Source organism: Chryseobacterium sp. FR048 (assembly GCF_056844665.1).
Window position 1 is genome coordinate 1,023,858 of sequence record NZ_JBXDSE010000001.1, and the last position, 57,671, is coordinate 1,081,528.

The window sequence follows — 57,671 nt, forward strand, 5'->3', positions numbered from 1 at the left end:
GACAGATGCTTAAGCTGTTCCAGTTCGTGATCTTTTGCTTTCCCAAGGAATATAAACTCACACCTTTTATCAGTCTTTATATTCTGAATTGTCTTAAACACAGCATGATAATCTCTTCTCTTCTGCGAAACTCCTCCGGGAATAACTACCGTAAGATCCTCATTACTTATTTTGTCGAAGGGTCTTGTATAAAAAAGAGGCAAAAACTGATGCCTGTCTGACCTCAATGCTTCATCCAAAATCAAAAGGGATTGGGCACTCTGATAGACTTTCGGTGTAGAGAGCAATCCTTCTTTCAGCCACAGCTTCAATCTGTAGATTACATCTTCTTTGAAAATGCTTTTCATCAGAACCAGCTTTGAAGCTTTTGTAAAGTTGAGATTATGGGTGATGATAGCGGTATTATATTTCTTCGTTACAGCCCAAAACGTATTGAAATAGCGATGAACCGTTCCTATAATGATCAGATCATATTTTTTTCTTTTAAGCTGATCCAGAATCATTGAACTGTCTGACAAAAATGCAGATTCTCCTTTTTCATCAACCTGATCTTTGATTTTCTTTGAAAAATAATAGTCTACTTCAAAAGCCTGAGAATCTTTCATAATATCTATAAAAGCCTGGGCTATTTCCGCATGGGTATCGATCTCTATGTATGCTATTTTTTTCACTGAATTAAAGCTATTCGTTTTATAAGTTTTGGCTAAAGCCAATGGATTTTATTTTTTTATATTAAATGGGCTAAAGCCCATTTCTATTGAATTGACCGATAATTTTTCATGAAACCTCTATGATTCCGAGACTCCGTAATTTCACGATTCTGCAATTTCGCAATTTCACCTTTTTACAATTTCACTCTCCCTCTACATCTTCAGCCATTTTTTCTTCAGCATTCTCCATCGTTGGTTATTCACCGCTTTTTGCTCTTCCTTTGTAATCTTAAGTTCAAGCTTTGCAGATCTGCAGTTTTCATATGATCTGATGATTTCGAAGAAAAATGATGGGGATTTGCTTTTCATTGCTTCTTTAGAGGAAGCGACGTAAGCCAGAAATCTGTTGAGCCCTAAAAAGTAAAAATATCGGCCATAATAATCGGCTGGTCTTATCGTATAATCTGCTCCTTTTACTTTGATCAGTTTTACGTGAAGTTCGGGAATAACAACTTCCTTCCACCCCAGATTATCAAGCAGTATGGAATCAATATTATCCCAACCCAGTGTTTCTCTTAAACCTCCTATCTGCATAAAACATTCTCTGCGATAAGCCTTCATAGGGCCTCTTACATGGTGCTTATTAGAATTTCCTTCATAGACCCAGTTTCCGTCCTTTTCTATATACAGTAAACCTCCTACTAATCCGTACTGTGGATGGTCCGCAAAAGCTTTGGCTATTGTTTCCAGATAAATTTCAGGGAGAATAATATCGGCATCAAATTTACAGATGACATCAAACTCATCAGCAGCCTGTGTCTTCAATCCGTTTTTAAAAGCATTAACGACTTTAGATCCGGGCTGGTGTTCAGATTTCTGAAGGTTGATGGTTTCGAAACGGGTATCGGTCTCTGTATATTTCCTGATGATTTCGGGAGTATGGTCTGTGGAGCCGTCATTCACTACCACGACTTTGAAATCCCTGTGACTTTGCTGTTGTAAAGAATCAAGGGTAAATGAGAGGTTATCTTCTTCGTTATGGGCGGGAATTATAATTAAAAACCTCACGAATTATAGTATAAATGATGAATGATAAGTGATAAATGATCTCTATTAGTGACCATTTATCACTTATTGATTTTTATTATTTGTTATGCGGCTTCAGCATATTTTTCGGATCAAGAATTTCGTCTAATTTCTCCTGAGAAAGAATTCCTTTCTCCAAGACAAGATTATAAACGCTCTTCCCTGTTTCCAATGCTTCTTTTGCAATCTGCGTAGACTGTTTGTACCCGATGTAAGGGTTAAGTGCCGTTACAATACCAATGCTGTGTTTTACCATATTCAGGCAAACTTCTTTATTCGCAGTGATTCCTGTTACACATTTATCACGAAGGGTATCTAAAGCATTACGAAGGAAGTTGATATTTTCCATGATGGCATGAGAAAGTACCGGTTCCATTACGTTAAGCTGTAACTGTCCTGCTTCTGCAGCAAACGTCACTGTAAGATCATTTCCGATCACTTTGAAACAAACCTGATTGACTACTTCCGGAATAACAGGGTTTACTTTCCCTGGCATAATTGATGATCCCGGCTGCATTGGCGGCAGGTTGATTTCAAAAAGACCAGCTCTTGGCCCTGATGAAAGCAATCTTAAGTCATTACAGATTTTCGACAGTTTCACAGCAAGACGCTTTGTTGCGGAAGAATAGATCACATAAGATCCGGTATCCGGTGTAGCTTCTACCAGGTCAGGTGCTGAAATAATCGGGAAACCTGTAATCTGAGCTAAGTTTTTAGCACAAAGAGTTGCATAGCCTACCGGAGCATTCAATCCTGTTCCAATGGCTGTTGCCCCCATGTTTACTTCTACAAAAAGGCTTGCATTGTTATTCAGTTTTGAAATATCTTCCTCTAAAGTCGCAGCATATGCTTCAAATTCCTGTCCCAATGTCATTGGTACAGCATCCTGAAGCTGAGTACGTCCCATTTTTATTACATCCTGAAACTCCACACCTTTGGCACGGAATGCAGCTACGATGCTCTCCAGTCTTTCTACCAGTGCAATGTTCATCTGCAGCAATCCCATTTTGATGGCTGTAGGATAAGCATCATTGGTTGACTGGGAAAGGTTGATATGGTCGTTAGGTGAACAGAATTCATATTCACCTTTATTTTTCCCTAGCTTTTCCAATACGATGTTCGCGATCACCTCATTAGCATTCATATTGATGGAAGTTCCTGCCCCTCCCTGGATCATATCTACCGGAAACTGGTCATGATATTTCCCGTCTACAATTTCATCACACGCTTCTGCTATTTTGAAATACAGGTTTTCATCTAGAAGTCCTAATTCATAATTGGTCTTTGCTGCTGCTTTTTTTACAAAAGCCAGCCCTTTGATAAAGTCCGGATATGAAGACAGAAGTTGTCCTGAAATCTTGAAGTTGTCGATAGCTCTTTGTGTCTGAACCCCATAATAAGCGTCTAGCGGCACATTCAGTTCGCCCAATAGATCGCTTTCTTTTCTGAAATTTTCCATTACAGATATTTTACTGTTTTTGATCGTTTAAAGATAGCAAAAACGCATCTAACGATGCGCTTTAATTTGAATTTATTTTGTTGGATATTTTTGATTTAAAGCTTGCAGTATTGCCCATGTTTCGGCATCCATAACTCCGTCATAATTCTGTGGACGGAAATGATATTGCAAGGCTTCAATTGTCTTCTTGGTAGCGTCATCCCACTTCCCGCTCAGTTCCAATCCATATCCGAATTTCTGCAAAGCAGTCTGAATCATGAATATAAAAGCAGGCTCATTATATCTTGCCACAAATTCTGTCTGAGCAAGATCAAAGTAATTTTGCTTAGCCGCTTCATCATACCACATTCCTATCTGGTATTCGTCGTATAGCTTTTTCCATGGGAACATAGGTCCGGGATCCTGTTTTCTTGTAGGCGCAATATCCGCGTGAGCAAGCACATTTGTAGGAGGAATCTGATACCTGTTGATAATATCTTTTGCCAATGCAGCTACTTTCTTCACCTGATCATCACTAAAAGGAGCGAAAATTCTTTTGCCTGCTCCGTTAGGGAAACCAACGTTTACAATTTCAATTCCTATGGAGGTATCATTAAGGTTTTTATCGCTTCTCCATGAGCTTACCCCTGCATGGTATGCTCTTTTGTTTTCGTCCACCAACTGGTAGATCTCGTTATCTCCTGTATTATTCACCAGATAATGTGCACTTACAGACTGCTGGGTAAGAACGGTAATCGACTTATCATCCGGAAGTGCTGTATAATGTAATATAAGATAACGTTGTCTGAAATTCTGCGCAACGGCAGGGAAATATGTTTTTACCACTTTATATCCGGCCGGTTTTGCCGATACAATGGAACCGTAGCTTGCCGTATTATCATTTTTTGTAGGATCTGCTATATTCGTAGTAAAAAAGTCGACGCCATGATCAGATACAACTTTTGGTTTTGGAGCTACCGGAGCCTGTGTCTGAACAGTCGGTTTTGCTTGTGTTACTGGGGTTTTCGGTTTGTAAGTATTTTTTTTCACATTTTGTTGGGAAGTACATGAAAAAACAAAAGTGCTTAATCCGATGATATATAATGTCTTACGCATCAGTTTGGTTTTTGAATGATTTATTACTTCAAAAATACACAAAAATTTCTTGAATTTTATTTGGTAAATAAAGAAATCTGTTCTATATTTGCACTCGCAATAACGGAACAACGATCATTAAAAAATAAACAAAAAGGAGGGTTGCCGGAGTGGTTAACGGAGCAGTTTGCTAAACTGTCGACGCGAAAGTGTCGCAAGGGTTCGAATCCCTTACCCTCCGCTCTTCTATATATTCGGGGCGTAGCGTAGTCCGGTCATCGCGCCTGGTTTGGGACCAGGAGGTCGCAGGTTCGAATCCTGCCGCCCCGACTTTTTTAATGTGCTTATTGACTAAGCAAGAATCAACTTTTAAGGGTGCGTAGCTCAGCTGGATAGAGCATCTGCCTTCTAAGCAGACGGTCAAAGGTTCGAATCCTTTCGCGCTCACAAAACCTCATCATTTTTATGGTGAGGTTTTTTGTTTATATTAGTTCTATGTGTTACTGCTATATTCTTTATTCTAAATCATTAGATAAATATTATGTAGGCCATTCTTGTGATAACCTACAGGAAAGGTTAAAAAAGCATTTATCAAATCATAAAGGCTTTACTTCAAAAGCTAAAGACTGGATCATTATTCATTTCGAAAATTTTAATTCTAAAGCAGAAGCATATAAAAGAGAATTGGAAATTAAAGCTTGGAAAAGTAAATCTTTGATTCAGAAGCTCATTAAAAGCTCAACTGGATAGAGCATCCCGATTTCAATCGGGACGGTCAAAGGTTCGAATCCTTTCGCGCTCACAAAACCTCATCATTTTTATGGTGAGGTTTTTTGTTTATATTAGTTCTATGTGTTACTGCTATATTCTTTATTCTAAATCATTAGATAAATATTATGTAGGCCATTCTTGTGATAACCTACAGGAAAGGTTAAAAAAGCATTTATCAAATCATAAAGGCTTTACTTCAAAAGCTAAAGACTGGATCATTATTCATTTCGAAAATTTTAATTCTAAAGCAGAAGCATATAAAAGAGAATTGGAAATTAAAGCTTGGAAAAGTAAATCTTTGATTCAGAAGCTCATTAAAAGCTCAACTGGATAGAACATCCCGATTTCAATCGGGACGGTCAAAGGTTCGAATCCTTTCGCGCTCACAAGAACCTCATTATTTTTATGGTGAGGTTTTTTGTTTCATTGTATATCTGAATTTTACAATCCAAAGGTTAAAAAAGAAGTCTAAATACCTCTTTTTAACATTTTTACACTATGATCTATCTTTAAACGGCCGAACTGCATTTAGCTACAAATCGTTCAAATTTCCGATCTGTATTTTGCATAACCGGACCGTGACCGAAACAGATAATAGAAGGGTTCAGTTTGGCCAACTTCTGGAGCGATCTGATGTTGCGCTGTTGGTCTGAGGTGAATATGTTTGGTGGAAGCCGAAGACCTGTCGCTGTCGTGAGTAAGTTCATATTTGTCGCCGCATCTCCGATGATCAGTACGCCATCCCTCTCCCGGAATAAAGAAATATGACCTGCCGAATGTCCGGGTGTCTCTATTACCCGAAAGTTTCCGATCATATCGTTTTCAACGACTGTTCTGTCTACTTTATGCCCCTGCCCTGCCCAGTACTTTTGCTGAAGTTTTGCCACCCAATGTTGTGAATTTGGATAATCGGTGGTTACCATACCGGTTTCAGTCCTGAAAATTTCATCGGGATGACATAGTAAAGGAATCCCGAATTCAGCGCATATCTGATCGCTACAGCCCTGATGGTCTGCATGTGCGTGCGTAAGTATATGTTGATCAACAGGGATTTTCCGTAGAGCTTTCTTTACTGTGGTGTATGAACTCCGAATTCCGGAATCTACCAATACACCTTCGATAATATAGCAGTTGATGCTGTTTCGTGGCATCAGTGGAATCTGGAATACTTCGGGAGCAATTTGACGTAGCATAATTTTTTTTTGCAAATCTATATTGCTGATCAGAACTTCATAAGGACATTTGTCCTATAATATATTCGATCTGTGTATTTGTCCCTTTGCCCGTGTAAGTGATCGCTGCGTGGTACCCAGGTACGAAGCAAGATCCTGTGTTGTTGTGCGCTGAATGAGCATAGGTTCGGCAGACAGAACATGACGGTATTTATCTACAACTGACTTATTATTATAATTCAGCAGATAATTTTCTTTTTGATGATACTCCTGCTCCATTATCGATTTTATCACTCCATTCCATGAGGTCATCTGACCAAGCAGATGCTGATAATCCAGGTAGCCAATCCTGTAGATCACACAATCTTCTATAGCCCTGATACTTCTTCTGGATTTTTCCTGCTTCACAAACTCTGGAAATGAGGTGACAAATTCATTTTCGAACTTGAAGCAGGTTATATTTTCCTTTCCTTCTTTGTCGACAGCATAAGCTTTTACAGCACCACTAGCGATAAATCCAATATACTGGCAGGACTCATCCTCACGGATAAAAAAATCACCTTTTTTTAATCGGATCGGTTTGAAGAACTGCATAGAAAAATGGATTTCCTCAGCTGATAGTCCTCCTGTCGAGAGCAGGTAATTTTCAAATATGTCAGTCATTTTTCTGTTTTTTTGTCCTTTTGCTTTTTCCTTAGCAGTCTATGGATCGAATATAAGATCTTGTGTCCAAATCTAGCTATTATTGTACATTCAAAAAAGGATGCATTCAAATTTTTTAAGCAATTTTATAAACCTAACAGGTTTTGAAAACCTGTTAGGTCTGCGTAAAAAAGAGAACATTTACTCCTAATAATAGAACGTATTGAGTTGCAGCAAAAATCAAATTGTTATAATTTTGCAATCTCTATTCTAATTCAATGAAAAATTTTAAATACATCGTCTCAGGCTGTTTTCTGGCTTTGATTGTCTCATGCAAAACAGCAGTTCCGGCTCCACAGGTTTCTAACGGGAATACTCCTTACCAAAATCTGGGGCATAGCGGAAAGATATATGCTGCATTCTATCAGCAAAGAGCAGCCGAATATGAAGCGCTTTGCCTGCAGGCATATAATATTGCAAAATTTCGTCTGGATGAAGCTTTAGCTCAAAAATCAGAGAAGCCTTTGGCTATTGTTTCAGACATTGATGAGACTTTCCTTGATAATTCCTATTATGCTGTTGAGCGTTCAAAAATGGGAAAAGATTATGATCAGAAGACATGGGAAGAATGGACTGCCAAAGGAATTGCCAAACCACTTACCGGTTCTCAGGAATTTTATCAGTATGCAGCCAGCAAAGGGATACAGGTCTTTTATGTTACCAACCGTGTAGAACAGGAACGTGCAGGGACGCTGAAAAATTTAAAAAAATATAATTATCCGCTTCAAAGTGACGCCAACCTGATTCTTCGCTCTAAGGAAAGCAGCAAGGAAAACCGAAGAAAAGAAATTGCTAAAAATTACAATATTGTACTTCTTCTAGGAGATAATCTTGCTGATTTCGCTGACATCTTTGATAAAAAATCGGAGGAGGGTCGCTCTGCTGCAGTGAAAAGTTCCGCGAAAGATTTCGGTAAAAAATTTATCATTATTCCTAATGTAGGTTACGGAGACTGGGAGTCTTCATTTTATCAGTACAAATATGATTATACCAATCAGCAGAAAGATTCAATGATGTATAATGCTGTGAAGGCTGCTCCTTAAAATAAATATTAGGTTAAGCAAAGTTTAGGGACTGCATAAAAGTGGAATTACCCTGAACAAAGCCTTGGATATAAATTAATAAACCTAACAGGTTTTGGAAACCTGTTAGGTTTGTTTGTAAATAGCTGTTTTGACGAACTTATTAAAGTTAGCAAAATCAATCTGTTAAACGTACATAGTAAAAGAACGTCTGCCTTCTAAGCAGATCGCTGATTCTTCATTATGTTTGGAAAAGCATTTTTTGAGACCGCCCCTTTCTAATTATTTTCTTAATCTCTGATAAGTACTTTAATTTCCTCCCGGAATCCTTTGTTCTGCTTCCGGATTTTAATGATTAGATATAGAATAATGATCAAAATAAAAGCGCCAACAATAATTGCAGCTGCAATAAAGTAATTATACCGATTTGTCACTCTTTCGCTCTTCTTCTGAGTTTCCCCATTATGAACATCAATAGCGTGATTGATAGACCTCAGCTCGCTCTCTTCTTTTTTGAATTTTGTTTCAATATATTTCTTGCTATATACCTGATAAAGCGCCGGATTTCCCATAGCAAGATAGTTATCTGCCATTTCTTTGTAGATTCCTTCATTAAGCATAAGATCTCCTGATTCTCTCCCCAAATCTTCAGACTTGATCAATAAATCTAATGCTTCCTGATTTTTATGTTTTTGTTTATTCATCTCAGCCAGCCCTTTCAGCGCAAATGCTTCAAGACTTTTGGCCTTAATCAGCCCCGCCAGATTCCTGGATTTCATAAAAGCGGTTCCAGCATTCTCCGGCTGATTAAGATTGAGATAACAATGACCAATATTGTAATAAATAATACTTTGATTAAAATAAGTTTTCTCTTTTTCTTTTATTTTTTCTAAACTTTTGATCGCAATGGTAAATTCCTGAAGGGCAATTTCAGGATTAGACTGGCTTTTATAGATCATTCCTCTCAATGCAAAGCTTCTGGCTGTCTCAAAGTTTCTCAGATAAGAGTTTTCAGGAAGTTTCACCAAATATTCATCTGCTTCGTCCAGGGCCTCAAGGCTTTTACTAAAAAGCTCCATTTGCTGGTACTGAACCGCCGCTGCAATAAGAAAACTGGTATTTATTTTGGGATCGTTAGTCTTTCGAACCAATTCTCTGGCTTTTAAAATATACTGCAGCGATTCATCAAAATTTCTTTTGGCAATTCCCGCTGTTGACAAAAGCAGATAGATCTTAACTGACTTATTGGGGTCTTTTTCTTTTTGAAGTAGTTTTTTCCCAATGCTTATAGATTGGTCAGGGTTATTATAAATTTCCTGGTTGGCAATTTTCATCAGGGAATCATCGGAAATTTTCTGCCCGAAAAATGCTACATGACAAAATAACGCTGCCAACAGGGTAATACGGAGGTATAATTTCATGATTCTTTATTTTTAATAATTTCCTGTATAAAGGCATTAGGAGACATCCCGGTCAGAGATTTAAAGACATTGGTAAATGCTCCGTGAGAAGAAAATCCTGAATATTCTGCCAGATAACTTACTTTATAATTGAGATAGGCAGGGTCTGTTTTCAGGAGACGTGCAATATGATTAATCCTCAGTTCATTAATATATCCATTAAAATTCTTCCCCTTATTGGCATTGATCACTTCTGACAGATATTTGGTATTGATCCCTGTTTGGGCAGAAAGGATCGCCAGCGACATATTTTTATTCAGATAATTATCAGATTTCTCCCAGTCTTTCAGTTTCTGCAGAATTTCTTCCTCTTTTTCTTTTGAAATTCTGGACGGATCTTTTTCCTGGTTTCTGCTCTCTTTTCCTCCCTCATCTTTTGGTTGAGCTACCTGTATCTGTACAGGCTCATCTTTCATTTTCAGTTTTTCAAAAAAACCGATCTGCTTTTTCAGATCTTTACCTTTAGCCAACTCATTGTAAAAATAAGCGATGCTTCCTGCTATAAGTATCAGAATAACAAGAATTACAATTCTGAATTGTTTTAATTTATTCTGTTTCTCAAATTCTATGTTTTTGTCATGATAGGTTTCCATGAGTTTCACAACATATTGTATCCCTTCTTTCCTGCTGGCATCCAGTTTTGCTTTCTGATCCGTGTATAAATTATTGTAGTAATAATACTTTTCGTCATTATGAAGTGCCAAATAATTGCGGGCAAAAAGCTCATAAAATATGATCTTGAGATCATTATAAGGCAGGTCACTGATTTCAGAAAATCCTTTTTCCAGATTTTTTATGGCCGTATTATACTCCTGTTTCAGAAAGAAATACCGGGAGAGACTTTCATAGGCAAAAGCAGTGATGAAAGCATTGTTATTGTGTTTTTCAATATCCTCAATCACATCATTAAGCTGTTTTTTTGCTTCTTCCAGCCTGTTCTTCCGCATCAGAAAATTGGACCGGAAAATAATATTCTCCCATTTAATAATTCTGTTTTCCTCATTATTGATGTTCAGGTAAGAGTCACTCTTATCAAGGTTTACCAGAGTGGCATCATAATTCCTGGTAATTCCGGCATTGATGGCCTGAAGCTGGAACAGTTTCGCAAGAACCATGCGTTCTTTTGCCTTGTTGCTTTTTAATAATTGGGGATCTTTTAAAATATCTGCAATAATATTTTTCGACTGTCCGTATAATCCTAAGTTCTGGTACTGATCCGCGAGGTTATAATCATCAAACAGTTGAATAAAATGGGAAAGACTCCCCTTCTCATCATTTTCTTCTTTCTGATTTGAGATACTTACGGACTGTACATAATTTCCCTGTAAAGCATAAGCCTGAGAAATAATATTTCGTAAAATAACTTTATGCTCAACATTCTTATCACTGATCAGAAGACTTTGGGAATAGCTGATACATTCTTCAGGATTTTGATATAATTTCTGAAAAGCCTTATCTGTCAGAAGACTGAAATCCGGAGCTGCCTGCCCATTTATTAAAACCGGACACAGCAGTATGAAGAACAATACCAACAGATCACTTTTCAGTATTTTTTTTAACACAAGGATCATTTTCCCACTGTTTTTATTTGATATTTCTATCATTACACCTTTAAACCCCTTTTAATATACAATACTGATTTACAGTATTTTAATTTTTAAATCCTTGTAAATTCAATGAATTATGCAAGCTCATTTCTTGATAAGGGGCAAATATAACGCTAATATTGTTCAAACCTTCAACCTGATTAAAAATATTAGACTTATTCTCAAGTTTCAATGAAATCATCACATCTATCATAGATTATTATTATAAAAAATAAAAGATAATCTTACAATAACCTAATATATGATTTTTAAGAAGCAAGGCAATGAGTAAAGATTCAAAAATCTATAGAGATACCCTATAAAAATTCATTCTACCACCCATGATCAGAATAAAATCTGACCATAAATTAAAAATAGAAATAAAATGAGAAAACATTACTTATGGATGATTTTGCTCCTTTCGGTTTTTAAACTGAATGCACAGACTTACTGTACTCCTACAGCAGGGGCCAACAGCCAGAACAACTACCTGAAAAATGCCATATTTTCAGATCAGGGAGCATTATATTATAGCGCATCAGCATATCAGGCATATGTTGATAATTCCTCAAGTCAAACTGTAACTTCTTATCCGGGAGGAACGGTGAATGTGCATCTGGACTTTGCAGGATCAGGAGTCAAATCTTATGTTTGGGTTGACTGGAATGCGGATGGAGATTTTGATGATTTCTATGAAAATCCGATTGGAGTTTCTCCTTATACTTCTGTAGATGATCAATTCTATATTCCTCCCTCTCAGCCGGCAGGAATGTACAGAATCAGAGTTCAGAGCGGAACATCAATCCCGAATCCTGCGAATCCTTGCGGGCCCAACAATTATGGTAATTTCGTAGATTTCGGTCTTAAAATAGTGCCTACGCCTACCTGTTTTGTTCCTACAACACTTGTTTCTTCAGGTATCACGAACAATTCTGCAACGATTTCCTGGACAGCACCTGATACGGCACCGGGAAGCTATGAATATTATTATACTTCTTCCACCACGATTCCGGATAATTCCACTCCTGCATCAGGAACCAGTACGACTCTTTCAAAACCCATCAATGGACTTGCTTCTTTTACTACCTACTATTATTATGTAAGATCGGTATGCGGTACTTCTGATAAAAGCGCATGGTCTTTAAGAGGCTCATTCAAAACCAAATGTGATGCTAAAACTTCCATGTTTGAAGATTTTGAAAGCACCCCAACGGGAACCACTAACGCTGACTGCTGGGACAGAATCGTTCTAGGCACCGGCTACCAGACGGTTTCTTCGGGAAGCGGAGTCAATAATACCAAAGGAATTTCTCAAAGTGCCAATGGAGCTGCGAATGCTGCCCTTGCAGTACTTCCCCTGTTCACCAATGTAAATGCAGGTACCCATTGGCTGAGATTCAAGGCAAAGGTAAGCGGTACGGCAGGTGTATTAGACATAGGTTATGTTACCAATGATACGGATGCTTCCACTTTTGTAAATATCCAGTCTGTAAACATCAGCAATACGGTCTACGATGGATACGAATATAATGTAATAGTTCCTAATACTGTTCCTGCCAATGCAAGACTTGCTATAAAGCACGGAGGGGTACCATCAGTAAATATTTATTGGGATAATGTCTATTGGGAACCCAAACCTACATGTTTTATCCCAACGAATGTAGTGTTATCCAATGCTACCAGCGCCACGGTAACCGCAACATGGACAGCGCCTACACCTGCCCCGGCAATGGGATACGATATTTATTACAGTACCAGCAATACTCCTCCTACTTCATCTACCCAACCCAACCTGACAGGAATAACGGCTAATCCATATATCATACAGGGATTAAATTCTGCAACAACCTATTACATCTGGGTAAGATCGAGATGCAGTAGTACTGACCAAAGCGCATGGAGCAATGTTACCTCTGTATTGACTCTTTGTGCCCCTGTAACTACTTTATCTGAAAATTTTGACTCATATAATATCGGTTTAATCACCAACGCTCCATGCTGGGGAAAGATTACAACAGGGATAGCCGGTATCAATATTAATGGAAACGGTGCACTTTCCGGAAGCAGACATATATTGCAGCGCAGCATATCTGCCGGTGATATAGCTATTGCAGTATTTCCTGAGATGAGCAATGTCAGTGCAGGAACCCATACCTTGAAATTCAATGCGTATTGCAGTATCAATACGGGAAAATTAGATATAGGATACGTAACCAATCCTACGGACGCTTCTACTTTTACCCTGATCCAGCAACTGAACATTACCAATACCTCTTATACTCCAAGTACCGGAACCAGCGAATATGCTGTTGCTATTCCGGATACGGTTCCTGCGGGGGCAAGACTTGCAATCCGTAATACGTATGCTGCCTCAGGAAATGCCCAGTATTTCTGGGATAATGTTTCATGGGCACCTACACAAACGATGGGGGTAAATGACATCGCATCAAAGTCAAAGTTTGGTATTTATCCTAACCCATTCACGGATGTTATCCATATTACAGAAAGCAAGAATCTGCAGTTCGTGATAATCTACGATGCATCAGGTAAGCTTATTCATGAATTCAAAAATTCTGAAAATACAATTTCATTAAAGGATCTCTCATCAGGTCTGTATTTCATTAAAATGATCATGAAAGACGGTACTTCCCAAACCGTAAAAGCAATTAAAAAATAAATGTTGTCTCTGTCATCAAAAGCGGCGAAAATTTACCCGTCGCTTTTATGGCAGTTTTTTTCACCATTCTAAATCTATTCAATGGAAAATCTTTACTTCATTCACCATTAATATTCAGGAGGTCATCTTTATTCAGCTGTTCTCATGGAATAAAGATTCCGGAAAGCAGTTTTCAGTTTTCATCCTGTATCATTATAAATAACGTTATTCAATGATTACTATCTATATCCCCTACCAGACAAATCAATGGTTGTTATCAATCAAAAAGCTTTTGTTCGTTTTTTTACTTCTCCTTGTAGCAAGCAATAAACTCTTTTCGCAGAGAGATACGGAACATTGGTTCGCTCCTATGATGTCCAGGCTCAATGACTCCAATAAGCAGGCTTTATTTTTGTCTACAGATTCTACGACTCCTTTTCCTGTTACGATCTATAATAACAATACCGTAATTGGAACCGTAACGATCAGCAAGGGTAATCCACAGTCTTTTGAGATTCCAATGGACAATATGATCACAGGAATTCAGACTGAAGCTTTTAAGGTAACAGGACGCGGGCTTTATGTAAAGGGGGAAAAACCTTTTTTCTGTACCTTCAGGTTTTCCACCAAAAATCATGGCGAAATACTTACATCGAAAGGAAAAGCGGGTGTAGGAACCAAATTTTATGCAGCTTATGGACCTGTGGCTGTTTCTGCTTCAAATCTCAATTTCACCTGTGGGGTATTGGCTACGGAAGACAATACTGTAGTAACGGTATCCAATTATAGTCCCTCGGTTCAGTTTTCTAACGGAACCAGCGGAACCACAAACCCAACAATGACTTTCACCCTGAATAAAGGGCAATCTTATATTATAGAAGGAATAGGAAATCAGGCAGGAAATCAAACCGGTTTTATAGGAGCTAAAATAGAATCCAACAAACCGGTAAGTGTTACTAATGGAAATTTTAACGGCCAGATTATCAATTCAAATAATGGTGGTGATATTTTAATGGATCAGTCGATACCGGTAGAACGGTTAGGGGATGAATTTGTCCTCGTTAAGGGAATGGCTCCGATCGCAGCGAATGTAGAAGGTGCTATAGTAACAGCAACAGAGAACAACACGCAGATATACCTCAATGATGATGTGACTCCGGTTGCCACCCTTAATGAGGGCCAGTTCTACCGTATCGGCTCTTCTTCGTATGTCAATCAGAATAGTACGGGACATTACAATATGAGAATCCGCACCACTAAGAATGCATATATCTACCAATTAATGGCCGGACTTCAAACGATGAGTGAAATTACCATTGGAGCAAATTACATCCCTCCTGTCAACTGTTTCTTGCCTAAAAAAATTGATGAAATCGGAATGATCAATATATTACCGTATTACACAGCCATTACTCCGATTGTCAAACTCAATATTATCACCGAAGCAGGGGCTACAGTAACGGTAAACGGGAATCAGGTGACCCCCGCACAAGGACCTTATCCAGTAACTGGAAATGCCAACTGGGTGTCTTATTCTATCCCGAATGTTACTGGTAATATTACCGTTCAGTCAACAAAAGCTGTGACTGCAGGAATTGCTGCTGGAGAAGGAAACGTAGGTTATGGCGGTTATTTTGCAGGTTTTTCTTCTATTCCTGTTATTTCTAAAAAGAATGGCGATTGTATTCCCGGAATGGTACTTGAAGTAGATGACAGCTATGTATATTATCAATGGAACTTCAATGGAAGTCCTATTTCGGGAGCTACATCCAATACCTATACTCCTACCCAGCCCGGAAATTATACGGCAACGGTATCAGTAGGCGGAAGCTGTCCTCCGGCAACAACCCCGGTTTATAAAGCGTTCAGTTGTACTACCAATACGACAAAAGCTTTAACGGTTTGCTCAACGGGAACTCCTGTTAGCATTACTCCATCTTTCACCAGTTCTTCTCAAACACCTTTGCCCGGCAGTGTACAAATTATTACCCCTCCTGCAAAGGGTAGTCTTACGATAAATCCTTCAACAGGAATACTTACTTATACAGCCAATACGGGAACAACTACCGACTCTTTTACTTATAAATTCTGTGGTAATGTCCCTGAGTTTACAGATTGTGAACAGGTGAAAGTAAATATAACGGTACAGTCCGTAACAGCAACTAATACTACTCTTAAAGCCTGCAGTAATAACGGAACCGGAATTTTCGACCTTACTTCTGCCAATGTAGGGGGTCCTGCCGGAAGTACAAAAAAATATTTCCCTACATCTGCTGACCTGGCCGCAGGAACTAATGAAATCACTCCTGCCAATGCCTATGTATCTGCTGCTCCTAAAGAGGTCTATGTAAAAGTATCGACCCCTGAAGGTTGTTTTGCCCAGGCTAAAATCAGTCTCCTGTTTAATCCTGCTCCTCAGGTGCAGAACGCATCTTTAACTTCCTGCTATATTGACACAAGTCCTAATAAGGGAAATTTTGATCTTACCAAAGCTCAGGTTACTACTGAAGGAGGGATTACAAAAGCATATTATAAAACCATGCAGGATGCTTCAAACGGGATCAACGCAATTCTTAATCCAAATGTTTATTTGTCTTCCAGTGGAACAGTATACATAAAAGTAACGAATGCTACAGGGTGTTTTTCCATTGCGGCGGTCACTCTTACAGTGACATTACCTCATCCGTCACCGCTTCTTAAGGATCAGTTTATCTGTTTTGATGCTACGACAACACTGGATGCAGGAACGGGTTATGAATCATATGAATGGAGTACGGGAGCTACGACTTCCTCCATTTCCAATGTAGGAGTAGGAAATTACTGGGTTATCTTGGGACACAATAACTGTTTTACCAAGCAGACTATTTCTGTGAAAAAAGCCCCTGAACCTGTTATCAAACAAATTGATATTGACAACAATAAAGCAACACTTACTGTAACCGGAGGAACTCCTTCTTATCTATATTCTACTGACGGTATCAACTGGCAAAGTTCAAATGTGTTTACAGGGCTTCCCAATGGTCAAAATAAGTTTTATGTAAAGGATTCTTACAGTTGTGAGCCGGTACAAGCAGAATTGACTGTCATCAATATCATCAATGCCATCACACCGAATGGGGACAACGTGAACGATGTTATTTCTTACGCAGACCTTGCCTATAAGAAAGACCTGTCCTTTACAGTATATGACAGGTACGGAAATAATGTTTTTACAGGGACACGCTTTAACAATTACACATGGAACGGAATGTTCAGCAATAAAAAATTGTTTACAGGAACTTACTGGTATGTCATCACCTGGAAAGAACCAGCTTTGAAAGATGCTGTCATCAAATATACCGGATGGATCCTACTGAAAAATTAAAACCAGATTTCAGGATCATACAATTGTCATCATACAACAGCTTGCTCTTAGGGAGCAGCTGATCTATTCAACTTAATTTAATATTCCTTAAACTTATGAAAAGGATTTTATTTATTCTTATACTGCTATTCATCTCTTCCACTGTCACCGCACAAAGGGATACGGACCACTGGTTTGCTCCTATGGTAGCCAGCGCCAGCAATGGCTCACCCAAACAGGCATTATATCTATCTACAGACAGTACCATTCCATTTCCTGTTACTGTTTACAACAACAATACGGCAATAGGAACTGTCACCATCAGCAAAGGAAATCCACAGGCATTTGATGTTCCGATGAATCTGATGATAGGCCAGAATACAACGGATGCAATGAGTGTGAAAACGAGGGGGCTTTACCTTCATGGTGATATACCATTTTTTGCTACGTATAGGTTTTCAGAAGTGAATCACGGTGAAATTTTAACCTCAAAAGGTAAAGCCGGAATCGGTAAGAAATTCTATGCAGTATATGCTCCTCTGATGAATAATCAGAGCAGTCAGAATTTTTCCTGCGGTATCCTTGCGACTGAGGACAATACTCAAATTAAAGTTTCAGGATACGGTATGACGACCTGGTTTTATAATAATTTTAACGGACTCACTCATCCCAGTATTACCATTACTCTGAACAAAGGGCAATCCTACATATTTGCAGGATTAGCCAATAAACCGGGAAACAAAGACGGATTTATCGGAGCTAAAATTGAAGCCACAAAACCAGTGTCCGTTACCAACGGAAATTATCACGGACAGTTCGGAATGACTCCTCCTTATAACGGAGAGGACATTATCATGGATCAGTCTGTTCCTGTGGAACGTTTAGGGCAGGAATTTGTCATGATCAAAGGAATGGGAAACCTGCTTCCGGAAATTGAAGGAGCTATCATTGTAGCTACAGAAAATAATACAGAGATCAGGCTCAATGATAATCCCACTCCTGTTGCAACCCTCAACGAAGGACAATACTACCGTGTAAGCGCCATGAATTATGTATTGAACGGGCCTTCCCATCACAATATGTATATCAAATCTTCAAAGAATGTATATGTATATCAGCTTCTGTCAGGGATTGCAGATAATGATGCCACGGAAGGCTTTAATTATATTCCGCCATTAAACTGTTTTCTTCCTACAATTATTGATGAAATAGGAAAAATAGGAGAACTGCCTTATTATACAACCTTTAATCCGCCACTTACTGTAAAGCTCAATATTCTTACCCAGACCGGAGCTACAGTAACGGTGAACGGTATTCCTACAACAGTCGCACAAGGACCTTTTCCGGTAACCGGAACCAAAGATTGGGTTTCTTATTCTGTACCCAACATCACAGGAAATGTAACGGTAGCTTCTACAAAAGCTGTCACCGCCGGAATTATAGGTGGAAGCGGAAATCTGGGATATGGAGGGTACTTCGCAGGATTCAATTCTATCCCGGTGATCAGCAAATCTGCAGGGGAATGTGTTCCGGGAATTAGCCTGGAAGTAGAAAGCGGTTTTGATCATTATCAGTGGAATCTCAATGGCAATCCTATTCCGGGGGCAAATTCAAATACCTATACACCTACTCAGGCAGGAAGTTATACAGTATCGATCACCAAAAGTACATGTTCACCTATTGTCACTTATCCATATAAAGTATATTCATGTCTAGCCAATACAACAAAGCAGCTCAATATCTGTAGTACCGGAACTCCTACAGCTATTACACCGGCCTTTACCAATTCTACCCAGACTCCGGTACCGGGTACGGTGCAAATCATCACTCCCCCTGCGAATGGAACTTTAACGGTAAATTCAACAACAGGAATCCTTACTTATACCGCTAATGCAGGAACTACGACAGATACTTTCACGTATAAATTCTGTGGAAACGACCCGGATTTTACAGATTGTGAGCAGGTAAAAGTCAACGTAACGGTACAACCTCTGATCCTTACCGATGCTATCGTAAAAACATGCAGCACCAACGGAACCGGTATTTTTGATCTGACAACGGCCAATGTAGGAGGTCCCGCCAATACTGTCAAAAAATATTACCCGACTCTGGCTGACCTCAACGCAGGAACGAATGAAATTATGATTGCCGGCGCATATCCTTCAACAGTCCCGGCCAGTGTCTATGTAAAAGTAACCACCGTGGACGGCTGTACTGCAAATGCAAAAATCACTCTTCAGTTTCATCCTGCTCCTAATGTACAGGATGCCGCAATTACAGGATGTTTCGTTCCCAACAACCCGAATACAGGAACTTTTGACCTAACTTCAGCCCTGGTCACCACTACAGCTCCTGTAACAAAAAAATACTATCCAACGCTTAATGATGTCACCAATGGAACGAATGAAATAATGACTCCGGCTAATTATATCTCTCCCAATACAACGGTATACGTAAAAGTAACCACAGCTAACGGATGTTTTGATTTTGCTAAAATTACTTTAACAATCACTCCTCCTAAGCCTTCTCCTCTGTTGACGGATCAGTATATATGCCCTGAAGCCCGAATCACATTGAATGCAGGACCAGGATATACCTCCTATTTATGGAGTACCGGAGCAACAACACCTTCCATTACTGTTTCTATAGGTAATTATTGGGTGATTCTTAAATCCGGTGGCTGTGAGACGAAACAATTGGTAAAAGTAATGTCTGTTCCTATCCCGAAGATTAAAAAGATTAATGTAACGAACAATACAGCGACTATTATTGTAGAGGATGGCACTTCTCCTTATCAATATTCGAAGGACGGAATGATCTGGCAGGACTCTAATGTGTTCACCAATCTTACAAGAGGTAAAAATGTGTTCTATGTAAAAGACACCAGCAATTGTAATCCTGTGGAAGCTCAGATACTGGTTCCTAATCTCGTTAACGCCATTACGCCAAACAGCGATGGCATCAACGATACTCTGGATTATTCGGAGCTGGCATTTCTGAAAGACCTGAAGTTTGGTATCTTCAACAGATACGGGCAGCTTATCTACTCCTCTGAGAAAAACAATAATTACAGATGGGACGGCACTATCGGAGGTAGCCCGGTAAGCAGTGACACCTATTGGTATGAAATAAAATGGATGGATCCGGACACTCAGAAACTGGTCAACTACACAGGGTGGATTCTTGTAAAAAACCGGAATTAATCAGAATACATGATGCCTGATAAGGCTTGTACTACTTTTTGTTTAAAGAGACTGTCTCATTTTTGAGACAGTTTTTTATTGTTATCCTATGGCACTTCCTTCTATTTCCCAACATAAGGGAAAAGTGACGAATTGACACAATATATCAAATGGCATCATTTTCGACTTAATCATCAATAATTAATATATAAAACATCTATAATTTATTAAATTAAAAACACAAAAGGAAATAAATGATACATTTAATAACCTTACAATTCTGATTGAATGAAGAAAATATTATCCATTTTTATCATTTCTATGATGGCAGTTTTAGCCCTGAATAAAATTGTTTTTAAAGAAACCTCTGAGAAAGAAAAGCAGGAACTCCTGCAGGATGTACGGCGGTATAAGCATCCTATCAAAAGTATTTCTATGAATGATACTGACAACAGTGATCTAAAGGTTCTGGACTCTGCACTGAAAGACAACAGGATTTTGGTTCTTGGAGAGAGTACTCATTATGACGGTGCTACCATGCAGGCTAAAGCAAGAATGATCAGATACCTCCATGAAAACCTGGGATACAATGTTGTACTGTATGAAACCGGGCAATATGATACCTGGATCATGAATGAGGAAATGAAAAATCATTCGTTGAAAGTTCCTTCAGATTCTATAGGCGGTCTCGGACTGTTTGATTTCTGGTGGAACAATAAAGAAACCCGGCCCCTGATCAATTATTATCAGAAAACCAAAGCTTCAAAGCATCCCATAGAGCTTGGCGGATTTGATATACAGTTTTCCGGTGACGAACTCTATAGCAGGCGGAATAATCTATTAAAGGAGTTTTTAAACAAAAATAAGATTGATATCAAGCAGTTTAAAACCTTCAGCAAATATGTCAATCAGCTTAATGCATTTATTTATGAAGGGGCTACCAAAAGAATTCTGGCAGGGGATCAAAAAAAGTTGCTTCTGAGTGAGATCAGTCAACTTGAACAGATGGTTCTGAAACTTGAAAAAACCTCGGAAAACAGAATCTACGCAAGGTATTTACATGATATGAGAAATTACTTCTACAAAATCACAGAATACAGATCCGGAACAATCCCCAGCATGCAGTTCAGAGATTCCCTGATGGCTCAGAATCTTATCCACCAGATCGATTCTGTTTACCAGGATCAGAAAATCATAGTATGGTGTTCCAACATTCATTCTTTTGCAGCCCAGGAAAGCAAAGATTACCGCCCTATGGGAGCTTATATCAAAACTAAGTATGGAAAAGCCTCTTATATGATCGACTTCTCATCGTATGCTTTATTAAATGATCGTAACGGAAGCCTCATCAATAAACCCGGAAAACTGGCTATTGAAAATACATTTCATGCGATGAAAACACCTTATTTCTTTATCGATCTGAGAGCAGTACCCAATACTTCTATCTTAAAAAAGGAATTCACTTCTACCATTAATCAGAGAATAGACCAGAAAAAAGTCTGGAGCCGTTTTTTTGACGGAATTTTCTACATAGACATCAATACTTCTTTAACACCTATCAAAAAATAATGGAAAGCATTACCACCAGAGATCTCAGTTATAAAATAGGTTCTAAAACCATTCTGAATAACATCAGCCTCAATATTCCTGAAGGCAGCATTTATGGCTATCTGGGAAGAAACGGTGCCGGAAAATCAACCACGATCAAACTGCTTTTGGGACTTTTGGAATCAGACCGTGACAATATTTTCTTTCAGAATAAAAGTTTAAAACAACACCGCACAGAAATCCTTGCCAGCACCGGAAATCTGATTGAATCCCCATGTTTCTATACTAAACTGACCGTTTCCGAAAACCTGAAATATCTGGATATTATCTACGGAAAAGGGTCAAAAAGGATCGATGAGGTGCTGGAACTGGTAGATCTGCACAAAGAGAAAAAGAAAAAAGCGAGTGCTCTGTCTATGGGAATGAAGCAGCGGCTGGGAATTGCGATGGCCATTTTTAATGATCCTAAGCTTCTGATCCTGGATGAACCTCTCAACGGCCTTGACCCACAGGGTATTTTTGAAATGAGAAAGCTTTTCCAATACCTGAACGAACAGGGAAAAACCATTTTTCTTTCGAGTCATATTTTGAGCGAGCTTGAAAAAACGGCAACTCATATCGGAATCATTGAAGGAGGTGAAATGATCTTTCAGGGAACAAAAAATGAACTGCTTAATCAGGTTGAAAGACAGGTAACGTTGAAAGTGGACCAGCCAGATAAAGCCTTATCTGTATTGCAGGAATCTTTTTCTGCCACGCTGGATACTTCCAATAAAATCTCGTTAAAGATCAGTGATGATAAAAGTTTCAACACCCTTCTGAAAAGTCTTATTCAAAACGGAATTGAAATCTATGATACGGAATATCAAAGTACCAATCTTGAACAGATCTTTATTAATTTAATTTCTAAGAACCATGACTAATACCAATACTTTCGCCAAGGCATTTTCATCAGAGCAATACAAACTTTCCAAAAACAAAGAAATTTTCGGAATACTGCTGCTGCCTGTTCTTATTATTTTTGCCATTGACCTTTATATAGCCTACGATGTTATCAGCTCAGGAACCGACCCTGGCAGCGGAACTTCCAACCCGTGGAAAATGGTATTAGGCAGAACTGTATTCATGTTCTTTTACCTGCTCTTTCCTATTCTCGTCGCTCTTTTTGTACATGGGTGCTGCGATGTGGAATATCGGAATAACAATTACAAAATTCTGTTTACTCTTCCTGTCTCAAAGACCAAGATTTTCTTTTCAAAGGCTCTGTTTATTCAGATCACCGTTTTTTTCTCGGTGCTGTTTTCCTATCTGGCCTTTTTGCTGAGCGGTTATCTTTTAGGTATTGTTTTTCCTGATCTGGGTTTCCAGAATTATGATTTCAGAGAGGTTATCTTTTATATATTTCTGAAGCTTTTCATTACTCTTTCTGCAATTGCCATGGTGCAGCTGACATTAAGCCTTGTATTCAAAAATTTCATTTATCCTATCGGAGGCGGGGTTTTCCTGCTGCTTTTCTCAACCATTGTTCATGAAAAAAAGTTTTCAGACTTCCTGATCTATACCGGCGGATACAAATCTCTTGATAATTTTATCATGGAAAATATCGCTTTTGACAGATTGGATTATTCTAATATTGCTGCTATCCTTATATTTCTGGCTCTAAGTTTTTATCTGTTTATCAAAAAGAAAGGTGGATAGAACCCTGTTGTTAACCTGAGTTTGGGATAAGAGCTTTTCAGTTTAATCAAAGTTGAGAGCTGGAAGCAGAAAGAGGGAGGTTATTCAAGTCATAAAGAATAACTTTTTTCAGATTTCTATATTTTATTAAAAAGATAAAGGAGCGATTTATATCACTCCTTTTATTTTTGCTTTGACTTCGTTTTTAGAAGCTTCGGACTTTTTATTTTTTGATGCTTCCCGCTTCATTTTTCTGTATTCCCAGGGAGCCATAGCATTGACATCCTGCCATAGACCGATTTTCTTAACCTGTGCCTTTTCCTGTAATTTTCCTAAAGTGGTATCTTTAGAATAAGAGAAATACCACCATCCCATTCCCGCTTTGATCAACTCTTTGGAAAGGTATTTATTATCATCATAATATACTTTGGCAATGGAGCGTCCATAACGGTCTGTAGTGGTTTCTACAAATTTTACGGTTTTACCAAATACCTGAGCAGAGGTAAACTGTTTAGCATTTTTTCCGAAGGCCTGTCCGTTTTCAGGGCAATCGACTTCGGCCAGCCTGAGCTTTTTTTGTTGGTTTCCTTTTAAAAGTAAAGTAATAGTATCACCATCTGAAATTTTGATCACCTTTCCGCTGGTCTGTGCAAACATCAGTACCGGGGAAAACAAATACATCAACATTAATCTTTTCATGAGGCAAATATAGGAATTAGTCGTTTTGAGAAATATAAAAACCTCATATTTTACGGGATTTTATTGCTATCAGCGAAAATCAGAAACCTTGTTCATTTATTTTTTTAAACCAACGCATCTCCCGATGATCAATACTTACTTAATAAATAAATCTAACCTCATTGTTCAGTTTATACACACCTAACAAGCCTTTAGGGGACTTCGCTACCGTTTTCTTTTCAAAAGTATGCAGATTGATTCTATTGACGTTAAAATCAAGATCCTGAATGTACAGAAAGTCGCCCAGTCTATACATCTGATTGCCGGTTACACTGCCTTTATCAATTACTTTAGAGGCTCTTTTGGTAAGATCAAATTCGTTTAGTTTAGAATTCCGGGTATAGTAATATATTTTGTCCTGATATAGCACAGGCGTTACCATGATGTCAACCGCTGCTGATGCGTGGGAGTATATGACAGTTCCTGTGTCTTTTTCCATAAGCATTATTTCGCCGTCTTTATCACTATTTTCACGTCCCAGAAAAATATACTTCCCTGCAACTATGAAATTTGAAAATCCTGTCTGCGGCATTTCTCTGCTCCATACTTTTTTTCCTGAAGAAATCTCGTAGGCAGCCATCAGAGCACAGTTGAAATCTGCTACATAAAAACAGTTTTCATCAAATCCTATTGGGCGGGGTGCGCTGTCTACGGTACAATGGTCAGAATGCAACGGCAATTCATAGATTATCTTCCCCGTTTTTGAGTGTATTGCCACCAATCCATCGGTATTTACACTGGCGATAATAATATCATCATTCACCAACTGGAATTCTCTTATTCTTCCTTTGGTTTTTAATTTCCAAAGTATCTTATTATTTTTATAGTCTATACAGGTAAAACTATGGTTTGAGTCCGGAAAATAGAGTTTTTCATCTTGGATTCGGGGCTCTGTAAAGCAACTCTGTTCAATTTTTGAAGAAAAAATCTCTTTACCGGTTTTTAAATCTTCTACTTTTATCGCATATTCTTCCGCTTCATCGTTATCATAGGAATAGATCAGTAAATTATCTTTTTGATCGACGTGGGCAACAAGAGCATTTCGGTTGTCCTTGTATGTTTCAGTTTCTTTGCAGGAAACTATAAACAACAGCAATATCATTATATTTTTTATCATTCTCCAGAATTCTTTTATTGATATAGAACCGCAATTACAAACCTCTATTTGAAAAGTACATTATATCCACAGATCTTTAAAGTATTTTGCAAAAATCTCCAATCCTTTCTGAACCTTCTCTTTAATTTCTTCTGCACTAAGGGCTTCAAAATTTTCGGGACAACTGTGATATTCAAAAGGGAATATCATTATTTCCAGTTGTTGACTCCAAAACCGGCTTCTTTCTTCTACCGTTATATTCTGATCCGGAAAGTCATCGTTGAAAGCCGGGAGTGTAGGCGCTTCATTGTTATCAATTTTTGATTTAAAAGCTTTCAGCCTGGGGTACATAAAATCTGACAATACGTATTTCAGATCATAGATCTCATCTTCTATCATGGCTTTAACGGGTTGAGTTGATTTTTAAAATAAAAATATTACTTTTCTCTGGTAAAATTGATCATATCCCCCAGATTATTGTTACACGGTATAAATATTTCTTCAGGTATTCCTGCTGAAAAATTGACATTCTTAAATTGTTTACAGCTATTATCCATACTTGAAAAAGAGAGGATGTTTCCTTTCAAAACTGAAATATTGAAGCCTGAGGTATAATAGCCACCTACCTTTTTAAAAGTACTGTCATACAAGATCAAAGCACTTTCCAGATGTGGAGAACTGTCCCCACTTAGAACAGACTTATGCAAAAGCTTATAATCTTTGCCATCAGCGGTTAATTTGCCAAGATAAATAAAACGGTAGCTCAATGTAGTATCAGGTATATTCATTTTCATTTCAAGATCATCCCCAACGCTTTTGCTTTTTAAGAACAGGACTTCAAAATCTTCAATAAAGTCATTATTTTCCTTTTTCTGATTACAGGAAAACAGCAGTACAATCAGAAAAAAACGTATATATTTCATTTTAATGAGGGGTGTAATTTTTTTAAAATATCAAGAGACTAAAACTTCTGGAAAACCAGAAAAAGGAGGTTGGAAGAAAATAACTGGAAAAAATCATTTCATTTTCAAAATAAGATAAGTCGATGGTTATTAATTGAGTAAAGTTAATAAAAAAGTTTGTTCAAAAAATTAATTAAAATTTATCCTATAATTTATTTTTTTATTCCAAAAAGTATTGTACCTTTGCAACCGCAAAAACGAAATAAAAATCGTTATTGATGGCCACTTCGGGGCGTAGCGTAGTCCGGTCATCGCGCCTGGTTTGGGACCAGGAGGTCGCAGGTTCGAATCCTGCCGCCCCGACTATTAAAATTCAAGGGTGCGTAGCTCAGCTGGATAGAGCATCTGCCTTCTAAGCAGACGGTCAAAGGTTCGAATCCTTTCGCGCTCACTAAAAACGCTCACATTTTCTTGTGGGTTTTTTATTTCAAAACATTGTAACTTTACAATGGTAATACGAAGTAAAATTCGTTAAGATGACCTCATCGGGGCGTAGCGTAGTCCGGTCATCGCGCCTGGTTTGGGACCAGGAGGTCGCAGGTTCGAATCCTGCCGCCCCGACTTTTTTTCAAAATTTTAAGGGTGCGTAGCTCAGCTGGATAGAGCATCTGCCTTCTAAGCAGACGGTCAAAGGTTCGAATCCTTTCGCGCTCACAAGAACCTCATCATTTTTATGGTGAGGTTTTTTGTTATTTAAACCACATAGCTACATAGGCGTCCAGAAAATTATATTGTGAACCCTCTATTTTATAATTGTCATTAATTTGGAGGTTCCATCAATAAACCTAACAGTTTTTTGAAACCTGTTAGGTTTAGAATATCTATTAAGTTTAGAAAATAAAATAACAATTCTACACTTCACCCTATAAAAACGCTGTTTCGTCTGCCTATTTTGCTGAGTCAGCAGAAGTTTTGGACCTATCGATAACAAATCCCTGTACTTTTACAGTAAGTTTGACCGAGAGGTCGTTAAAAAAGTTAGTTTTAATTAGGTAAGATAACATTGATTAAGGGTCAATAAAAATCTTTTTGTGCACTTTATAATTCCTTGTAGCCATTTTTGATGGCTTAACTATACACTTAATCATGTTTGGGTAGGATTGGTTGATTCCAATCCTATTTTTTATATTCTGAAAGATTTTATACGTTTAAAAGATAAGCTCTAAACCGAATATAGATATATGTTTGTCTATATTGTATGCGATGAATTAAAATTTAAACTCTTCAATAGAGGTATCGTTCAGTAAAACTCTTGTACAGATCTCATGCTTTTTTGCAGCTCCCTGTACCCGCCATATAACCGTATAGTTTCCTCCGGTTCTTATCTGCTTTCCTCTGATCGATTTTAAATCATGTTCTCTGAAAAGAGCTTCATATTTCTCTAAAATACCCTCCTCGTAAGGAAGTGTAATCTGATAGATATAACGGACACTGATCTTGTCAATAATATCCTGAATATATTTAAACATAATCAACAGCAAAAATACCACCACAGATCCTATGGCAGCCTCCTGGTAATGCCCGGCTCCTATTGTCATTCCCAGAGCAGCACAGATCCATATTGTAACCGCTGTTGTGAGGCCGGAAACCCTGTTATCTTCTTTAAAAATAACCCCTGCTCCCACAAACCCGATTCCGGTAATGATATTGGCCGCAATACGGTCAGGACTTCCCGGTTCTCCCAAACCTATCGAAAGCATCGTAAATATACAGGCCCCCAACGTCACCAGAATCATCGTTCTCAACCCTGCTGACTTCAGCTGATACTCTCTTTCGATTCCTATTATTCCACCTACAAAAACCGAAAATAAGATAGGAAGCAGATCTTCAAATAACTCCATGGAGATTCATTTTTTTTACGACTCTAAATGTATTCGATTTTTTTCAACTGTAAAAGACTCTTTTACTTCTAAAAAATAAAACCGCTATATTTTCTATAGCGGTTTTAATGTATATCTGAATACGTATTGTTATTTCAGTTTATAGGAGCTTCCATTCCAAAGATACGTTTTGGAAGAGCCTTTTTTTGTTTCCCGTCCTTTCTCATCCGTCTCATAATCTTCTACCTTAAAGATAAATGCGTTCGGAATTCCGCCTTTATCATTGGGAAAAACATATTGTTCACTGTGATGATAGACCCCCGCATCGCTTACATTCATAAGCTGTGGAAGGGCAATCAGTTTTTTATCCTTAAAAAGAACATATTGATTATAAGTAGCTACAGCACAAGCGTCTCCGGAAACCTCAGCATTCAGAGTAAGCTCCACATTCTGCAATTTATGATTACTTTCAATATTGAAAGCAGTGCTGTTGAGCTCTTCTCCTCTTCCTGTATTAAAATACACCTCATCAATAAGAGTATTGCCCTCCATTACTTTTATCCCTGCAATATTCTGCCTGTCAATAAAACCATCTTCTTTGTTTTTCCTTTCCACTGTTTTTGACAGCCCAAAAAGAAAATCATACCCGTTTTTATTACGGTAACCAATACAAAGATTGCCTCCCCAAATATATCCTTCTACATTGGCCTCCCCTTTCTTATAAGAGATCTTATACCAATTGGCACTTCTTTCTCCTAATTTCAAAACCGGCATACTTTCCTCTTTTTGAAGAATCATTACCTGTTGATTGGTCTGTAATGAGTCCAAAATCTGGGCATTGACAGCCGGATCTTTTCTCACTCTCGTCCAATCTGTAAAAATTTTCTGGGTTTTATTTTGTTCAAACTCAAAAACGCCATCTGCATAGGCTTCATTTTCCTGCGCTGTCAATAACTGCAGCGTCAGTAATAACAAAGCCGTCCATAAAGTTTTCATATTTAATATTAGTGGTTTTCTTTTTGGTTATTTCTCAAGCAAAAGGCTTACCCATTCTTCTCTTTGCAGCTGCTTTTTCAGTTCAAGACCACTTTCTTTACACACTTCCAGAATATCATCTACATCAAAGAAACAAAGTCCTGAAAGCAATAGTTTTCCTCCATTATTCAATACTGAAACATAGGTAGGAATATCCGAGATCAGAATATTTCTGTTGATGTTTGCTAAAATAATATCAAAATTTTCCTGTCCCAGATTCTCAGCGGTCCCTTGCTCAATATCAAGTTCTACACTGTTTCTTACTGCATTTTCTTTTGAATTTTCTACTGACCATTCGTCAATATCAATTGCCTTCGTATCTCCGGCTCCCTGCTGTTTTGCATAGATGGCCAATACAGAGGTTCCGCAGCCCATATCCAACACTTTTTTACCCGTAAAGTCAATATCCATCATCTGTTGGATCATCAAATGGGTCGTTGGGTGATGTCCCGTTCCAAAAGACATTTTTGGCTGAATGATAATTTCATGCATCCCCGGTACCGATTCATGGAATTCTGCCCTGATCAATACTTTATCATCAATATTGATTGGTGAGAAATTCTTTTCCCACTCTTCATTCCAATTGATATTCGGCATTTCTTCGAAAGAATATTCAATCTTTACATTTTCGTTTTCAAAGATCGGAAGCGCCTTCAACTGATCTTCATGGAATGAATCTGCCTGGATATATCCTAAAATTCCGTCAATTTCTTCTGTAAAGCTGTCAAAACCTATTTCGATAAGTTCCGCCATTAATATCTCATTCCATGGTTGTAGTGGAGAGATTTTGAAATTGAATTCTAAATAATTTTGCATGTGAGTAATTTGCTGCAAAAATACTAATGTTATTACGGTTAAAAAAATGCAAGGGATAAGTTTTGGATAAAGTCGGAAGATTTTGTGTTTTTTTTGATAAACGAAAGCCCGTTTATATTGAGGTATTGATATTTGTGAAATGATTTTGGAGTCAATCACTAGATTTATATTTCTATGAGTCTGCTCATTACGCAGATCAAGGATATATTTGATATTTAAGTTTTGGCTAAAGCCATCGGAATAACGATTATAAATAAAGCGGGCTAAAGCCCGCTTCTATTGAATTTATTGTTCAAGATAGATGAAAAGTTCTTTGTTGACAGCTTTAAACCTTGAACTTTAAATCTCTTATGGATTGGTAGAGAAAATAGAGCCATTAGCAATTAACGCTCTTCTGTTCATTTTCAGAATATCTCTCACCCATTCTGCGAAATCTTCAGGCTGAAGTACTTTATCAGGATTTCCGTCTGTAAGACCACCCTGGATGCTCATATCAGATGCAATGGTACTTGGAGTCAAGGTGATCACACGGATGTTCTGCTTTCTCCATTCTGCCATCATCGACTGAGACAGGGAAACAACCGCTGCTTTTGAGGCTGCATACGCTGACATATTGGGTCCGCCTTTCAGTCCTGCTGTAGAAGCTACGTTTACAATATCTCCTTCGCCTTTAGCTTTCATAAATGGATAAGCGGCTTTAGCAGCATAGTATACTCCGAATAAATTGGTTTTGATAACCTGCTCCCATGTTTCAGAAGGCATCTCTTCGATGGTTCCGAAATCTCCGATTCCTGCGTTATTGATCAAAATATCGATTCCACCTAGTTGTTCTGCTAAAGATTCTATTCCTGCTTTTACCTGAATTTCATTGTCTACAGTAAAAACCGCGTAGGTAGAGTGTACCCCTAATTTTTTGATTTCTTCAACCGTCATTTTAAGGTTTTCCTCATTTCTTCCTGTAATGGCAACGTTTACTCCTTCATTGGCCAAAGCTAATGCTACGGCTTTCCCTAATCCTCTTCCACCACCTGTTACGATGGCATTTTTTCCGTTTATATTCATAGTAGTAATACTTTTCTTTGTACAAAGTTACGAAAGAACATTTTGACGAAAGGGTGAAAACATAGATTTAATAGTTTTTTAATGGTTGGGATTACAATTTTTTTAACCACCAAAAGCACAAAAATCTTTAAACACTTAAGTATTTTTAAGGGACAAACTTTGCGCATATAAAGTACACTAAAGTTTTTGAAAATCTATGGTTTTCATCTAAAGTGAACTTACTAGTAGTATTATAAACTGGCTTAGTTGTACTAAAGTGTTTTTAAAATAAGATGTTGCCTCTCAATTTTTAATAAAAAGTGTTTTAAAATAATCTTTTGTGACTTTGTTGGTTTGTCATTTTTCAACCTCAGCAAAAAAAAATAAAAGCCGGTCTCTGTAGAACCGGCTTCAAAATCTAAAAAAAGTATTGTAAAAAATGAAAAGTTTAAGGAATCTGGATTGCATTCTGCACTTCAAATTCTTCTGAAGCAGAGAACTCATTTCCATACATATCAATGGCTTTCACCTCCACTTTGTGTTTTCCTAATGATAATTTTTTAGGAAAATCTGCTTCCCAGATATGTTTTGACATTTCAGGATTGGAAGGTCTTCTTCCCGGTAAAATTTTCTCTGTAGCATCCCATTTGAAAACGGAAAGGGCAAAGTTCGGATCTATGGTTTCGTCATATTCCATTTCTTCCCATTTGCCGCTATCAATTCGGTATTCTACTTTGTCTTTTTTACTTCCCATGAAGAAGTTGGCCAATATTTTTGCTGAGGTTTTCGATGGGAAAGGAATCACTTTCGGAACGTATAGTTTGATCTGATAATCCTCGGGTTTCCCAGCCGTCTTATATTTTACTTTATATTGGTTATCATTAAAGCTGATGAAAGAATATCCTTTTGCTGTCCCGTCTCTCATGGTAGAAGTAGGAAGCCCTGCCTCATCGGCCGTCCCTGAATACCAATCTCCACAGGTAGTTCCCACATTATATTCATGCAATTCTTTTATCCCGTTCCAGCCTGCTTTTTTACCGTAGAAAATCTGTTGCTGGATATGGGTATGTGCTGATAAAAGCAATACATTCTGAAAAGGATTTAAAAAGTCGAATAACTTCTGGCGGTCAGCATTTCTGAAGCTGTCTTCATTTTGGTGTTCCAACGGAATATGAAAAGAAACCACGATCAGTTTATTTTTATCTACCAGTTTCAGGTCATTTTCAATAAACTGCAACTGATCTTCACGGAAACCGCCCCAATAGCCTTTCCCATCTCTCGGATCCGGATACAGAATATCGTCTAAAATGATAAAATGTACATTCCCATAATTGAAAGAATAGTTTGCAGGACCAAAATTCGATTCAAAGGTTTCATCGGAAAGCTTATCTTCTTTTGCATCATAGTTCATGTCGTGATTTCCCATCACATTGTACCATGGCAATCCCACTTCCTTCATCACATCGGCATAAGGTTTCTGTAAATTCAGGTTATCTCCTACCAAATCTCCCAGACTGATTCCCAACACCGCATTTTTCCTGGTGTTTTTCACTTCATTCACAATTCCTCTTTTGAAGTAATCCAGTTCTTTTTCTGTGTAAGGCTGTGGATCTCCAAAAACAAGGATGTCAAAGTTTTTATTTTCGTTTTGTCTGTAAAGTGGAAAATTCAGTTCTTTGGGAAGCTCTCCTGTTGGGGCTACTCCTTTATATTTAAAATCTGCCGGAGAACCTTGAGGTTTGTGATGGTAATAAAACTGAGGAAGGTTATTGCTGTTCAAAGCGGTCTGGTATCCTGAAGGCTTGATGACAAAAATGGTCTGATCATTCTGAACAGGCAGGCTGTAACGTCCGTTCTTATCTGTAAGTACCACCTGAACTCCATTGGAAACCGCCACTCCTTCGATTCCTTTTTCACGGCTTTCTCTTTTCTGGTTTTTATTAATGTCTTCATATACATATCCTGAAACAGAAGACTGGGAGAACGCCATTGCTGAAATCAGCATACATGGCAAGATTAATTTTATTCTGGTATTCATTTTATTTTCTTTTAATTGTTGACGATTTATTTATTCCACCACATTTTCACATTAATATCATCTCCGCCCATCTGCTGTACTGCATTCTGGTAGTTCAATGTATTCAAAACTTTAGGGTTAGGTGGATACATCAGTCTTTGTGGAAGATTACCCCCATTCAAAAAGCCACCGTTATTAGGAAGCTCAGGGAAACCTGTTCTTCTTTTTTCAAACCACTGCTGTTGGTCTACAAAGAACAGGGCAATGTATTTCTGAAGCATAATTTTTTTCATATCTGCTTCGTAGGCAACATTCTGGTTATCGAAGTAATTGGCAGGCACCACTGCTCCCCACTGTTCAATAGAAGCTTTTACTCCATTCTCATAATACGTTTTTGCACTTCCGTTGATAATTCCTTTAAATGCCAGCTCTGCCAGGGTAAACTGAAGTTCGGCATAGGGATATACAAAAATTTTCAATGGTGCTTTCGCAAGGTTTTGATTAAGATTTGAAGGCTGGTAGGTAAATACGGTTCCATAAGGATAGCCTGATGGTGCTCCTACATATCCGATGTTATTATTTTTCAAATCTTTTGCCTGTGTAAAGAACATAGGAACACGGGGATCATTATTGGCTTTCAGGGTCTGCACAAAGAAATCTGAAGCGGCTCTTCCTGTTGTAAAATCCTGAGGTCTTGCAATAGGGGGCATCAGTGGAGAAACTCCTGTAATATCAACTTTTACAGCATCTGCATTCGTTTGAAAAACAGGGTATAACGCTGGGTTATTGACAATTTCCTGAATTCTTTCTTTGACGTTCACTTCTCCTTCTTTGCTTAAAATTCTCGTTAGCAGTCTTAAAGAAAGTGAGTTACAGAATTTTTTCCAGTTAGTGATCCCATTAGGGTCTGTATCAGCCTTATAGAATAAATCTCCTCCGGTAAGTGTTTTATTGGTAATGAAAAGGGAATTAGCTGTTTTAAGATCATCCAGCAGACGTAAATAAATCTCTTTCTGCCTATCGAATTTAGGCTGCATAATAGATTCATCCAATTGTGATGCCTGGGAAAAAGGAATATCTCCGTAGGTATCGGTAAGGTTAGAATAGATCCACGCATTCAGTACCATAGAAATTGCCTGGTAGTTTTTGTCTCCTTCAGCGATTGCCGCTTTTTTCAGATCATCTACCTGCTTCAGCCATCTGTAGGAATTATTCCAGAAACCTGATCCTGTATTTTCTGTGATATAATAACGGCTCAGTGAGTTCCCTTCATTAGGAAAATCCAGTGAAACCTGCATAATATCAAAGGTAAAGTCATTGGCTCTGTTGTAGCCTACTACAGACATATTATACTGTACCGGAACCAGCAAGGCACTGGCAACAGGCACATTGATTCTGCTTTTATCTTTATTGATCTCGTCAAGGCTTCTGTCACACGAAACGGTACTGCTTACAAGGGCAAGAAATGAGCATATATAGACTAGTTTTTTCATTTTTCTGATTTTTAAAATTTAACGTTTAACTGAATTCCGATTGTTCTGGACTGTGGCAGCTGTCCCATTTCCACTCCCGGTGTAATGGTTGCATTATCAAGTGCCGCCACTTCCGGATCAAATAATGGGAACTTCGACCACATCCACAGGTTTCTTCCAAATACAGCTAAAGTAATATCGGTCACTTTTAAAGGTTCAAGAATGGATTTTGGGAAAGAATAAGAGATTCTGGCGTCTCTCAACTTAATAAATGAGGTATCAAATGAATTGGTTTCCACATTGGCTCTTCTGTAATAATCCCCGTAATAAGTATAAACAGGAATTCCTTTGGTGTTAGGTGAAAAGCTTCCGTCCGGATTCTGGACTACTCCATCTCCTACGATAAGGCCGCCAGGATTATCTCTTCCCACAAGCGTATGGGTAAGTTTACCCTGTTCAGACATTTTGTGATGCGATTGTGAATAGGCTGTTCCTTTATACTGTCCATCGAATGAGAAACTCAGGGTAATATTTTTATATCTGAATTCATTCTGAAGACCTGCTCTCCATTTCGGATAGGCATTTCCTATTTTTTTCATTTCATTAGGCTTTGCGGTCATCCCATCAGCCCCATAGATCACCTTTCCGTCTGGTGAATACATCAGTCCGTATCCGTACATATCACCCAAAGATCCACCTACCATAGCATTGTAATACACTACTCCACCTATACTTCCCATGATATAGGGAGCTCCGTTAAACTCTTCCGGTAAAGAAAGAATCTTATTTCGGTTCATAGACCAGTTCGCATTAACGTTCCATGAGAAGTTTTTAGTCTTTATCGGGTAAGCATTTAAGGTCATTTCAATCCCTCTGTTTCTCAGCTCACCGGAGTTGACGATCCTTCTGTTGTAACCAGTTTCGTACAATACCGGAATAATAATCGACTGATCTTTCGAATTGTTCTGATAAGCTGTGAAGTTGAACGTCAACCTGTTTTTAAGAATATTGAAATCCATTCCGGCTTCTATATTGGTGATAATCTCCGGTTTCAGACCAGGATTCGGGTATAGCAGCGGAGTTTCTACTGAGCCTGTGAAGACACTGTTCTCATAGTATTTTTCAAGCATATAGTTATACGTATCATTACCCACCTGTGACCATGAAAGTCTCATTTTCCACAGATTCAGGTTATCAGATTTCAGTTTAAAGATGTCTGATAAGACAAATGAAGAAGCTACTGACGGATAAAAATAGGATCTGTTGCGGCTTGGAAGTGTGCTGCTCCAGTCATTTCGGGCGGTCACATCCAGGAAGATCATATCCTTATAGCTGAAATTGGCTAATGCATAAACACTATTCACCTGATAGTCATTAGGGCTTGCCAATCTGAAATCCTGTGAAGCAGCATTAGAAAGCTGATAAAGACCTGCCCGGTTAAGCCCGATTGCCCTGTAATCATTCATGGTATACTCATGATACCTGATGTTTCCTCCGGCAGAAGCGGTGACTCCCACATCACCGAATTTATTCTTATAGGTAAGCAAAACATCATTATTCAGGTCCAAATACCTGATGTATTGTTCTCTGTAATATCCTTTCAGGTAATTGGCAGAGCTCCACGGTCTTCTCTGGGAACGAAATTCGTTACTCCATTCCAAACCTGTTTTATAGGCTATATCAAAGTTCTTGGCCAGCTGATAGCTGATGTTGATATTTCCGGTGATTACTTTTTTGTTTGTACCATTCAGGTTTTCGTAAGCGATCAGGTAAGGGTTATCGATATAGGAACTGAAAGGATGCACCTGATCTATCTGCTCATATCCGTTTCTCCAGATGGGTCTATACCAGTTGAGATCTACGTTCGGATTCTGGAAAATCATGAAATAAGAGATCGACTGATTGTTGTACCCGGTTGCAGGAAGGTTGTCACTTTTGGTATTGCTGAAGTTGATTTTGGTTCCGATCTTCAGCCTGCTGCTTAGTTTGTGATCCAAAGACAGGGCGGCATTTAATCTGTCGAAGCCTGTATTCGGCATCATCCATTCGTTTTTCAGGTAAGAAAGCGAGGTTCTGAAAGAAGTAGTTTCATTGGAATGTTCTATAGACAAACTGTTCGAATAGTTGGAACCTACCTGCCAGAAATCTTTGATATTGTTTGTGTAAGGTCTCCAAAGCTTTCTCTCCAAACTTTGTCCTTCTATCGTTGGATCATACTGAAAATAATACTGTCCATCAAACTTCGGCCCGAAAGCACTGCTGGTAGATCCTGTATTCACTCCATCTACGGACGCTCCGTAAGAATAGTAGTAATTTCCGTTTTTATCTCTCTGCTGGGTTCCCTGGCCATATTCATACTGATAATCCGGCCATTTCAGAACGCTATCAAAACTGGTATAGGAATTTAAAGTCACCTGAACTTTTCCTTTTTTGGTCTTCCCGGATTTTGTTGTGATCATGATCGCTCCTCTTGATCCTCTTGATCCATACAAAGCAGATGCAGTAGGTCCTTTCAGAATAGATACCGATTCAATATCATCCGGATTGATGCTGTTGAAACTGTCTCCGTAATCTATCGGAAGATCTCCTCCTGAACCGGCACCATAAGCATTCGTGCCGGTTCCGGTCTTTCTGCCACTCAAAGGAACGCCATCTACCACAATCAGCGCATCATTATTTCCAATATTCATCGAAATGTCTCCACGAAGGGTAATACGGCTCGTTCCCAGAGGGCCGGCTCCTGCAGTCTGAATCTTTAGTCCGGCTACTTTACCTTCCAAAGCCTGCGCCCAGTTATTGTTCTGGGTCCGTAAGAGTTCTTCAGATTTAACAGTCTGTGTAGAATATCCTAGAGATCTGTCATCTCTTTTGATCCCCAAAGCGGTGACCACCACTTCTTCAATTCCTTTGATCGTGTCTTTTTTAGCTTTTTGCTGAGCCGTGAGATTGACGCTTACTAATCCTAACAGCGACAAAACCAACAACTTTTGTGTCTCTTTACGCATTTCCTTTTTGTTTGCGCAAAATTAAAACGACATTATGAGTAGGATTTTAACACGATTATAACGTTTTTTAAAAGTTTATTGAATAATATGTTAATTTTTCCTTAACAACATTAGACAAACACCTACTTAGCAGTACCTTAGGGAATTAAGTATTTTTAATGCCATTTTACAGCTTTATTTACGTATCTTTATTGTCTTCCCTTGAGATAATACCACAAAACGAAACACATGCAACTGATAATCAAACACTTAATTTTAATTAATTTATTTACGGGCCTGATTACCCGCTAAAACCGGGGATTTTCCTGTAAAAAATGACAGTCTGCCCTTTATACAAGGCAGACTGTGAATATCTTGAGTGTTGTAAGGGTGAGCTGACCACCCCGTCAAAAATTCTTTGAATTTTTGCCACCCCTCCGGAGGAGGGGAATTATTGCGGTTTCCGATTGTAATATTTGGAAAATAAAGAGAGAGAGCAATCTCTATCGGAATACCGTATTATTTATTTTTCAATTGTTCAGGAATATTGGTGGTTACGAACCCGATTCCCTGCTTTTTCAATTCATCGTATACAGCGGTATCATTTACCGTCCATGAGTTTGTGATCAGTCCTAATGTTTTAGCTTCGGCAATCCAGGTAGGATTTTTCTGGAAAACACTGTAATGGTAATCCATCCCGTCTAATCCTTCTTTTTTGATCTGTTCCGGCGACAGTTCTCCGTTCAGGTACTGAACTTTAAATGAAGGGGCCAGTTTTTTGATCTCTTTACAGATATTAAGACTGAAAGAAATGAACTCACTCTGAGACTCCAGCTTCATCTCTTTGATCATTTTGATGGTTTTCTCAGTGATCTCGTTTTCTATTTCCGGAGTTTTAGCCGGCTTTATTTCAACGATCAACTTTACAGACGGATCTTTCTTTCCTTGCTTCAAATACTCTTTTAAAGTAGGAAATTTTTCTCCGTTGGATAATTTCAATGCTTCCAATTCTTTGAAAGAGGTTTCGGAAATGTCCATTTTACCGTGATGCTCATCATGATTGATAACGAGTACACCATCTTTTGTCATTCTTACATCAAATTCTGACCCATAAACTTTTAATTTCTGAGCGTTTTCTAAAGATTTGATGGAGTTTTCCGTTGTTGGCGGCTGTGCCTGGAAATATCCTCTATGGGCTATGATCTGGGTTTGTGCTTTCATTAAACCTGTACTTAAAACTGCTAAACCTAAGATAAAATTTTTCATAATATAATGGAGATAAATTAAAACAAAGTCCTGAAACTTTTGATAAAGGTAGTTATTATCGGACGTACTGAGAAATATAAACCACAAAAGAAAGTCCTTCACTGAACACTTCGGTTGGTATAAGTTCTTTCTTTTGTGGTGGTAAAAAATGGGTATGGATTAAAAACTATACTTTGCTCCGATCTGGATCTGGTAAGGATTTCCTGAGAGAGGAGTCAATCCGTTTCCGCTGATGTTTTTCGTATATTCAAACTGTCTTGTGACCGGATTGAACTTATTAATCCTGTATAGAGATGTATTGCCGTAAGATTTATTTACTCCCCATTCTTTATTCAGAAGGTTGGCTACGTTGAATATATCTATGGAAAGCTCAAAAGCCCCTACTTTGTCAAACTTGATCTTCTTGGCTACCCGAACATCCCAAACTCCGAAAAATTCGTTTTTTCCACCATTACGTTCTGCAATCTTGCCATTGTAATCACTTATGTAATTTTTCAATGCCTGTCCTACTTGCGGATCATCCAGAATGGTTTGAGCAATATTAGGGAAGATATAAGCCAGGTCATTACTGTCTACAAAGTCCCCATTAACATTTCCTCCTGCCGTCATAGAGAAACGGGTTCCCCCGATTCCCGAGTATCTTACCCCAAGGGTGAATCCTGCAATCGTAGGCGAGTTACCATAGATGACCACTTTATTTCTGAACTGGTTGTCTGAATAGGTCATTCTCAGGTCTCTCGGATCACTCTGGATCATGGTAGACAATGTTGCAGAGTTGGCTACGTTTCCGTTATAAGAAGTATTGTCCTTAATATCCGACCAGGTATAACTTGCCGTGATCTCACCATCTTTCCAGTAACGGTAGCTTGTATCTACTACCCATGAAAACTGATTGACTTTACCATCACTTACAAGCTCCAGCACTCTACCGAACTTATCATTAATTCTTCCTTTTTTCCAATCTATCTTACCTTCTGCTAAAGATTCTGCCGGAACAAATACTCCTCTGCCTCCTTCATTGTCTAAAGTAAAGAAAGGATTTGCCACCATATTTCTGTCATAGTAATAATAGTTGTTTCTACCCAACGCCATATATCCTGCAATCCCGGCTCTGAATCTTTCGTTAAAGAAATGGGTATAAGAGATGTTCGCCTTATAAACGATCGGAATTTTTGCATCTTTCCCTGTGTAGTTGATGGTAGGAATCTGATATTGAGAAAGTGTAGGAACCGTATTGTAGTCGTTCCTATAACTGTTGAAATCCGGGAACGGAACATCTTTCCCCGTTACATCTACGGTTGCCAGATGCTTTCCGTCAAATACCAGGTTATTGATGATCATATAGTTGTTGATGTCTGAAGAGAATATTCCGGCACCAAATTTCAGGAAGTCTTTATTTCCTTCATTGATATTCCAGTCAAACTGAAATCTCGGCTGGATCACGAACGACTTGATTTTATTATCCGTTCTGATTCCCATTTCATCATATAGCTTCTGGTTGAATTCTGCTTTCGGATAACCTCCATAATCCAGTCGGATACCAGCCATCAAATCCAGCCCTGTGGCGATTTTCGTCTGAAACTGCCCATAAAGACCAAGGTTCCAGATATTGGATCTCACAGAAGTATCATCCACCAAAGGTACTTCTCTGTAAAATCTGTTGGGAGTCATCGCATCAAAGTTGTTCATCCCCTGAAAATAGAATCTTCCATTCACTTCACTTCCATATATAGATTTTGAAGTGGTATACATCAGATCTGCACCAAAGGTATATTTTACTTTATCCGTATTATAATATAAATTATCTACAATCTGGAATACATTATTTCTAAAGCTTTCCTGTGCGAAACGGTGACCTCCGATCTGGATATTGGTAGAACCCACTCCCGGGGACAACACATTTTCAACAATCGCTCTTGGTACCGGCTTTCCTAGCTGGTTGTTCTGATAACTGTCCTGAAAAGTATACAAGTACTGAGCTTTTAATTCGTTGGTTAAATTAGATTTCAGATTTGATCTCAGGGTAAGCAATAAACTGTTATCTATATTCTTATCATTTCCGTACGATTCGAAGAAATTGATACTGGTATTATCTCCTAACCCATTTTTATTAAGGTCATACGTGAAGTTATTTCTCAGTGTCAATAAGTGTTTCTCATTGATCTGCCAGTCTAAACGTAAAAATGCCGCGTCAGAGTTTCTTACTTTATCGAAGCTTCCGAATTGCGGGCTGTTCCCTACTCCATATTTTGCTCTAGCTATATCCAAAAACTGATTAAGAGTCTGGGTAGTGGTATTCAGTCTTTTCTCATCATCCGGCGATTTTATATCTGCAATCAATAATGGTCTTGAATCCAACTGGTGATCCCAGGCAACGAAAAAGTGTAATTTGTTTTTAATGATCGGCCCACCCAAAGAGAATCCGAACTGAGAGGTAGAGAAGTCATTCTGTCTTTTGTTTCCTCTGATGTCATATGGACTGGAAAGCCAGTTGGTTCTCAGATATTCCCAGGCACTTCCTGAAAATTTATTGGTTCCGGATTTGGTAACGGCACTTACGGTACCACCACCACTTCTTCCGAGTGTCACATCATATTGGTTGGTGGTAATTTTGAATTCACGCACTGCTTCAATGGAGATAGAGAAAGGAGCTCCACTTCGGCTGGTAGTAGCTCCTGCTGAAGTTGGATTTTTAGCCGTCATCCCATCAATGGTAAAATTCGTTGAAGATCCAAGCTGCCCTGATAGGTTTCCACCCTTTCCACTTAGGGGAGACAGTTCTGTAAGATTGGCAAAGTTTCTTCCGTTTACAGGAAGCATACTGATGTTTTTGGCCGTGATGGCAGTAGCAGCACCAAGGTTTCCGATCTTATTTTTAAGGTTTCCGGTAATCTTTACTTCTTCAATGTGCTTTTCTCCATCCAGATTCATGTTTACTGTAACCTGGTCTCCAAAGTTGACATTGTATCCTTCTTTCTTATCATCATTTACAATGACTGTATACGGTCCGCCAAGAGGGATTTCTTTGAAGATATATTCCCCTTTTGAGTTGGTTTCCGTTTCCGTTCTGAACCCCGTAGATTCGTTCACGATGGTTACTTTCACTTTTTCCTGAGCGGTACTTCCCGGTCCGGTTACTTTCCCTACAATAGAGGCCTGCGTGGTTTGTGCATAAGCCATTGTTCCAAGCCCTAAAAACAATAATCCCAGTACAATCTTTACTTTTCTCATTTCTTCAAATTAGATGTGCAAAGGTATTTTTACTTTAAAAGCTGGCTATTTAAGGGAGTTTTAACATTTTTTTAATTAAATCGGAACATTATGTTAAATTACTTTTAACACTCATTGTATTCTGTACACAACCAGCTTGTTGAGATGTGTTACGTATTTTTAATTTTCGTGTACTATTTAATTCCGTTATTTTTTAAATGAGATTTAGCAGAACCTCAATGATATGATTACTAATTGTACTATAAAACCTTCTTAAAAATAATGAAAACATAGAGAATAACTAGTCTTTATAACCTTCATATCTCCCAGCTTCCTTCTTCCAGCTTCAAACCTATCTAAAAACCTCCGGTTTTTATCCCAAATTCACGTTACTTTAGTTATTTTTGCTCAAAAGATATACAACCCATGTCTGAAAACATTCAACAAAAAATAGAACAGCTCCGCAAAGAGCTTCATCAGCATAACGAAAACTATTACCTACTGGATACGCCTACCATTACTGATTATGAATTTGATATGCTCCTTGAGCAGCTTCAGGATCTGGAGGCTAAACACCCTGAATTTTATGATGAAAACTCCCCTACGGTACGTGTAGGAGGCGGCATCACAAAGGTTTTTCCTACGATTCAACACAAATTCAGAATGTATTCTCTGGATAATTCTTATGATTTTGACGATCTGGAAGATTGGGAGAAAAGGATCATCAAAACGATTGATGAACCGGTAGAATTTGTCGCTGAACTGAAATACGACGGTGCTTCTATCTCTATTCTTTATGAAAACGGAAAGCTTTCCCAGGCGGTAACCCGTGGAGATGGTTTCCAGGGAGATGAAATTACCCCGAATGTACGTACGATTTCAGATATTCCTTTGACATTAAAGGGTGATTATCCATCACCGTTTTTCATGCGTGGAGAAATTTATCTGACCCGAAAGAATTTTGACAAAATCAATAAACTGCGTGAAGAAGAAGGTCTTGATCCGTTTATGAACCCTAGAAATACAGCAAGTGGAAGCTTAAAGATGCAGGATAGCGGCGAAGTAAGAAAACGTGGCCTTTCTTCTGTACTTTATCAATTTATTGCTGAAGATATTCCTGCAGAAACACACTGGGAACTGCTTCAGAAGGCACAAGGTTGGGGTTTCAAAACTTCCCAGCAGGCCAAACTATGCAAAACACTGGATGAGGTAAAGGAATTTATCACATTCTGGGATACGGAACGTCATAATCTGCCTTTCGAGATTGATGGAATTGTATTAAAAGTGAATTCTTTACAGCAGCAAAGACAGCTTGGCTATACGGCAAAATCCCCACGTTGGGCAATGGCCTATAAATTTAAAGCTGAAAAGGTAGAAACTGAACTGCAAAGTGTTTCTTATCAGGTAGGAAGAACGGGAGCGATTACTCCTGTTGCCAATCTGAAACCTGTTCTCCTGGCCGGAACAATTGTAAAAAGAGCTTCTCTGCATAACGAAGATATTATCAAAAAACTTGATCTGCATGAGCAGGATTTCGTGTACGTAGAAAAAGGCGGTGAGATCATTCCAAAGATCGTTGGTGTCAATACAGAGAAAAGAACTGAAGAAAGCAAGGAGATAGAATACATCAAACACTGTCCTGAATGTGGTACTGAACTTGTAAAAATTGAAGATCAGGCCATCCATTTCTGCCCGAACGAACTTCACTGTCCGCCTCAGGTGGTAGGAAGAATGATTCACTATGTTTCCAGAAAAGCTTTGAATATTGAAAATCTGGGTGGTGAAACGATCGAGCAGCTTTACAAAGAAAAATTAATTGAAAACCCTGCCGACCTGTACGCTTTAACTAAAGAACAGCTTCTTCCTCTGGAAAGAATGGCCGAGAAATCTGCACAGAACATCATCACAGGAATCGAAAAATCAAAAGAGATCCCTTTTGAAAAAGTATTGTACGGAATCGGAATCAAACATGTAGGTGAGACCGTTGCCAAGAAATTAGTCAAGAACTTCCCTACTATTGAGGAATTGAAGGCTGCCACTGTTGAAGAACTTTGCCAGGTAGAAGATATTGGAACCAAGATCGCGGTAAGCATTGAAGCCTTCTTCCAGAATTCTGAAAATCTACTGATGATTGAACGTCTGAAGTCTTATGGAGTACAGCTTGTTAAGGGAGAAAGCACGAATGAAGTACTATCCAACGCTCTGGAAGGAAAAACATTCCTTTTCACCGGAAAACTGTCTCTATTCACAAGAGAAGCTGCTGAAGAAATGGTAGAAAAGCATGGCGGAAAAAATATTTCTGCCGTATCTAAGAACCTCAACTATCTTGTGGTAGGTGAGAAAGCCGGAAGCAAACTGAAAAAAGCTCAGGATATTGGAACTATTGGTATTCTTGATGAACAGCAGTTTTTGGACCTGATTGAGAAGCAATAAGATTTTTTAATATATTATCAAAAAACCATTGAGAGCAATTTCAATGGTTTTTTTGTATTATTTGATTTGTACATTTTCTTTACACACAGAGAGACTATACAACATGATGCCCGTTTTTGATCGCAAAGGCATTTCATTCAGCTAGAGGATCCAATCAGCATTCTTGGCTAAGTGTTAACGCCGCTGCAAACGTAAAATTAAGGAAGAATAGTAATCGTAAAATATTTACTCCAGGTTTCAAACAGCCCCTGAAGTCCATATACCATAAAAAAAGTAAGTAAAGGAATTCCAAAAAATGCGGCCAGAGAAAATACAAATGTGTAAGTTCCGTACGTTTTAACAAATGGAATCAGTTTATCAACCATATTATTAATTGACAAAAGGAATAGCAGGTAAACGATCATCATCACATTCCCGATCACCAGAAAAGCAAAAAAAGTACCTACATTTTCAATCTTTTTATCTACATCTACGACACTCAGAATACATGCCGTAATAAGGATTAACCCTGAAAAAGTCAACATAAGTCTTAGCATCGTCTTTTTCCAGGTCTTTTTCTTTTTACGGGAAAACTGAAAATAATACAGATTGGCCAGCCCAAAAACTGAAAGGACATAAATAATAAAAATTCCCATTGGCTAACGGTATTTATTTCAGGTTTTTATAGTTCTTTTCTACACTAAACAATGTATTAGAAATATTCCCGGCAAATTCTGGATCTCTATTTTCAAAATAAAAAAATCCTTCTTCAAGACTGGTCTTGTTTTTTCCAATCCAGGAATTGATTTTTTTTATGTCGTCTTCTTTGAAGTCCTTGAAATTTTTCCTTTCATAAATCAGATCAAAGTAATAATGATCAATACAATCAACAAGAACTCTGAATCCGTTTTTCTGAAAATCAGTTTCCCAGCATTTCAACATTCGGTCAAGGTCTCCGGTTATTTTATAGATCCCGGTAAAGGCTTCATGATCAAAATAAGGTTGGGTTTCTATACGATGCTGCCACCATTGCCAAAGAAAAGCTTCAACGGCAGATCTTTCATGTTCCGGCCACGTTCCAAACTTTCCATATTCTAATTTACCTAACAGGGTATCAGTATAGGCTATAAAACCTCCCTTCGCATAAATTTCCAGTATTCTGGGGAGGAAATGTTTAAAATCTTCAACATTTCCCCAGGTGGTCAAAGCTTTAAATACATACCTTAAAAGATCATGCTCTTCCAAATCTCTCAATGGCCTGATGTGAAGCTTTTCCTTATCTGTTTCCGAAACACAGCACGGACATCCGTTCATCTTAGGCACAAGCGGATAAGTAGAGAACGTCTCATAAAGATATTCAACGGATCTTTCTAATGCATTCATATATTATTTAAAAACAATGATCGTATAGGAAATGGTCTCTTCTGTTTTCGGCAAAATCAACCTTATATGTTCTTTATTATTGTAATAGTCAACATAAGGTTCTTTAGTAATGATTTTTCCTTTCTCCTTTTCTTTATATCCCGCTTCTTTTATAATTCTTAGATATTGTTCGTATTCGTTTTTAGTTTTAAATTCAAATTCAATTCTGTCACTTGATTTTTCTGTAGCATATTCAAATTTTCCGACCTTAGATTGATAATCCGGACTTTCATATTCATTCAATACAAATCCCAAACCTTCTGTTCTGTCATAAAATTTAAAATTCAACTGCTTCATTTCCTTTTTAAACTCAGCCATCCCCAGTTTGTTGAACCCTTTCAACTGTTCTATTGTGAAGGTCTGTGCAGAAAGCTGAACACTCAAAATACAAAATAATGCAAGTAACCCATTTACAGTTCTCTTCATCTTATTAATTTGTCACAAATATAATTAGCTTTATCTTCGGTAAGATATGTTTTGTTCTTATATTCTTCTCTTGCTTCGGCTATTCTTTCTTTTTGGGCTTCATTAAGAATATAGTCATTCTGATCCAATTCAAAATCTAAGATTTTCTGAATTTCTTCAACTATTCTGGCTTCTTTTAGTTGAGTAATGCGATTGATTAAGTCAAGTTTTAAATCTGATGTGTTCATCATCAATGAATTGATAATCAAATTTATAAAATTTCATTTACCCTTTATAATAGTTTCTTGGGTTTCTTTTATCCAAAAGACTGTAAGGCCTAATCTTATTTTGAAGCAGTTCCAGTAAGACCTTCACTTTTACATTCAGCATATCTGTCTGGATACTGTATTGAATACTCTCCGAGTTCAGGGCCAGCTTTGAAAAAATAGCATTCAATAAACTGGAATTTTTCTTTGGGTGCTTAAGGACAATATGAATAAACTCGGCTGTTTTGATCCAGAAATGCTTTATGTCCGAGGTGCAAAAGAGAAGAACGTCATCAAAATCGATGGTCGTCGGTTTTCTCAATACATTATAAATGATCAACTGCTGGTCAGTAATGGTCAATAAAGGTTTTCTCCGGAATAGCAACAGGCCAGCATAAACAAATCCAAATGCAAAAAGGACAAGGGCAAGATAAAGAACACCAGCAAGCGGCAAGTTTTCCTTTCCAAAATCGATGCGCCAAAGTCCCAAAGTGAAAATCCCCGAAAGGATCATCAGGAACAGGCTTTTGATTTTACTGGAATAGAAATGAACTTCCTTCATGCTTATTATACTAGGATTGAATTTTCTTAGATTCAAATATATAAAACTTTAGAAAAATCAGGACTATTCTGCAAAAAATAACCCTTACAGGATTCACCTATAAGGGTTGATTGTATCTAACAATTTTATGACACCGGCAATCTGAAATAGAATGTGCTCCCATGATTTAAAGAGCTCCTTACTCCAATTTCGCCATGCTGTTTCTCAATGAAATTTTTTGAAATGGCCAGGCCAAGCCCCGTACCATTCTGATGTTCCCCGGGAACCTGAAAATAGCGGTCAAAGATCTGACGATGGTATTTTTCATCAATACCGCTTCCGGTATCTATAATACTGAATTGAATGAAGGTATTGTATTTTTCCACCAGGATCCGTATTGCTTCATCCTGAAATGAATGTTTCACGGCATTTGTAAGGAAATTATTCATTACCCAGACTGTTTTATCAAAATCAGCCATTACAAGGTCACTGTCTTCTTGCAGGAACTCTGTACTGATGGAAATATTTTTCTGTTCGGCCAGCTTTTCAACATTTTTCACAGCTGCCTGTACAATATCTTTGGGAGAACATTTTTCTACCGTCAATCTGATGTTTCCGGATTCAACCTGAGAGAGATTGAGCAGTTCCCCTGTAATGTCTAATAAACGCTGCCCGTCTTCGTTGATGCTCTTCAGAAGTTCCTGTTGCTGTTCATTCAATTCCCCGAATTTTTGGTTGCCGAGTAACTGTACTCCCATTTTTATGGCGGAAATCGGTGTTTTCAATTCATGGGAAATGGTAGCAATGAAATTGGTTTTGGCAAAATCAAGCTCTTTGAAAGGGGTAATATTTCGTAACAAAATTACTTTTCCGATATTTTTTTTCTCTTTTTCCCCTGTTTTGATGATATTAATAGGAACTATATCCTGTTCGAAATAGTTCTCTTTATTATCACGGACAATCTTAATAGGATCTTTTACCGGATGGTCTATATTTTTCAACAGTTCCCGGATCAGATCATTGTTGATCGCCACTTCATGAGCTGTCTTTCCTATGATCTCTTCTTTATGAAGATTGGTAATCTTGAGCGCTTCATCATTGATCATATAGATAAAATGATTTTCGTCCAGACCAATGACAGCATCGTGCATATTGTTGACCAACGTTTCAATCCTTTTTTTATCCATCAGCTGTTTGGAGAGTGTACTGCTTTCATACTCCTGCAGTTTCTCTGCCATTGTGTTGAATGATTCTGCAAGCCCACTGAATTCTTCACTTCCTTTGAAATGTACCCTTTCATTATAATTTTTATCAGCAATCTGTCTGATACTGAACGTAAGCTGATTGATAGGCTCCGCAATAGTCTGAGGTAAATTGAACAACAGAATAAAAGCGATCAGAAAGCATACGGTTCCTAAACTCACGATCCAGAAAGTTGCATTTTCTGCCGTAATGATGGCAATATCACTTTTACGTTCAATGCCTTTCATATTCAAAGACATGATTCTGGCCAGATCTTCACGGATCAGTTTTTCTTTATCGGAAGTAGGTTCTTTCAGGTAACTGCTGAAGTGCAGATTCAGATTCTGAGTGGCTTCTTTCTCTCCAAATTCAGTAAGATTCTTTTCCTGTAACTTATTATTTTTCTGAAAATCGGCTACGGCAACGGTACTGTCTGTACTGATATTATCCAATGCCAGAAGCATATTTTTGGAAAACTCCAGACTGTTGTAATTGGCGGTAAGGATCTTTTCGGTATCGGATTTTAATTTGTTGATATATACAGAACCTATCACTGACAGCAAAACGATCAGCAGAAATAAAAGGCCAACGCCTAAGGTAAGTTTCGTTTTAAGTTTCATATGAAGATACTTATTGCTTTTTAAAAGACATATGCAATCGCGTCATCTTTATCGGTGTTTGTGTTTCCAAATCATTGCGATTTTATTACATTTAAGATAAAATAATAATATCTATCTGTCTTTCATTCAATCGGTTCATCAGGGTATAGATCCAGCTATATCCCAACAGCCGCTGCCAGAATTTTGCATGGGGTTTTCCAATACAGACGGTCGTGATATTGTGAGCGATCACATATTCCAGAATTCCGTTGTGAACACTGTTTTCTTTGATCCGGACCACTTTTGCCCCTAATTCCTGTGCTAAATTAAAATTATTAATCAAATACCTCTGCTTATCCAAAGCAATTTTTTCAGGATTCTCAGAAGGTTTCTGAATATAGAGAACCGTCCACGGACTGTTGTAATAGCTAGCCAGTCTCGCCGTTTTCCGAATGATCGTTTTGGCAATCTTCTCATTGCTGCTGATGCAGGCCAGGAATTTTATAGGTTTAAAGTTCTCGGTCTTGATTTCAGTTTCTACTTTTCTTTCTACGTGAGTAGCCACTTCTTTTAAGGCCAGTTCCCGAAGCTGCAGAATATGTCCGCTTTGAAAAAAGTTCGTAAGGGCTGTCTGAATTTTCTCTTTTTTATAAATTTTACCTTCCTTCAGACGGGTCAGCAGTTCATCGGCAGTAAGGTCTATATTTACTACTTCATCCGCCAAAGCCAGAATTTTATCTGGAACTCTTTCAGCCACCTCTATTCCGGTAATTTTCTTTACTTCTTCATTCAGGCTTTCAATATGCTGGATATTCATGGCACTGATCACATTGATCCCGTTATCAAGAATTTCCAATACATCCTGCCATCTTTTTTTATTTTTGGAGCCTTCTACATTGGTATGGGCCAGCTCATCCACCAGGACTACTTCAGGGTGTTCATTGATAATAGCCTGAAGATCCATTTCTTCCAGATTTTTTCCTTTATAAAAAACCGATTTTCTGCCAATCTCAGGAAGACCTTCTACAAGGGCTACCGTTTCTTCCCGGTCGTGGGTTTCGATATAGCCAATCTTTACATCAATGCCATTTCGTAAAAGAGAATGCGCCTCCTGAAGCATACGGAAAGTCTTTCCTACGCCTGCACTCATCCCGATATAGATTTTGAATTTTCCTTTACGGGACTTTTGGATCAGTTCTAAAAAATCTTTTGCTGATGACATTGATTTTATTCTTTTTAAATTTATTTTAAGCACTTTTTCCTGTGGCTAAACCCATTTTAAAACCATACCGCTAAACTGGATGTTATGAAGAAATTTCCTTTTTTAAATTCATCGTTCTTCACAAAAATAGCATCTTTAGATGTAAAACCTCTTGCCTCTGTACGAAAAACCACATTTTTGAAAACAGCATAATCCACATTCAGAGAATACCCGAAAGTCTGGAATCCGTTGGGAGTTCCGGTATTGATGATCACTCCTTTTTTATCATTATAATACTCCAGTCTTCCAGCGAGTGCCCATTTATCATCAAGCTGGTATTTCATCTGTACGTTCGGACTGTACCAGATATTATACTGCTCACTTCCTTTCATCTTTTGTTCTGCGCCAATATCAAATCCCAATAAGGCTGAAAACCGGTCTGTCAGTTGAAAGCTTCCATAAAGATCGTGAAAGTAACGCATTCTTTTATCTTCTTTTACCTTGTCGTTCCCAATGAAGGAACTGCTGTTCAGGGTAATTTTATCATTCGGTTTATAGGTTACCTGATGACCAAAAGAAATACTCTGATTTCCTTCCGGTTTTGCAATACGCTGCCAGCCATTCAGGATCAATCCGCTTACAAACCATTTCCCATTATCTGAGGTATAGGAAACTTTAGCTCCTGTTTCAAAGTAAGGCGAATTTTCTGCAGCAAAACTTCTTGTCAGATTGATATTATCTTTTCCTATAGCACTTTCCCAACCGATATGAGAAGGCATGATCCCTACATCCACCCATAGATTTTTGGTTTTTGAAATTCTGATTCCTATGTTTGCCTCGTTAATATATCGAAGCCCTTGCTGTTCTGCAGCCATGTTATCCTGAGCATAAGCTCCTGCCATCAGAGCCAGATTGGCACGCAGGTTTTCCGTTTGATAGGCGGCTTTTACCAGCCCCAGGTTAAGATTCACTTCATTATGTCTGTTATATGAGTATAAAAAATTCTGACGAAGATGATTATTTGGATTATTAAAATCATAGGTATAAAAAAGTTCTGCATAAGCGGAAAATGTAAGTTTATTTCCTGTTTTTAATGAATCTGATGACTGTGCTTTGGAGAAAAATAGTCCTAATAAAGCACTTATAACTAGATATTTTTTCACGTTAGTTGAGAGGATGTTAACCGTGTCTGGGTTTAAAACCTTGGCACACGGTTAATGGTTAATTATTTTAATTGATCCAAAGCGATATTAAGCTTTAGGACATTCACTTTTGATGGGCCGAAAAGTCCAAGCCATGGCTTTTCAGTCTGAGTATTGATTACATTTTTGATCTGTTCTTCAGAAAGATTTCTCTCTTTTGCGATTCTCTTTACCTGATATAATGCACCTTCTTCAGAAATATCCGGATCCAGGCCGCTTCCACTTGCGGTTACAAGTTCTACCGGAACTTTTTCATTTCCCATGCCAGGGTTTTTCATTTTTAAAGTATCAATTCTTTTCTGTACAGTTTCCAGGTATTCTTCATTACTTGGACCTTTGTTGCTTCCCCCACTTCCTGCAGCATTATAGTTGACGGAAGAAGGACGCCCATGGAAATATTTGTCAGATTTGAATTCCTGCCCGATATTGGCATAGAACTTCTGCCCTTTATAATTAATGATCTCTGCATTTCCCTGAGTAGGTAAAATTTTTGAGCCTCCATAGACAATACCCAAATAAATACCTACAATAATCAACATCACAAGCGTTAATCTGAATGCTGAAATAATATGATTTTTCATTTTTTTAATTTTAATAGAATAAACTGATTATCAAATCAATGATTTTGATTCCGATGAAAGGAACAATAACTCCTCCCAAACCATAGATCAGAAGATTTCTTCTCAACAATGCACTGGCTCCGATCGGTTTGTAGGCTACGCCTTTTAAAGCGAGCGGAATCAGGAACGGAATGATCACCGCATTGAAAATAACCGCAGATAATATGGCTGTTTCCGGGCTGTGAAGATTCATAATATTCAGTTTCTGAAGGGAAGGAATAAATGTGATAAACAACGCCGGAATAATGGCAAAATACTTTGCCACATCATTGGCAATACTGAATGTCGTCAATGTTCCTCTCGTCATCAGCAGCTGCTTTCCGATTTCTACAATTTCGATCAACTTGGTAGGGTCATTATCAAGGTCAACCATATTTCCGGCTTCCTTGGCAGCCTGTGTTCCGCTGTTCATGGCAACACCTACATCTGCCTGAGCCAATGCCGGAGCATCATTCGTTCCATCCCCCATCATCGCTACCAGCTTACCTTCATGCTGTTCTTTTTTGATATAGTTCATTTTATCTTCAGGTTTTGCTTCGGCAATAAAATCATCTACTCCTGCTTTCTCTGCAATAAATTTTGCCGTTAAAGGGTTATCTCCGGTTACCATCACTGTTTTCACCCCCATTTTTCTCAATCTTTGGAAACGTTCCTGGATACCGGTTTTAATAATATCCTGAAGTTCAATTACTCCCCATACTTTCTCATTAACGGCGACCACCAAAGGAGTTCCTCCGTTTTCAGAAATTTTGGTCACAGCATCCTGGGTTTCCTGAGGGAAAAGATTCCCGGTTTTTTCAGTCAGTTTTTTTATCGTGTCATAGGCACCTTTTCGGATTCTTGTGTCTTCAAAATCGATTCCGGAGGTTCTGGTTTCCGCTGTAAAATCTATATAGATTGGATTGGGAACCAGTAAATCTTCTGATTTCAGCTGGCTAAGTTCAATAATAGATTTTCCTTCCGGTGTTTCATCCGCTACAGAACTCAATGCAGAGGCTTTAATGAAATCTTCAAGCTGAATTCCGTTAGCCGGGTGAAATTGTGTTGCTTTACGGTTTCCGATGGTGATGGTTCCTGTTTTATCAAGCAAAAGAACGTCTATATCTCCTGCAGTTTCCACCGCTTTTCCACTTTTGGTAATTACGTTGGCTCTCAAAGCTCTGTCCATACCCGCAATCCCGATTGCAGAAAGCAGTCCCCCGATCGTTGTCGGAATGAGACAGACGAAAAGTGAAATAAATGCCGCAATCGTAATGGGAGTCTGCGCATAATCTGCAAAAGGCTTTAAAGTGAGGGTTACAATAATAAAGGTCAGGGTAAATCCTGCTAACAATATGGTTAATGCGATTTCGTTGGGTGTTTTTTGTCTTGATGCTCCTTCTACAAGGGCAATCATTTTATCCAGGAAAGATTCCCCGGGTCTTGTTGTTACTTTTACTTTTATTCTGTCTGACAATACTTTTGTACCGCCTGTTACAGAACTTTTATCTCCTCCGGCTTCACGGATCACGGGAGCACTTTCGCCGGTAATGGCAGATTCATCAATGGTTGCCAGCCCTTCAATGATCTCGCCATCCATCGGAATCTGATCTCCGGCCTCACAAAGGAAAATATCTCCCAATTTCATTTCTGCAGACATTTTCAGCGCAGTTTCTACCTGAAATCCGGGTTTGTTATCTAGCACTAATTTAGCAGGGGTTTCTTCACGGGTTTTTCGGAGCGTATCGGCCTGTGCTTTTCCCCGGGCTTCTGCAATGGCTTCTGCGAAATTGGCAAACAGAACCGTAAAAAATAATATGATGAATACTAAAAAATTATACGAGAAACTTCCCTGGGTTTTATCGCCAGTGAGGCTGAACATGCTTACGATAAACATCACAACTGTTCCGATCTCCACCAGAAACATGACTGGATTTTTAAACATAATTTTCGGATTCAGTTTCACGAAAGACTGTTTGATCGCTTCGTTTACCAAATCTCTTTGAAACAATGTTTGTGATTGATTTTTCATTTTTTTTGAAAGAGTTTATATCATTAAATCAATAGTAACCATCAAGGTCAGCGAACTGCAGGGAAATGGAAATGGATAATATTATGGTGAACGTTTCAGTAAGTATAAGACTAACTTCCTCAAACATTTCAGCTTCCTTAATGGTTTATTATTGATCTTAATTTTTACTGTTTATATTTATTTTGAGAAATACTGGATTTGCTCTGCAATAGGGCCTAATGTCAATGCCGGGAAGAATGATAAGGCTGCAATAAGCAGGATAACCGCCAATGTCATAAAGCCGAAAGTAGCTGTATCCGTTTTCAGTGTTCCTGAGCTTTCCGGGATGAATTTTTTCTGTGCCAGTAAACCTGCTATGGCCACAGGGCCTATGATTGGGATAAATCTTGAGAGTAACAGTACAATTCCTGTTGAGATATTCCACCATGGGGTATTGTCTCCAAGTCCTTCAAATCCGGATCCGTTATTGGCTGAAGAAGAAGTAAACTCGTACAGCATTTCACTGAAGCCATGGAAGCCCGGATTGTTCAGTGTTTTTGCTCCAAATTCCGGCAGATAGGCAGTTAACGCTGTCCCTACAAGAATCAGGAACGGGTGAAACAATGCTACAATCATCGCAATTTTCATTTCCTTGGCTTCAATTTTCTTACCCATAAACTCCGGCGTTCGTCCTACCATCAAACCGCTGATAAATACGGCGAGAATGATAAAGATGAAATAGTTCAGAATTCCGACACCACAGCCTCCGTAGAAACAGTTGATCATCATCGCCAGCAGTTCATTCATTCCTGAAAGAGGCATTGTACTGTCGTGCATAGAGTTGACAGAACCTGTTGAAATAACGGTTGTGGCAATACTCCAATATCCTGATGCAGCGCTTCCGAATCGGATTTCCTTTCCTTCCATTGCGCCCAGACTGTTATCTGCTCCCATCTTTGTAATGAGAGGATTTCCTCCTGTTTCGTTAACAATGTTGGGAACGGCAAGTGCCAGAAAACCAACGGTCATTACCGTAAAAATCACCCACGATAGTTTTCTTTTGTTTAAATAAAAACCTAATGCAAACACCAATGCAAACGGAATGATCATCTGAGTGACCATCTCTGTCATATTCGTTATATAATTTGGATTTTCAAGCGGATGGGCAGAATTGGCACCGAAGAAACCACCTCCATTGGTCCCTAAATGTTTAATCGCTACAAAAGCAGCTACCGGGCCTCTGGAAACGTCTATTTTATTGCCTTCCAGCGTGGTAATATGATCTTTACCTTCAAAGGTCATCGGGCTTCCGTTCATAGAAAGGATGAAAGCAACAATTACACTGATCGGGATTAAGATTCTGATCATCGATTTGGTGAAAAAATCATAGAAATTACCTAATTCCGTAGCTGTTTTCTCTTTAAAAGCTTTGAAAAGAACAGCCATTGCAGCCATTCCCGTTGCGGCAGTGACAAATTGTAAAAACATCAAATAAAGCTGACTCAGATAACTTACTCCCGTTTCTCCTGAATAGTGCTGTAAGTTACAGTTGACTAAAAATGAAATGGTTGTATTGAAAGCCAGATCAGGAGACATATTGGGATTCCCATCCGGATTTAGAGGCAGCCAGGCCTGAGTCAGAAGAAGAATGAAACCAATGATAAACCAAACCAGATTAATAGCCAGCATGGCATACATATTCTGCTTCCAGTTCATCTGACGATGGGGGTTAATTCCCGATATTTTATAAATTAACTTTTCAATGGGTTCGAAAACCGGATCTAGAAAAGTTCTTTTGTATCCATAGACATTAGCAATATATTTACCTAAAAATATTCCGATAACTAATGTGATAGCAAACATTGCTATGATGCCTAAAATTTCTGTATTCATGATCTCTAAAATTTTTCAGGTTTCATTAAAACATAACAGATGTACACAAAGGCAAGTATTGAGAGGAAAAATAGACTCCACATAATTTTATATCTTATCAAAAAATTCAACTGATTTATATAAAAGCCAGAACAATACTGCAAAGAGCAGAACTAAACTTATCAGCATCATATCTTTATCATTAAGGTTAAAAGAGTAAACAATACGTACGATACAATCAGCAAACTAAAAGTAGAATGCTCCCGTTTTTTAAACGTTTTTCTTGAAATTGTCATTTTTAAATATTTTATTCAAACCTGATATGCCAAAAGAAATTCCAAATTGAAAACGGATCAATTAAAAAACTGATTTACAACATATTAAACACAATTTAACTTCAGTATAAAAACAGAAAAGCCTATCAAAATGATAGGCTCTTTATTAAAATGATAAAATGTATTTATTTCAATCCGTATTCTTCCAGTTTACGGTATAAGGTGGCAATACCAATCTCAAGAAGCCTGGCTGCTTCTGCTTTGTTTCCTTTGGTATACTGTAAAACCTTTTGAATATGGATTTTTTCTAGTGATCTTATACTTAAAGAATCACTTTCCGGAACCGCTTTTTCTGAATAATGAGGAAGACTATCTGTATCCAGTACATTATTGTCCATCAAAATCATACTGCGCTCCACAGCATTTCTCAGCTCACGGATATTCCCTTTCCAATCGTTTTTCTCCAGGGTTTTATAATAATCCGCGGTTACTTCTACAGAGGTTAAATGCAATTTATGAGAAAACTGGTCAATAAAATTTTTAGCCAGCATTTTTAAGTCCTCTTTTCGTTCCCGGAGTGAAGGAAGGATAATCTCAAATACATTCAACCTGAAATAAAGATCCTCTCTGAAATTACCGTTCTTTATCTCTTCTTCAAGGTTCCTATTGGTAGCTGCAACAAGTCTAAAATCAGATCTTGAGACCTTCGTTTCTCCCATTTTGATAAATTCTCTGGTCTCCAGTACCCTGAGCAGCTTTGCCTGGAGTTCTATGGGCATTTCACCAATTTCATCCAGAAATAAAGTACCTCCGTTTGCCTCCTCAATTAAACCTTTCTTATCCTTTATTGCTCCCGTGAAAGCCCCCTGTTTATGACCAAAGAGTTCACTTTCCAGAATTTCCTTGCTGAAGGCTGAGCAGTTGATCGCTACAAAGTTATTTTTCTTCCTCTCACTCCCCTCATGAATCGCATTGGCAAAAACTTCCTTTCCAGTACCTGTTTCTCCAGTTAAAAGAACTGCAGCATCCGTCAAAGCAACTTTCTCAGCAAGCTTTTTTGCCTGTAAGATAGAGGGAGACTTACCAATAATCTGCCCAAATCCTTTAGCTACATGAATCTGCTGACCTGTTCTTGATCTGTTATCCTTTACTTTTTCCAGGGCTTTGTACACCAATGGGATAATTTTCTCATTGTCATCTCCTTTTACCAGATAATCATAAGCCCCATTCTTCATAGCCTGTACAGCATCCGTGATATTACCAAATGCCGTCATCAGAATAATCTCCAAATGCGGATATTTCGTCTTGATCGATTTTATCAGCTCCACTCCGAAAGCATCAGGTAGGCGGACATCGCTCAAAACAACATCAAAATCATACTGCTCAAGCATTGTCATTGCTGACCGTGCCGTAGAAGCTTCTTTTACATTAAAATTCTCTTGGGAAAGGATCATTCCTAATAACTTAAGGAGCTTGATCTCATCATCGATGATCAGAATGTTTCCGGACATCATATTTATTTTTGGAAAACTAGTACAAACTTATTGATTTTATTCGAGTAAAACAGGATAATAGAAGGAAATAGTTTTTTGAACCACACATGAAACTTCAGGAGCTTCATCCCGCTATCCACTCATACTCCTCACGCCATTGCTCTTCCCTACCAAATCCTATCGCAGCCCAACCAAGTTGCGGGGTAACCGTTACTATCGGGGCTAGGGGTCGTGTAATATATCAATAGTAATGGGAAGTTGAACAATATTCTTTCTATAGCCTTTC

Annotated in this window: 43 protein-coding genes and 7 tRNA genes (1 of these 50 only partly in view); 17 read left to right on the top strand and 33 right to left on the bottom strand. The window is 38.3% G+C overall.

The annotated features are described in order from the left end of the window. The 4 genes from AC106K_RS04665 to AC106K_RS04680 all read right to left on the bottom strand — a co-directional run. Window positions 1-671, bottom strand: the 5' portion of a protein-coding gene (locus tag AC106K_RS04665; RefSeq protein WP_482443498.1) for a hypothetical protein. The gene continues 376 nt to the left of window position 1, outside the view; the window shows 671 of its 1,047 coding nt (coding positions 1-671); the start codon lies at window positions 669-671; its stop codon lies off the left edge, out of view. Window positions 672-863: 192 nt separating this feature from the next. Next, window positions 864-1,718 carry a glycosyltransferase family 2 protein gene (locus tag AC106K_RS04670; protein ID WP_482443499.1) on the bottom strand — a complete coding sequence of 285 codons (855 nt, stop codon included), beginning with the start codon at window positions 1,716-1,718 and terminating at the stop codon, window positions 864-866. Between the two features lie 76 nt (window positions 1,719-1,794). Then, complete coding sequence (gene aspA / locus AC106K_RS04675) at window positions 1,795-3,195, bottom strand: aspartate ammonia-lyase (protein ID WP_047097914.1); 1,401 nt, start codon at window positions 3,193-3,195, stop codon at window positions 1,795-1,797. 72 nt (window positions 3,196-3,267) lie between these two features. Continuing rightward, window positions 3,268-4,290, bottom strand: coding sequence for an N-acetylmuramoyl-L-alanine amidase (locus tag AC106K_RS04680; protein ID WP_482443500.1), 1,023 nt, complete (start codon window positions 4,288-4,290; stop codon window positions 3,268-3,270). A gap of 135 nt (window positions 4,291-4,425) precedes the next feature. Between AC106K_RS04680 and AC106K_RS04685 the strand changes: the two genes are divergently transcribed. The 5 genes from AC106K_RS04685 (at window position 4,426) to AC106K_RS04705 (ending at window position 5,374) form a co-directional block, all read left to right on the top strand. Next, window positions 4,426-4,510 (top strand) — tRNA-Ser (locus tag AC106K_RS04685). A 14-nt stretch (window positions 4,511-4,524) separates the two neighbouring features. After that, window positions 4,525-4,599: transfer RNA gene (locus AC106K_RS04690), tRNA-Pro, on the top strand. Between the two features lie 43 nt (window positions 4,600-4,642). Further along, window positions 4,643-4,716, top strand: a tRNA-Arg gene (locus AC106K_RS04695). A 48-nt stretch (window positions 4,717-4,764) separates the two neighbouring features. After that, window positions 4,765-5,019 carry a GIY-YIG nuclease family protein gene (locus AC106K_RS04700; RefSeq protein WP_482443544.1) on the top strand — a complete coding sequence of 85 codons (255 nt, stop codon included), beginning with the start codon at window positions 4,765-4,767 and terminating at the stop codon, window positions 5,017-5,019. A gap of 100 nt (window positions 5,020-5,119) precedes the next feature. After that, window positions 5,120-5,374, top strand: a complete 255-nt coding sequence (locus AC106K_RS04705) for a GIY-YIG nuclease family protein (protein WP_482443544.1) — start codon at window positions 5,120-5,122, stop codon at window positions 5,372-5,374. A gap of 175 nt (window positions 5,375-5,549) precedes the next feature. Here AC106K_RS04705 and AC106K_RS04710 read toward each other — a convergent pair whose 3' ends face one another. Next, window positions 5,550-6,233, bottom strand: coding sequence for an MBL fold metallo-hydrolase (locus tag AC106K_RS04710; protein WP_482443501.1), 684 nt, complete (start codon window positions 6,231-6,233; stop codon window positions 5,550-5,552). A 54-nt stretch (window positions 6,234-6,287) separates the two neighbouring features. After that, window positions 6,288-6,875: a Crp/Fnr family transcriptional regulator gene (locus AC106K_RS04715; RefSeq protein WP_482443502.1), complete on the bottom strand. Its 588-nt coding sequence runs from the start codon at window positions 6,873-6,875 to the stop codon at window positions 6,288-6,290. Between the two features lie 257 nt (window positions 6,876-7,132). Between AC106K_RS04715 and AC106K_RS04720 the strand changes: the two genes are divergently transcribed. Continuing rightward, window positions 7,133-7,957, top strand: coding sequence for a 5'-nucleotidase, lipoprotein e(P4) family (locus AC106K_RS04720; protein ID WP_482443503.1), 825 nt, complete (start codon window positions 7,133-7,135; stop codon window positions 7,955-7,957). 269 nt (window positions 7,958-8,226) lie between these two features. Here AC106K_RS04720 and AC106K_RS04725 read toward each other — a convergent pair whose 3' ends face one another. Beyond that, window positions 8,227-9,357 (bottom strand): hypothetical protein, encoded by a 1,131-nt coding sequence (locus tag AC106K_RS04725; protein WP_482443504.1) that lies wholly within the window; start codon window positions 9,355-9,357, stop codon window positions 8,227-8,229. Beyond that, a complete protein-coding gene (locus AC106K_RS04730; RefSeq protein WP_482443505.1) occupies window positions 9,354-10,967 on the bottom strand; it encodes a helix-turn-helix domain-containing protein in 1,614 nt (537 codons plus the stop codon). Before AC106K_RS04730 ends, AC106K_RS04725 begins: the two co-directional genes overlap by 4 nt. Window positions 10,968-11,367: 400 nt before the next feature. Here AC106K_RS04730 and AC106K_RS04735 point away from each other — a divergent pair, with 400 nt between their 5' ends. From AC106K_RS04735 to AC106K_RS04760, 6 genes are all read left to right on the top strand, one after another. Further along, window positions 11,368-13,659, top strand: a complete 2,292-nt coding sequence (locus AC106K_RS04735; protein ID WP_482443506.1) for a fibronectin type III domain-containing protein — start codon at window positions 11,368-11,370, stop codon at window positions 13,657-13,659. A gap of 211 nt (window positions 13,660-13,870) precedes the next feature. After that, the gene (locus AC106K_RS04740; RefSeq protein WP_482443507.1) at window positions 13,871-17,002 is read left to right on the top strand and encodes a T9SS type B sorting domain-containing protein; all 3,132 of its coding nucleotides are present in this window, start codon (window positions 13,871-13,873) and stop codon (window positions 17,000-17,002) included. Between the two features lie 95 nt (window positions 17,003-17,097). Beyond that, window positions 17,098-20,184 (top strand): T9SS type B sorting domain-containing protein, encoded by a 3,087-nt coding sequence (locus tag AC106K_RS04745; protein WP_482443508.1) that lies wholly within the window; start codon window positions 17,098-17,100, stop codon window positions 20,182-20,184. 267 nt (window positions 20,185-20,451) lie between these two features. Beyond that, window positions 20,452-21,732, top strand: a complete 1,281-nt coding sequence (locus AC106K_RS04750; RefSeq protein ID WP_482443509.1) for an erythromycin esterase family protein — start codon at window positions 20,452-20,454, stop codon at window positions 21,730-21,732. Next, entirely contained in the window at window positions 21,732-22,634 is a 903-nt protein-coding gene (locus tag AC106K_RS04755; protein ID WP_482443510.1) for an ABC transporter ATP-binding protein, read from the top strand. Before AC106K_RS04750 ends, AC106K_RS04755 begins: the two co-directional genes overlap by 1 nt. Further along, the gene (locus AC106K_RS04760; protein ID WP_482443511.1) at window positions 22,627-23,409 is read left to right on the top strand and encodes an ABC transporter permease; all 783 of its coding nucleotides are present in this window, start codon (window positions 22,627-22,629) and stop codon (window positions 23,407-23,409) included. Before AC106K_RS04755 ends, AC106K_RS04760 begins: the two co-directional genes overlap by 8 nt. Before the next feature lie 147 nt (window positions 23,410-23,556). Here the strand turns inward: AC106K_RS04760 and AC106K_RS04765 are convergent, their stop codons facing one another. From AC106K_RS04765 to AC106K_RS04780, 4 genes are all read right to left on the bottom strand, one after another. Further along, entirely contained in the window at window positions 23,557-24,087 is a 531-nt protein-coding gene (locus AC106K_RS04765) for a thermonuclease family protein (RefSeq protein WP_482443512.1), read from the bottom strand. A gap of 139 nt (window positions 24,088-24,226) precedes the next feature. Next, window positions 24,227-25,243 carry an outer membrane protein assembly factor BamB family protein gene (locus AC106K_RS04770; RefSeq protein WP_482443513.1) on the bottom strand — a complete coding sequence of 339 codons (1,017 nt, stop codon included), beginning with the start codon at window positions 25,241-25,243 and terminating at the stop codon, window positions 24,227-24,229. A gap of 60 nt (window positions 25,244-25,303) precedes the next feature. Then, window positions 25,304-25,621 (bottom strand): hypothetical protein, encoded by a 318-nt coding sequence (locus tag AC106K_RS04775; protein ID WP_482443514.1) that lies wholly within the window; start codon window positions 25,619-25,621, stop codon window positions 25,304-25,306. 38 nt (window positions 25,622-25,659) lie between these two features. Then, window positions 25,660-26,145 (bottom strand): hypothetical protein, encoded by a 486-nt coding sequence (locus tag AC106K_RS04780; protein WP_482443515.1) that lies wholly within the window; start codon window positions 26,143-26,145, stop codon window positions 25,660-25,662. A 267-nt stretch (window positions 26,146-26,412) separates the two neighbouring features. Here AC106K_RS04780 and AC106K_RS04785 point away from each other — a divergent pair. The 4 genes from AC106K_RS04785 to AC106K_RS04800 all read left to right on the top strand — a co-directional run bounded on the left by AC106K_RS04785 (window position 26,413) and on the right by AC106K_RS04800 (window position 26,838). After that, a tRNA-Pro gene (locus AC106K_RS04785) sits at window positions 26,413-26,487 on the top strand. Window positions 26,488-26,501: 14 nt separating this feature from the next. Next, window positions 26,502-26,575, top strand: a tRNA-Arg gene (locus AC106K_RS04790). A 95-nt stretch (window positions 26,576-26,670) separates the two neighbouring features. Next, a tRNA-Pro gene (locus AC106K_RS04795) sits at window positions 26,671-26,745 on the top strand. Between the two features lie 19 nt (window positions 26,746-26,764). Next, window positions 26,765-26,838, top strand: a tRNA-Arg gene (locus tag AC106K_RS04800). A gap of 554 nt (window positions 26,839-27,392) precedes the next feature. Here AC106K_RS04800 and AC106K_RS04805 read toward each other — a convergent pair. The 9 genes from AC106K_RS04805 to AC106K_RS04845 form a co-directional block, all read right to left on the bottom strand. Further along, a complete protein-coding gene (locus tag AC106K_RS04805) occupies window positions 27,393-28,025 on the bottom strand; it encodes an MgtC/SapB family protein (protein WP_482443516.1) in 633 nt (210 codons plus the stop codon). A 129-nt stretch (window positions 28,026-28,154) separates the two neighbouring features. Continuing rightward, window positions 28,155-29,000: an SH3 domain-containing protein gene (locus AC106K_RS04810; RefSeq protein ID WP_482443517.1), complete on the bottom strand. Its 846-nt coding sequence runs from the start codon at window positions 28,998-29,000 to the stop codon at window positions 28,155-28,157. A gap of 27 nt (window positions 29,001-29,027) precedes the next feature. Further along, on the bottom strand, window positions 29,028-29,855 hold the full coding sequence (gene prmA, locus AC106K_RS04815) for a 50S ribosomal protein L11 methyltransferase (protein ID WP_482443518.1): 828 nt from the start codon (window positions 29,853-29,855) through the stop codon (window positions 29,028-29,030). A gap of 348 nt (window positions 29,856-30,203) precedes the next feature. Continuing rightward, complete coding sequence (locus AC106K_RS04820; protein ID WP_185290757.1) at window positions 30,204-30,917, bottom strand: 3-ketoacyl-ACP reductase; 714 nt, start codon at window positions 30,915-30,917, stop codon at window positions 30,204-30,206. 427 nt (window positions 30,918-31,344) lie between these two features. Further along, a complete protein-coding gene (locus AC106K_RS04825) occupies window positions 31,345-32,934 on the bottom strand; it encodes a calcineurin-like phosphoesterase C-terminal domain-containing protein (protein ID WP_482443519.1) in 1,590 nt (529 codons plus the stop codon). A gap of 26 nt (window positions 32,935-32,960) precedes the next feature. Then, complete coding sequence (locus AC106K_RS04830) at window positions 32,961-34,406, bottom strand: SusD/RagB family nutrient-binding outer membrane lipoprotein (RefSeq protein ID WP_482443520.1); 1,446 nt, start codon at window positions 34,404-34,406, stop codon at window positions 32,961-32,963. A gap of 11 nt (window positions 34,407-34,417) precedes the next feature. Further along, window positions 34,418-37,390, bottom strand: coding sequence for a SusC/RagA family TonB-linked outer membrane protein (locus AC106K_RS04835; RefSeq protein ID WP_482443521.1), 2,973 nt, complete (start codon window positions 37,388-37,390; stop codon window positions 34,418-34,420). A gap of 498 nt (window positions 37,391-37,888) precedes the next feature. After that, window positions 37,889-38,635: a glycerophosphodiester phosphodiesterase family protein gene (locus tag AC106K_RS04840; RefSeq protein ID WP_482443522.1), complete on the bottom strand. Its 747-nt coding sequence runs from the start codon at window positions 38,633-38,635 to the stop codon at window positions 37,889-37,891. A 159-nt stretch (window positions 38,636-38,794) separates the two neighbouring features. After that, complete coding sequence (locus tag AC106K_RS04845) at window positions 38,795-41,866, bottom strand: TonB-dependent receptor (RefSeq protein ID WP_482443523.1); 3,072 nt, start codon at window positions 41,864-41,866, stop codon at window positions 38,795-38,797. Between the two features lie 405 nt (window positions 41,867-42,271). On the opposite strand from AC106K_RS04845, the gene ligA reads away from it, so the two are divergent. Continuing rightward, window positions 42,272-44,278 (top strand): NAD-dependent DNA ligase LigA, encoded by a 2,007-nt coding sequence (gene ligA / locus AC106K_RS04850; protein ID WP_482443524.1) that lies wholly within the window; start codon window positions 42,272-42,274, stop codon window positions 44,276-44,278. Window positions 44,279-44,475: 197 nt separating this feature from the next. Here ligA and AC106K_RS04855 read toward each other — a convergent pair whose 3' ends face one another. From AC106K_RS04855 to AC106K_RS04910, 12 genes are all read right to left on the bottom strand, one after another. Then, on the bottom strand, window positions 44,476-44,913 hold the full coding sequence (locus AC106K_RS04855) for a hypothetical protein (RefSeq protein WP_482443525.1): 438 nt from the start codon (window positions 44,911-44,913) through the stop codon (window positions 44,476-44,478). Window positions 44,914-44,926: 13 nt separating this feature from the next. Beyond that, complete coding sequence (locus AC106K_RS04860) at window positions 44,927-45,640, bottom strand: hypothetical protein (protein WP_482443526.1); 714 nt, start codon at window positions 45,638-45,640, stop codon at window positions 44,927-44,929. 3 nt (window positions 45,641-45,643) lie between these two features. After that, a complete protein-coding gene (locus tag AC106K_RS04865) occupies window positions 45,644-46,105 on the bottom strand; it encodes a hypothetical protein (RefSeq protein WP_482443527.1) in 462 nt (153 codons plus the stop codon). Beyond that, window positions 46,102-46,335, bottom strand: coding sequence for a hypothetical protein (locus tag AC106K_RS04870; protein WP_482443528.1), 234 nt, complete (start codon window positions 46,333-46,335; stop codon window positions 46,102-46,104). Before AC106K_RS04870 ends, AC106K_RS04865 begins: the two co-directional genes overlap by 4 nt. A 34-nt stretch (window positions 46,336-46,369) precedes the next feature. Further along, window positions 46,370-46,912 (bottom strand): STM3941 family protein, encoded by a 543-nt coding sequence (locus tag AC106K_RS04875; RefSeq protein WP_482443529.1) that lies wholly within the window; start codon window positions 46,910-46,912, stop codon window positions 46,370-46,372. Window positions 46,913-47,037: 125 nt separating this feature from the next. Continuing rightward, a complete protein-coding gene (locus AC106K_RS04880) occupies window positions 47,038-48,753 on the bottom strand; it encodes a HAMP domain-containing sensor histidine kinase (protein ID WP_482443530.1) in 1,716 nt (571 codons plus the stop codon). A gap of 91 nt (window positions 48,754-48,844) precedes the next feature. After that, entirely contained in the window at window positions 48,845-49,954 is a 1,110-nt protein-coding gene (locus AC106K_RS04885; protein WP_482443531.1) for a sensor protein KdpD, read from the bottom strand. A 56-nt stretch (window positions 49,955-50,010) separates the two neighbouring features. Beyond that, window positions 50,011-51,096, bottom strand: a complete 1,086-nt coding sequence (locus tag AC106K_RS04890; protein ID WP_482443532.1) for a porin — start codon at window positions 51,094-51,096, stop codon at window positions 50,011-50,013. Between the two features lie 62 nt (window positions 51,097-51,158). Further along, window positions 51,159-51,716: a K(+)-transporting ATPase subunit C gene (gene kdpC, locus AC106K_RS04895; protein ID WP_482443533.1), complete on the bottom strand. Its 558-nt coding sequence runs from the start codon at window positions 51,714-51,716 to the stop codon at window positions 51,159-51,161. Window positions 51,717-51,726: 10 nt separating this feature from the next. Beyond that, window positions 51,727-53,766, bottom strand: coding sequence for a potassium-transporting ATPase subunit KdpB (gene kdpB, locus AC106K_RS04900; RefSeq protein ID WP_482443534.1), 2,040 nt, complete (start codon window positions 53,764-53,766; stop codon window positions 51,727-51,729). A 177-nt stretch (window positions 53,767-53,943) separates the two neighbouring features. Next, a complete protein-coding gene (gene kdpA / locus AC106K_RS04905; RefSeq protein WP_482443535.1) occupies window positions 53,944-55,638 on the bottom strand; it encodes a potassium-transporting ATPase subunit KdpA in 1,695 nt (564 codons plus the stop codon). A gap of 439 nt (window positions 55,639-56,077) precedes the next feature. Then, on the bottom strand, window positions 56,078-57,403 hold the full coding sequence (locus tag AC106K_RS04910) for a sigma-54-dependent transcriptional regulator (protein ID WP_482443545.1): 1,326 nt from the start codon (window positions 57,401-57,403) through the stop codon (window positions 56,078-56,080). Window positions 57,404-57,671 lie beyond the last annotated feature (268 nt).

Coding starts and splice junctions, on each gene's coding strand:
- aspA (WP_047097914.1), bottom strand. CDS start 3,195: ATGGAAAATTTCAGAAAAGAAAGCGATCTATTGGGCGAACTGAATGTG.
- AC106K_RS04680 (WP_482443500.1), bottom strand. CDS start 4,290: ATGCGTAAGACATTATATATCATCGGATTAAGCACTTTTGTTTTTTCA.
- AC106K_RS04700 (WP_482443544.1), top strand. CDS start 4,765: ATGTGTTACTGCTATATTCTTTATTCTAAATCATTAGATAAATATTAT.
- AC106K_RS04705 (WP_482443544.1), top strand. CDS start 5,120: ATGTGTTACTGCTATATTCTTTATTCTAAATCATTAGATAAATATTAT.
- AC106K_RS04710 (WP_482443501.1), bottom strand. CDS start 6,233: ATGCTACGTCAAATTGCTCCCGAAGTATTCCAGATTCCACTGATGCCA.
- AC106K_RS04715 (WP_482443502.1), bottom strand. CDS start 6,875: ATGACTGACATATTTGAAAATTACCTGCTCTCGACAGGAGGACTATCA.
- AC106K_RS04720 (WP_482443503.1), top strand. CDS start 7,133: ATGAAAAATTTTAAATACATCGTCTCAGGCTGTTTTCTGGCTTTGATT.
- AC106K_RS04725 (WP_482443504.1), bottom strand. CDS start 9,357: ATGAAATTATACCTCCGTATTACCCTGTTGGCAGCGTTATTTTGTCAT.
- AC106K_RS04730 (WP_482443505.1), bottom strand. CDS start 10,967: ATGATCCTTGTGTTAAAAAAAATACTGAAAAGTGATCTGTTGGTATTG.
- AC106K_RS04735 (WP_482443506.1), top strand. CDS start 11,368: ATGAGAAAACATTACTTATGGATGATTTTGCTCCTTTCGGTTTTTAAA.
- AC106K_RS04740 (WP_482443507.1), top strand. CDS start 13,871: ATGATTACTATCTATATCCCCTACCAGACAAATCAATGGTTGTTATCA.
- AC106K_RS04745 (WP_482443508.1), top strand. CDS start 17,098: ATGAAAAGGATTTTATTTATTCTTATACTGCTATTCATCTCTTCCACT.
- AC106K_RS04750 (WP_482443509.1), top strand. CDS start 20,452: ATGAAGAAAATATTATCCATTTTTATCATTTCTATGATGGCAGTTTTA.
- AC106K_RS04755 (WP_482443510.1), top strand. CDS start 21,732: ATGGAAAGCATTACCACCAGAGATCTCAGTTATAAAATAGGTTCTAAA.
- AC106K_RS04760 (WP_482443511.1), top strand. CDS start 22,627: ATGACTAATACCAATACTTTCGCCAAGGCATTTTCATCAGAGCAATAC.
- AC106K_RS04765 (WP_482443512.1), bottom strand. CDS start 24,087: ATGAAAAGATTAATGTTGATGTATTTGTTTTCCCCGGTACTGATGTTT.
- AC106K_RS04770 (WP_482443513.1), bottom strand. CDS start 25,243: ATGATAAAAAATATAATGATATTGCTGTTGTTTATAGTTTCCTGCAAA.
- AC106K_RS04775 (WP_482443514.1), bottom strand. CDS start 25,621: ATGATAGAAGATGAGATCTATGATCTGAAATACGTATTGTCAGATTTT.
- AC106K_RS04780 (WP_482443515.1), bottom strand. CDS start 26,145: ATGAAATATATACGTTTTTTTCTGATTGTACTGCTGTTTTCCTGTAAT.
- AC106K_RS04805 (WP_482443516.1), bottom strand. CDS start 28,025: ATGGAGTTATTTGAAGATCTGCTTCCTATCTTATTTTCGGTTTTTGTA.
- AC106K_RS04810 (WP_482443517.1), bottom strand. CDS start 29,000: ATGAAAACTTTATGGACGGCTTTGTTATTACTGACGCTGCAGTTATTG.
- prmA (WP_482443518.1), bottom strand. CDS start 29,855: ATGCAAAATTATTTAGAATTCAATTTCAAAATCTCTCCACTACAACCA.
- AC106K_RS04820 (WP_185290757.1), bottom strand. CDS start 30,917: ATGAATATAAACGGAAAAAATGCCATCGTAACAGGTGGTGGAAGAGGA.
- AC106K_RS04825 (WP_482443519.1), bottom strand. CDS start 32,934: ATGAATACCAGAATAAAATTAATCTTGCCATGTATGCTGATTTCAGCA.
- AC106K_RS04830 (WP_482443520.1), bottom strand. CDS start 34,406: ATGAAAAAACTAGTCTATATATGCTCATTTCTTGCCCTTGTAAGCAGT.
- AC106K_RS04835 (WP_482443521.1), bottom strand. CDS start 37,390: ATGCGTAAAGAGACACAAAAGTTGTTGGTTTTGTCGCTGTTAGGATTA.
- AC106K_RS04840 (WP_482443522.1), bottom strand. CDS start 38,635: ATGAAAAATTTTATCTTAGGTTTAGCAGTTTTAAGTACAGGTTTAATG.
- AC106K_RS04845 (WP_482443523.1), bottom strand. CDS start 41,866: ATGAGAAAAGTAAAGATTGTACTGGGATTATTGTTTTTAGGGCTTGGA.
- ligA (WP_482443524.1), top strand. CDS start 42,272: ATGTCTGAAAACATTCAACAAAAAATAGAACAGCTCCGCAAAGAGCTT.
- AC106K_RS04855 (WP_482443525.1), bottom strand. CDS start 44,913: ATGGGAATTTTTATTATTTATGTCCTTTCAGTTTTTGGGCTGGCCAAT.
- AC106K_RS04860 (WP_482443526.1), bottom strand. CDS start 45,640: ATGAATGCATTAGAAAGATCCGTTGAATATCTTTATGAGACGTTCTCT.
- AC106K_RS04865 (WP_482443527.1), bottom strand. CDS start 46,105: ATGAAGAGAACTGTAAATGGGTTACTTGCATTATTTTGTATTTTGAGT.
- AC106K_RS04870 (WP_482443528.1), bottom strand. CDS start 46,335: ATGATGAACACATCAGATTTAAAACTTGACTTAATCAATCGCATTACT.
- AC106K_RS04875 (WP_482443529.1), bottom strand. CDS start 46,912: ATGAAGGAAGTTCATTTCTATTCCAGTAAAATCAAAAGCCTGTTCCTG.
- AC106K_RS04880 (WP_482443530.1), bottom strand. CDS start 48,753: ATGAAACTTAAAACGAAACTTACCTTAGGCGTTGGCCTTTTATTTCTG.
- AC106K_RS04885 (WP_482443531.1), bottom strand. CDS start 49,954: ATGTCATCAGCAAAAGATTTTTTAGAACTGATCCAAAAGTCCCGTAAA.
- kdpC (WP_482443533.1), bottom strand. CDS start 51,716: ATGAAAAATCATATTATTTCAGCATTCAGATTAACGCTTGTGATGTTG.
- kdpB (WP_482443534.1), bottom strand. CDS start 53,766: ATGAAAAATCAATCACAAACATTGTTTCAAAGAGATTTGGTAAACGAA.
- kdpA (WP_482443535.1), bottom strand. CDS start 55,638: ATGAATACAGAAATTTTAGGCATCATAGCAATGTTTGCTATCACATTA.
- AC106K_RS04910 (WP_482443545.1), bottom strand. CDS start 57,403: ATGTCCGGAAACATTCTGATCATCGATGATGAGATCAAGCTCCTTAAG.